Source organism: Limnohabitans sp. TS-CS-82, from assembly GCF_002943475.1.
Genome location: NZ_PTQX01000015.1, coordinates 1 through 56386, shown reverse-complemented (window position 1 = coordinate 56386; position 56386 = coordinate 1). Strand labels below are relative to the sequence as shown.

The 56386-nt window shown below is 57.3% G+C and carries 58 protein-coding genes (1 of these 58 cut by a window edge); 16 read left to right on the top strand and 42 right to left on the bottom strand.

Features of this window, described 5'->3' with window-relative positions:
* Positions 1 to 1436: the 3' portion of a cation:proton antiporter gene (locus tag C5F52_RS23570; RefSeq protein ID WP_104800805.1), read on the top strand. 325 nt of this gene lie to the left of the window's left edge; only the last 1436 of its 1761 coding nucleotides appear in the window; the start codon falls outside the window, past its left edge; it ends in the stop codon at positions 1434 to 1436.
* Between the two features lie 81 nt (positions 1437 to 1517).
* Positions 1518 to 2471, top strand: a complete 954-nt coding sequence (locus C5F52_RS23565; RefSeq protein ID WP_104800804.1) for a DMT family transporter — start codon at positions 1518 to 1520, stop codon at positions 2469 to 2471.
* Here C5F52_RS23565 and C5F52_RS23560 read toward each other — a convergent pair.
* The 10 genes from C5F52_RS23560 to C5F52_RS23515 form a co-directional block, all read right to left on the bottom strand.
* Positions 2437 to 2853: a hypothetical protein gene (locus C5F52_RS23560; protein ID WP_104800803.1), complete on the bottom strand. Its 417-nt coding sequence runs from the start codon at positions 2851 to 2853 to the stop codon at positions 2437 to 2439. The genes C5F52_RS23565 and C5F52_RS23560 overlap by 35 nt on opposite strands.
* 16 nt (positions 2854 to 2869) lie before the next feature.
* Positions 2870 to 3382 carry an EndoU domain-containing protein gene (locus C5F52_RS23555; protein ID WP_104800802.1) on the bottom strand — a complete coding sequence of 171 codons (513 nt, stop codon included), beginning with the start codon at positions 3380 to 3382 and terminating at the stop codon, positions 2870 to 2872.
* 72 nt (positions 3383 to 3454) lie between these two features.
* Positions 3455 to 5437 carry a gamma-glutamyltransferase family protein gene (locus tag C5F52_RS23550; protein ID WP_236657992.1) on the bottom strand — a complete coding sequence of 661 codons (1983 nt, stop codon included), beginning with the start codon at positions 5435 to 5437 and terminating at the stop codon, positions 3455 to 3457.
* Positions 5437 to 7059 (bottom strand): gamma-glutamyltransferase family protein, encoded by a 1623-nt coding sequence (locus tag C5F52_RS23545; RefSeq protein WP_104800801.1) that lies wholly within the window; start codon positions 7057 to 7059, stop codon positions 5437 to 5439. Before C5F52_RS23545 ends, C5F52_RS23550 begins: the two co-directional genes overlap by 1 nt.
* Entirely contained in the window at positions 7056 to 8330 is a 1275-nt protein-coding gene (locus C5F52_RS23540) for a DUF3422 family protein (RefSeq protein WP_104800889.1), read from the bottom strand. Before C5F52_RS23540 ends, C5F52_RS23545 begins: the two co-directional genes overlap by 4 nt.
* A 105-nt stretch (positions 8331 to 8435) precedes the next feature.
* Entirely contained in the window at positions 8436 to 9947 is a 1512-nt protein-coding gene (locus C5F52_RS23535) for a tripartite tricarboxylate transporter permease (protein ID WP_104800800.1), read from the bottom strand.
* A 17-nt stretch (positions 9948 to 9964) separates the two neighbouring features.
* Positions 9965 to 10450 (bottom strand): tripartite tricarboxylate transporter TctB family protein, encoded by a 486-nt coding sequence (locus C5F52_RS23530; protein ID WP_104800799.1) that lies wholly within the window; start codon positions 10448 to 10450, stop codon positions 9965 to 9967.
* A gap of 116 nt (positions 10451 to 10566) precedes the next feature.
* Entirely contained in the window at positions 10567 to 11331 is a 765-nt protein-coding gene (locus C5F52_RS23525; RefSeq protein ID WP_104800798.1) for a spermidine synthase, read from the bottom strand.
* 12 nt (positions 11332 to 11343) lie between these two features.
* On the bottom strand, positions 11344 to 13053 hold the full coding sequence (gene recJ, locus C5F52_RS23520; protein WP_104800797.1) for a single-stranded-DNA-specific exonuclease RecJ: 1710 nt from the start codon (positions 13051 to 13053) through the stop codon (positions 11344 to 11346).
* 5 nt (positions 13054 to 13058) lie between these two features.
* Positions 13059 to 14174 (bottom strand): hypothetical protein, encoded by a 1116-nt coding sequence (locus tag C5F52_RS23515; protein WP_104800796.1) that lies wholly within the window; start codon positions 14172 to 14174, stop codon positions 13059 to 13061.
* A 102-nt stretch (positions 14175 to 14276) separates the two neighbouring features.
* On the opposite strand from C5F52_RS23515, the gene C5F52_RS23510 reads away from it, so the two are divergent.
* From C5F52_RS23510 to C5F52_RS23500, 3 genes are all read left to right on the top strand, one after another.
* On the top strand, positions 14277 to 15548 hold the full coding sequence (locus tag C5F52_RS23510) for a lipoprotein-releasing ABC transporter permease subunit (RefSeq protein WP_104800887.1): 1272 nt from the start codon (positions 14277 to 14279) through the stop codon (positions 15546 to 15548).
* Positions 15541 to 16257: a lipoprotein-releasing ABC transporter ATP-binding protein LolD gene (gene lolD, locus C5F52_RS23505; protein ID WP_236657991.1), complete on the top strand. Its 717-nt coding sequence runs from the start codon at positions 15541 to 15543 to the stop codon at positions 16255 to 16257. The genes C5F52_RS23510 and lolD overlap by 8 nt, the downstream gene beginning before the upstream one ends.
* Before the next feature lie 77 nt (positions 16258 to 16334).
* Positions 16335 to 16679 (top strand): J domain-containing protein, encoded by a 345-nt coding sequence (locus tag C5F52_RS23500; RefSeq protein ID WP_104800795.1) that lies wholly within the window; start codon positions 16335 to 16337, stop codon positions 16677 to 16679.
* Positions 16680 to 16717: 38 nt separating this feature from the next.
* Here the strand turns inward: C5F52_RS23500 and nhaR are convergent, their stop codons facing one another.
* Positions 16718 to 17614 (bottom strand): transcriptional activator NhaR, encoded by an 897-nt coding sequence (nhaR, locus tag C5F52_RS23495; protein ID WP_104800794.1) that lies wholly within the window; start codon positions 17612 to 17614, stop codon positions 16718 to 16720.
* A gap of 130 nt (positions 17615 to 17744) precedes the next feature.
* On the opposite strand from nhaR, the gene C5F52_RS23490 reads away from it, so the two are divergent.
* The 8 genes from C5F52_RS23490 to C5F52_RS23455 are packed head-to-tail and all read left to right on the top strand — an operon-like array spanning position 17745 to position 24079.
* A complete protein-coding gene (locus C5F52_RS23490) occupies positions 17745 to 18275 on the top strand; it encodes an Rrf2 family transcriptional regulator (RefSeq protein WP_104800793.1) in 531 nt (176 codons plus the stop codon).
* Positions 18276 to 18330: 55 nt separating this feature from the next.
* Positions 18331 to 19164 (top strand): TatD family hydrolase, encoded by an 834-nt coding sequence (locus tag C5F52_RS23485; protein WP_104800886.1) that lies wholly within the window; start codon positions 18331 to 18333, stop codon positions 19162 to 19164.
* The gene (locus C5F52_RS23480) at positions 19161 to 20018 is read left to right on the top strand and encodes a 3',5'-nucleoside bisphosphate phosphatase (protein ID WP_315227475.1); all 858 of its coding nucleotides are present in this window, start codon (positions 19161 to 19163) and stop codon (positions 20016 to 20018) included. The genes C5F52_RS23485 and C5F52_RS23480 overlap by 4 nt, the downstream gene beginning before the upstream one ends.
* Complete coding sequence (locus C5F52_RS23475) at positions 20018 to 20905, top strand: DMT family transporter (protein WP_104800791.1); 888 nt, start codon at positions 20018 to 20020, stop codon at positions 20903 to 20905. Before C5F52_RS23480 ends, C5F52_RS23475 begins: the two co-directional genes overlap by 1 nt.
* 6 nt (positions 20906 to 20911) lie before the next feature.
* Complete coding sequence (locus C5F52_RS23470) at positions 20912 to 21547, top strand: L-threonylcarbamoyladenylate synthase (protein ID WP_104800790.1); 636 nt, start codon at positions 20912 to 20914, stop codon at positions 21545 to 21547.
* 46 nt (positions 21548 to 21593) lie between these two features.
* The gene (locus C5F52_RS23465) at positions 21594 to 22265 is read left to right on the top strand and encodes a site-2 protease family protein (protein ID WP_104800885.1); all 672 of its coding nucleotides are present in this window, start codon (positions 21594 to 21596) and stop codon (positions 22263 to 22265) included.
* 3 nt (positions 22266 to 22268) lie between these two features.
* Positions 22269 to 23465: a tryptophan--tRNA ligase gene (locus C5F52_RS23460; protein ID WP_104800789.1), complete on the top strand. Its 1197-nt coding sequence runs from the start codon at positions 22269 to 22271 to the stop codon at positions 23463 to 23465.
* Between the two features lie 23 nt (positions 23466 to 23488).
* Complete coding sequence (locus C5F52_RS23455) at positions 23489 to 24079, top strand: LuxR C-terminal-related transcriptional regulator (RefSeq protein ID WP_104800788.1); 591 nt, start codon at positions 23489 to 23491, stop codon at positions 24077 to 24079.
* Positions 24080 to 24236: 157 nt separating this feature from the next.
* Here C5F52_RS23455 and ccmI read toward each other — a convergent pair whose 3' ends face one another.
* The 10 genes from ccmI to C5F52_RS23405 are packed head-to-tail and all read right to left on the bottom strand — an operon-like array spanning position 24237 to position 32300.
* Positions 24237 to 25544, bottom strand: a complete 1308-nt coding sequence (gene ccmI / locus C5F52_RS23450; protein ID WP_161499757.1) for a c-type cytochrome biogenesis protein CcmI — start codon at positions 25542 to 25544, stop codon at positions 24237 to 24239.
* A 13-nt stretch (positions 25545 to 25557) separates the two neighbouring features.
* Entirely contained in the window at positions 25558 to 26061 is a 504-nt protein-coding gene (locus C5F52_RS23445) for a cytochrome c-type biogenesis protein (RefSeq protein ID WP_236657990.1), read from the bottom strand.
* Positions 26058 to 26636 (bottom strand): DsbE family thiol:disulfide interchange protein, encoded by a 579-nt coding sequence (locus C5F52_RS23440; RefSeq protein ID WP_104800786.1) that lies wholly within the window; start codon positions 26634 to 26636, stop codon positions 26058 to 26060. Before C5F52_RS23440 ends, C5F52_RS23445 begins: the two co-directional genes overlap by 4 nt.
* 25 nt (positions 26637 to 26661) lie before the next feature.
* Positions 26662 to 28581, bottom strand: coding sequence for a heme lyase CcmF/NrfE family subunit (locus tag C5F52_RS23435; RefSeq protein ID WP_104800785.1), 1920 nt, complete (start codon positions 28579 to 28581; stop codon positions 26662 to 26664).
* A gap of 7 nt (positions 28582 to 28588) precedes the next feature.
* Entirely contained in the window at positions 28589 to 29041 is a 453-nt protein-coding gene (gene ccmE / locus C5F52_RS23430) for a cytochrome c maturation protein CcmE (protein WP_104800784.1), read from the bottom strand.
* Positions 29041 to 29232, bottom strand: coding sequence for a heme exporter protein CcmD (ccmD, locus tag C5F52_RS23425; protein WP_104800783.1), 192 nt, complete (start codon positions 29230 to 29232; stop codon positions 29041 to 29043). Before ccmD ends, ccmE begins: the two co-directional genes overlap by 1 nt.
* On the bottom strand, positions 29229 to 30002 hold the full coding sequence (gene ccmC / locus C5F52_RS23420; RefSeq protein ID WP_104800782.1) for a heme ABC transporter permease CcmC: 774 nt from the start codon (positions 30000 to 30002) through the stop codon (positions 29229 to 29231). The genes ccmD and ccmC overlap by 4 nt, the downstream gene beginning before the upstream one ends.
* 8 nt (positions 30003 to 30010) lie before the next feature.
* Positions 30011 to 30682: a heme exporter protein CcmB gene (ccmB, locus tag C5F52_RS23415; protein WP_104800781.1), complete on the bottom strand. Its 672-nt coding sequence runs from the start codon at positions 30680 to 30682 to the stop codon at positions 30011 to 30013.
* Entirely contained in the window at positions 30679 to 31374 is a 696-nt protein-coding gene (gene ccmA / locus C5F52_RS23410; RefSeq protein WP_236657989.1) for a cytochrome c biogenesis heme-transporting ATPase CcmA, read from the bottom strand. Before ccmA ends, ccmB begins: the two co-directional genes overlap by 4 nt.
* Entirely contained in the window at positions 31374 to 32300 is a 927-nt protein-coding gene (locus C5F52_RS23405) for a GNAT family N-acetyltransferase (RefSeq protein WP_104800780.1), read from the bottom strand. The genes ccmA and C5F52_RS23405 overlap by 1 nt, the downstream gene beginning before the upstream one ends.
* A 38-nt stretch (positions 32301 to 32338) precedes the next feature.
* Here C5F52_RS23405 and C5F52_RS23400 point away from each other — a divergent pair, with 38 nt between their 5' ends.
* On the top strand, positions 32339 to 32536 hold the full coding sequence (locus tag C5F52_RS23400) for a hypothetical protein (protein WP_104800779.1): 198 nt from the start codon (positions 32339 to 32341) through the stop codon (positions 32534 to 32536).
* A gap of 34 nt (positions 32537 to 32570) precedes the next feature.
* On the opposite strand, the gene C5F52_RS23395 is transcribed toward C5F52_RS23400, so the two are convergent.
* The 14 genes from C5F52_RS23395 to C5F52_RS23330 all read right to left on the bottom strand — a co-directional run bounded on the left by C5F52_RS23395 (position 32571) and on the right by C5F52_RS23330 (position 46225).
* Complete coding sequence (locus tag C5F52_RS23395) at positions 32571 to 33026, bottom strand: hypothetical protein (RefSeq protein WP_146100150.1); 456 nt, start codon at positions 33024 to 33026, stop codon at positions 32571 to 32573.
* A gap of 108 nt (positions 33027 to 33134) precedes the next feature.
* A complete protein-coding gene (locus C5F52_RS23390) occupies positions 33135 to 33857 on the bottom strand; it encodes an ABC transporter ATP-binding protein (RefSeq protein ID WP_104800777.1) in 723 nt (240 codons plus the stop codon).
* A 20-nt stretch (positions 33858 to 33877) separates the two neighbouring features.
* Positions 33878 to 35806 (bottom strand): ATP-binding cassette domain-containing protein, encoded by a 1929-nt coding sequence (locus tag C5F52_RS23385; RefSeq protein ID WP_104800776.1) that lies wholly within the window; start codon positions 35804 to 35806, stop codon positions 33878 to 33880.
* Between the two features lie 2 nt (positions 35807 to 35808).
* The gene (locus tag C5F52_RS23380) at positions 35809 to 36687 is read right to left on the bottom strand and encodes a branched-chain amino acid ABC transporter permease (RefSeq protein WP_104800775.1); all 879 of its coding nucleotides are present in this window, start codon (positions 36685 to 36687) and stop codon (positions 35809 to 35811) included.
* 97 nt (positions 36688 to 36784) lie between these two features.
* On the bottom strand, positions 36785 to 38038 hold the full coding sequence (locus C5F52_RS23375) for an ABC transporter substrate-binding protein (RefSeq protein WP_104800774.1): 1254 nt from the start codon (positions 38036 to 38038) through the stop codon (positions 36785 to 36787).
* 135 nt (positions 38039 to 38173) lie between these two features.
* The gene (locus C5F52_RS23370; RefSeq protein ID WP_104800773.1) at positions 38174 to 39406 is read right to left on the bottom strand and encodes a voltage-gated chloride channel family protein; all 1233 of its coding nucleotides are present in this window, start codon (positions 39404 to 39406) and stop codon (positions 38174 to 38176) included.
* A 74-nt stretch (positions 39407 to 39480) separates the two neighbouring features.
* Positions 39481 to 39795: a 2Fe-2S iron-sulfur cluster binding domain-containing protein gene (locus C5F52_RS23365; protein ID WP_104800772.1), complete on the bottom strand. Its 315-nt coding sequence runs from the start codon at positions 39793 to 39795 to the stop codon at positions 39481 to 39483.
* Positions 39792 to 40832 carry an aromatic ring-hydroxylating dioxygenase subunit alpha gene (locus tag C5F52_RS23360; RefSeq protein WP_104800771.1) on the bottom strand — a complete coding sequence of 347 codons (1041 nt, stop codon included), beginning with the start codon at positions 40830 to 40832 and terminating at the stop codon, positions 39792 to 39794. The genes C5F52_RS23365 and C5F52_RS23360 overlap by 4 nt, the downstream gene beginning before the upstream one ends.
* A gap of 21 nt (positions 40833 to 40853) precedes the next feature.
* Positions 40854 to 41591: an ABC transporter ATP-binding protein gene (locus C5F52_RS23355; protein ID WP_104800770.1), complete on the bottom strand. Its 738-nt coding sequence runs from the start codon at positions 41589 to 41591 to the stop codon at positions 40854 to 40856.
* The gene (locus tag C5F52_RS23350) at positions 41584 to 42402 is read right to left on the bottom strand and encodes an ABC transporter ATP-binding protein (protein WP_236657988.1); all 819 of its coding nucleotides are present in this window, start codon (positions 42400 to 42402) and stop codon (positions 41584 to 41586) included. Before C5F52_RS23350 ends, C5F52_RS23355 begins: the two co-directional genes overlap by 8 nt.
* Positions 42399 to 43376, bottom strand: a complete 978-nt coding sequence (locus C5F52_RS23345) for a branched-chain amino acid ABC transporter permease (protein WP_104800769.1) — start codon at positions 43374 to 43376, stop codon at positions 42399 to 42401. The genes C5F52_RS23350 and C5F52_RS23345 overlap by 4 nt, the downstream gene beginning before the upstream one ends.
* Complete coding sequence (locus C5F52_RS23340) at positions 43373 to 44251, bottom strand: branched-chain amino acid ABC transporter permease (RefSeq protein ID WP_104800768.1); 879 nt, start codon at positions 44249 to 44251, stop codon at positions 43373 to 43375. The genes C5F52_RS23345 and C5F52_RS23340 overlap by 4 nt, the downstream gene beginning before the upstream one ends.
* Entirely contained in the window at positions 44251 to 45417 is a 1167-nt protein-coding gene (locus C5F52_RS23335; protein WP_104800767.1) for an ABC transporter substrate-binding protein, read from the bottom strand. Before C5F52_RS23335 ends, C5F52_RS23340 begins: the two co-directional genes overlap by 1 nt.
* Positions 45418 to 45460: 43 nt before the next feature.
* Positions 45461 to 46225 (bottom strand): GntR family transcriptional regulator, encoded by a 765-nt coding sequence (locus tag C5F52_RS23330; protein ID WP_369954079.1) that lies wholly within the window; start codon positions 46223 to 46225, stop codon positions 45461 to 45463.
* A 212-nt stretch (positions 46226 to 46437) separates the two neighbouring features.
* Between C5F52_RS23330 and C5F52_RS23325 the strand changes: the two genes are divergently transcribed.
* Positions 46438 to 47838, top strand: coding sequence for a sensor histidine kinase (locus C5F52_RS23325; RefSeq protein WP_104800766.1), 1401 nt, complete (start codon positions 46438 to 46440; stop codon positions 47836 to 47838).
* On the opposite strand, the gene C5F52_RS23320 is transcribed toward C5F52_RS23325, so the two are convergent.
* The 6 genes from C5F52_RS23320 to C5F52_RS23295 all read right to left on the bottom strand — a co-directional run bounded on the left by C5F52_RS23320 (position 47827) and on the right by C5F52_RS23295 (position 54306).
* Complete coding sequence (locus C5F52_RS23320; RefSeq protein ID WP_146100149.1) at positions 47827 to 48153, bottom strand: hypothetical protein; 327 nt, start codon at positions 48151 to 48153, stop codon at positions 47827 to 47829. The genes C5F52_RS23325 and C5F52_RS23320 overlap by 12 nt on opposite strands.
* A 250-nt stretch (positions 48154 to 48403) precedes the next feature.
* A complete protein-coding gene (locus C5F52_RS23315; protein ID WP_104800764.1) occupies positions 48404 to 49954 on the bottom strand; it encodes a hypothetical protein in 1551 nt (516 codons plus the stop codon).
* Positions 49955 to 50186: 232 nt separating this feature from the next.
* Positions 50187 to 50924: a response regulator transcription factor gene (locus tag C5F52_RS23310; protein ID WP_104800763.1), complete on the bottom strand. Its 738-nt coding sequence runs from the start codon at positions 50922 to 50924 to the stop codon at positions 50187 to 50189.
* Positions 50921 to 52855: a 7TM-DISM domain-containing protein gene (locus tag C5F52_RS23305; protein ID WP_104800762.1), complete on the bottom strand. Its 1935-nt coding sequence runs from the start codon at positions 52853 to 52855 to the stop codon at positions 50921 to 50923. The genes C5F52_RS23310 and C5F52_RS23305 overlap by 4 nt, the downstream gene beginning before the upstream one ends.
* 224 nt (positions 52856 to 53079) lie before the next feature.
* Positions 53080 to 53277: a hypothetical protein gene (locus C5F52_RS23300; protein WP_104800761.1), complete on the bottom strand. Its 198-nt coding sequence runs from the start codon at positions 53275 to 53277 to the stop codon at positions 53080 to 53082.
* Between the two features lie 54 nt (positions 53278 to 53331).
* Complete coding sequence (locus tag C5F52_RS23295; protein WP_104800760.1) at positions 53332 to 54306, bottom strand: hypothetical protein; 975 nt, start codon at positions 54304 to 54306, stop codon at positions 53332 to 53334.
* Positions 54307 to 54426: 120 nt separating this feature from the next.
* Here C5F52_RS23295 and C5F52_RS23290 point away from each other — a divergent pair, with 120 nt between their 5' ends.
* Positions 54427 to 54981: a TetR/AcrR family transcriptional regulator gene (locus C5F52_RS23290; protein ID WP_104800759.1), complete on the top strand. Its 555-nt coding sequence runs from the start codon at positions 54427 to 54429 to the stop codon at positions 54979 to 54981.
* Between the two features lie 219 nt (positions 54982 to 55200).
* Here the strand turns inward: C5F52_RS23290 and C5F52_RS23285 are convergent.
* The coding region (locus tag C5F52_RS23285) for a site-specific integrase (protein WP_104800758.1) at positions 55201 to 56386 on the bottom strand (1186 nt) is incomplete at its 5' end.

Genomic DNA, 56386 nt, shown 5'->3' with positions numbered 1-56386 from the left:
CGATCAAACAGTTTGGGCACACTTGGCAGGTGAGTTGGCAAACCGCCTTGGCCTTGGGCAGTGCCATGGCCATGTCGAGCACGGCGATTGTGGTCAAGCTCATGTCGGACCGCATCGAGCTGGAGTCGCCGCACGGCCAACGCGTGATGGGCGTGTTGCTGTTTCAAGATTTGGCCGTGGTACCGCTGCTGGTGCTGATTCCGGCCTTGGCCGACATGGCCGACAACAACCTCTGGCGCGTGCTGGGCATTGCCATGCTCAAAGCGGGCGTGTTGGTGGGCTTGCTGTTGTGGGGCGGCCAGCGCGTGATGCGCGAGTGGCTCAACTTGGTGGCAAGGCGCAAGAGCGACGAGCTGTTCATGCTCAACCTTTTGTTCATGACGCTGGGCTTGTCATGGCTGACCGAGCTGGCAGGCTTGTCGCTGGCCATGGGCGCCTTCTTGGCAGGCATGTTGATTGCCGAAACCGATTTCAAACACCAAGTGGAAGCCGACATTCGCCCCTTCCACGATGTGCTGCTGGGCCTGTTCTTCATCACCATTGGCATGAAGCTGGACTGGGAAGTGATTTACGACAGCTGGGGCTGGGTGCTGTTGCTCAGCGTGGTGCCGGTGCTGCTCAAAGCAGGTTTGGTCTTTGGGCTCGCACGTCTGCAAGGTGCCGCGGCTGGCGTGAGTTTGCGCACGGCCATTTATTTGGCACAAGCCGGTGAGTTCGGTTTTGTGCTGCTGTCGCTGGGTTCACAAAACGCGCTGATTCCTGTGTCATGGATGAGCCCCATCTTGGCCTCCATGGTGCTGTCGATGATTGCCACACCGTTTTTGGTGATGAACGCCGACCGCATCGTCAACCGCCTCATCAGCAACGACTGGTTGATGCAGTCGCTCGCGCTCACGGGCATGGCACAGCGCACGTTGAAAACAGAAAACCACGTCATCATTTGCGGCTACGGTCGCTGCGGGCACAGCTTGGCGGACTTGTTCAAATCGGAGGGCATTGCCTACGTGGCCCTCGACTCCGACCCCGACAAAGTGCAGGCGGGGCGCAGTGCGGGCAACCCCGTGGAGTTTGGCGATGCCACCCGCTTGGCCAGCCTCATGTCTGCCGGTTTGGTGCGCGCCTCGGCGGTGGTGGTGACTTACCCCGACACCCCCTCGGCCCTGAAAGTGCTCGCGTGGGCCACCGAACATGCCCCCCAAGTGCCGGTGATTGTGCGCACCCACGACGACCACGACTTAGAGCGTCTGCGTGCCGCAGGGGCCGCCGAGGTGGTGCCCGAAGTGTTGGAAGGCAGCCTGATGCTCGCCAGCCAAACCTTGGCCCACATTGGCATCCCGCTCAAACGCGTGATTCGCTTGGTGCAAGGCCAGCGTATGACGCGCTACGCCATGATGCGCGACGCCATTCCCCCCAAAGACGACACACCCGCCGCCTGAACACGAAGCGACATGCGCGCCCCGTGATGGCGTAACCCAAGCGACTGCGCCCGCACGAAGGCTGACTTAAAGTGGCCTGCAATGAAGACCTCTCTCGTGCGCCGCGTCTCGTTGGCCAAACATCGCACCCACCGAAAAGCCAAACGTCTGCCCATTGCGTGGCAAGGCATGCTGTGGATGGCCATGGGCGGCTTGATGTTCTCGCTGCTCAATACCATCGCCCGCGCCATCGCCTTGGAAATGGACGCCTTCCAAACCCAGTTTTTGCGCTACCTCTGCGGCTTGGTGGTCATGCTGCCCTTGGTCTGGCGTTCAGGCTTTGGCGCCTATTGGCCCAAAGACATCAAAGGCCAGTTCTGGCGCGGCGGCGTGCACACCGTGGGCCTGATGTTGTGGTTCATCGCACTGCCACGCATTCCGTTGGCCGACATGACGGCCATCAGCTTCACCGGCCCCATCTTCATCATGATCGGCGCGGGTTTGTTTTTGGGCGAGTCCATGCACCGCGACCGCTGGATCGCCTCGCTCATTGGCTTTGCGGGCGTGTTGGTCGTGGTGCTGCCCAAGCTCTCAGGCGGAGGCGGGTGGTTTCACTTGGTCATGCTGGCTTCAGCGCCCGTGTTTGCCGCCTCGTTCTTGATCACCAAAGCCCTGACGCGGTATGAAAACGCGGGCGTGATCGTGTTGTGGCAAGCCTTGACCGTCACGCTACTGAGCTTTCCGCTCGCCCTGACACATTGGCAAGACCCCAGCGCGTGGCAATGGGTGGGCTTTTTTGCAGCGGGCATCTTGGGCACCACCGGCCATTACTGCCTGACGCGGGCCTTTGCTTTGTCTGACATTTCAGCCACCCAGTCGCTGCGCTTTCTCGACTTGGTGTGGGCCTCTGCCATGGGCTGGCTGGTGTTTGCCGACGTGCCCAGTCAATCGACTTGGCTGGGTGCGTTGGTGATTTTGATGTCGACGGTTTGGATTGCGCGGCGCGAAGGTCGCCGCCCCGTCAAGCCTCTGAACCCAAAAACGCCTGCCACTTGAGCAACGCGTCTTTCACCACAGCCAAGCTGAAACGGCCTTCTGATTGGTCCCACCATTCGGTGTCTTCGGGGCCGACGTTGCTGGCGTTGAACTGAACCCCCTCGGGGGTCAGGTTGACGCACCACGCATCGCCATCGGCAAACCACTGCGGACAAGTGCCGGCTTCTAAGTCAGCCACCGCTTCCAAGATTTCTTGGCAACGCTCGGGGTCATCCACATCGCTGGCGAGCCAGCTGCAGACGAAGCGGTTCATCGGGTGCGCTTCATCGACGAGGGCATCGGGTGCGTCGTCAGGCGTCCATTCACAAAAGGGATAAAACACGCTGGCGGCTGAACTTCCGGGAACGGGCAATTGTTCGGCATCAAAAAAATGAAAAGGCATGGTGTGTCCTGTCGCCTCAATGGCGTTTGCTGTAAACGGGATAGGCCGTGACGCGCGGAGCCAAGTAGCCCTCCACGCGCACGCCGCTGGGGGTCAAAGCGCTCCACTTTTCCCCGCGTTTGGTTTTGGTCGGACTGTTCCAAGCCGCATCCAACTCGGTGGTGATGCGCTCGGCCGTCCAGTCTTTGGGAAACATGGTGTTGAACATGGGCTGGCCGTTGCGGTCGGTTTTGGTGATCCATTGCCCAGGCCTCTGGGGATCGGCCATTTGCACATGGGCGCGGTACACGCCGGTGGCATCAGGTGCCGACTCGCTGCCCGTCACGATGCGCACATCGCCTTTGAGCAAGCTGTGGCCGCCCGTGGGCTCGCCGGTACGACGGTTAAAGTCAGCGCCCAAGATGTGCGCCATGTCAATCGGGCTGCTTGGGCTGAATGCCCACGCGAGGTTGGCCCCGCTCACCAAACCCATGACACCCACCACGCTCCAGAGCGCCAGCGTGTGAACCCATTTCTGCAGCAATTTCATCGCTTACCTTTTTAGTCGTTCCATATGGAGGCGTGAGTTTAGGCGACGCACGAGGCAGCGGACCGTACCGCGTCACTCGCCCAAAGCCACGCCTTCACGACGCGGGTCGGCCACACTGACCCACACCGTGCGGCCATCGCGCTGTTGACGCATGACCGCATGCACGCCGCTGGTGAGGGCTTGCGTGCGCACCTCGGTGCCGCGTGCACGCAAAGCGTCTGCAGTGCTCGCGGGGAATCGCCCTTGCTCCAACACCAAAGGCCCGCCCACCGAACCGAAATGAGGGCCATCGACCGCCGCTTGCAACGACCAGCCCTGCTGCAACACGCCAAGCAAGGTTTGGGCGGTGAAGTGAATGATCATCGCGCCGCCGGGGCTGCCCACACTCATGAGCAACTGCCCCGTGGCTTTGTCAAACACCAAGGTGGGCGACATGGACGAGCGTGGTCGTTTACCGGCTTGCACGCGGTTGGCCACCACGCGGCCTTGGGCATCGCGTGGCACAAAGCTGAAGTCAGTCAACTCGTTGTTGAGCAAAAAGCCTTTCACCATCTGCCGCGCGCCAAAGGCATCTTCCAAGGTGGTGGTCATGGCCACGGCACGGCCCTGCGCGTCCACGATGCTGAGGTGAGAGGTGCCCATTTCGGGTTGCTCAGCCATGGCCGACAAGTTGTGTGCAGCGCGAGGCACGGGCTCGCCGGGGGCCACTTGCGCAGCAGCACGCGTTTGAATCAATTGGGCGCGCGACTTCAAATAATCAGGCTGCAGCAAACTCTGCCAGTTGCCACCTGGGGCGTTGACGAAATCGGGGTCCGCCACATACTGCGCGCGGTCCGCAAAGGCCAAACGTGATGCTTCGTTGTAGGTGTAAAGCCACGCGGCATCCGGCCCGCTCGCTGGCCAAGCTTGTCCAGCCACGGCGGTGTGAGGCAGCATGCCCAAGATTTGCGCCATCGCCAGCGTGCCTGAACTGGGAGGCGGCGCGCCGCAGATGCGGTACCAAGACGGAGCGCCGGGCGAACCGTTGCCGTTGCCTTGAACTAAGGCTGAAGTTTGAGTTTGACCTGCGCCACGGCCAACTTGGTTTGCGGATACATCAAAACACAAGGGCTCGCGCACTTTGGCTTGGTAGTTCGCCAAATCGCTAAGCTGCAAACGCCCAGGGTTGCTGGGGTGCTGCTGCACTTTGTGCACGATGGCCTGAGCCACCTCACCGCTGTAAAACGCGGACACCCCTTCGGTGGCGATGCGTTGCAACACATCGGCCAACTCAGGATTACGCAACACATACCCGACGGGATGAGGCGCAACGGGCGCGGGGACCGAACCTTGCGTTGAGGTTTGCATCGGCGCTTGTGCTCGGTAGAAATAAGCACGCGCCACAGGGTCCAAACGCAAATAGGCATCGGCCTTGAGTTGCGCATGCAAGCGTGGACTGATCGCAAAGCCTTCGCGCGCAAGACGAATGGCGGGCTCAAACAAACGCGACCACGGCAAAACGCCATGCTGCTGATGCGCCTGCGCCAGCATGTGCAACACGCCCGGCGTGCCCACAGCACGCCCGCCCACCACGGCCTTGTGAAAGGCCAAGGGCTGACCTGCGTCATCAAGCAAAGCTTCTTCAGTCACCGTCGATGGCGCAGTCTCTCGGCCATCAAACACTTGAACATTTGAGCCTGCCGCGTGAACCAAAAATGCGCCACCGCCCAAACCGCTGGACTGTGGCTCCACCAAACCCAACACCATTTGCACCGCCACCGCGGCATCGACGGCGGAGCCCCCGGCTTGCAGCATCTCCACACCCGCTCGGGTGGCCAAAGGGTGCGCAGCGGTCACGGCAAAACGCTGCGAGAGGACCTCAGTTTTGGGCGTGAAACCCGTGGCAATTTCAGGCTGCAGCGGCGCCGATAAAGCGTTGGACGACGCTGCATAGGAACCCGTTGATGAAGCCGGTGACACGGCATAAACAGCCGTCGACTCAATCTGCAAAGGCCAAACCTGACACCCCGCCAAAACCAGCAGCGCCCACACCGAGGCCATGCGCTGCAAGTGCATCAGAACCCTGCGACCAATCCGTCACGACGCGCGTCGCTGGCGGCCACATAGCCTTCGACCTTTGGATCGCCCGCACGCCAGATGAATTGGCCAGCGCCGAAGTCTTGGTAGCTGTCGTTGATGACGCCCACTTGGTGACCGCGTGCCTGCAAACCCGCGGCCGTCTCAGCGTTCAAGCTGGCTTCGACGTTGATCTCCATGCCCGCGTTGTAACGCCAGCGCGGCGCATCGCAAGCGGCTTGTGGGTTTTGGCCGTAATCGAGCATACGCACCAAGGTTTGCATGTGGCCTTGCGGCTGCATGTTGGCGCCCATCACACCGTAGCTCATGACGGGTTGCCCGTCTTTGGTGAGGAAGGCAGGAATGATGGTGTGGAAGGGGCGCTTGCCCGGTGCCACCACGTTGGCAGGGTTGAGCCCCTTGGCGTCCAAGCTGAAGCCGTGGCCACGGTTTTGCAAACTCACGCCGAACGTGGGCTCCACGCAACCCGAGCCAAAGCCCATGTAATTGCTTTGGATGAAGCTCACCATCATGCCGTTTTCATCAGCGGTGGTGAGGTAAATGGTGCCGCCTTTGACGGGGTTGCCCGCGCCAAAGTCTTGCGCCTTGCGCAGGTCGATCAATTGCGCACGTTGCTTGAGATATGCGGGTTCCAACATTTGCGCGGGCGTGACTTCCATGGCGCTGGGCTCGGCCACGTAACGGTACACGTCGGCAAAGGCGAGCTTCATGGCTTCGATCTGCAGATGCTGGGAGTCCACACCGTCCACCGCCAAACTGGCGAGGTCGAAGTTTTCCAAAATGCCCAGCGCGATCAGCGCCGCGATGCCTTGGCCGTTGGGTGGAATTTCGTGCAGGGTGTAGCCACGGTAGTTTTGCGCAATGGGCGTGACCCACTCAGCCTTGTAATTGGCAAAGTCACGCGCGGTGATGCTGCCGCCATGTTCGGCGGAAAACTTCTCAATCGCCTGCGCGATCTCGCCGCCGTAAAAAGCTTGCCCCTTGGTTTTGGCAATCGCACGCAAACCCCGCGCTGCGCCTGGGAACTTGAACAACTCGCCCACGGCAGGCGCACGCCCCCACGGCAAAAAGCTTTGCGCAAAACCGGGTTGGCTTTGCAGCTCAGGCGTGGCAGCTGCCCACTTTTGCTGCACCACCACGGGCAGCAAATAACCACGCTCGGCAATCTCAATCGCGGGTTGCATCAGGTCTTCAAAAGGCAACTTGCCAAAGCGCTCGCTCAAGGCCACCCAGCTGCCCACGGCGCCGGGCACGGTGACTGAGTCCATGCCGCGCTTGGGTGGCGTCTTGGCGCCTTCACCGTATTTGCGGTGAAAGTAATCGGGCGTCCACGTTTGCGGGGCTTGGCCGGAGGCATTCAGGCCATGCAGCGCTTTGCCGTCCCACAAAATGCAAAACGCGTCGGAACCCAAGCCGTTGCTCACGGGCTCGGTCAGCGTCAAGGCCGCCGCTGCGGCGATGGCCGCATCTACCGCGTTACCGCCCTGCCACAACATGCGCAAACCCGCTTGTGCCGCCAAGGGGTGCGAGGTGGAGACCACGTTGCGCGCAAACACGGGTAATCGGGTGGAGGTGTAGGGATTGGTGAAATTGAAATTCATGTTTTAAACACCTTGTTGTGCAAGCGTCTCATCGACAACCACACCAAAAGCCCCACAAAGGGCAACGCACACGCCGCCGTGATGTCCGCGGCAAAAGGCCAGCCGAACTTCTCGGCGCCTTTGGCCAAGTAGCTCACCAAGCCCGTGAAGTAATAGGTGATCGCAGCCACCGACAAACCTTCCACCGTGGATTGCAACTTCAGCTGCACGTCTTGGCGTTGGTTCATGGTGGCGAGCAATTGTTGGCTGCTGAGTTGCTGCTCAAAATCCACGCGCGTGCGCAGCAAGTTGCTCATGCGCGAGACGCGCTCAGACAGCGCGTTTTGACGCCGTGCGGCCCAGTCACAGGTACTGCGCGCTGGCGATAAACGCCGCTCCATGAACTCGCCAATGGTCTGCATACCCGGCATGCGCGACTCAGCAATATCGCGGATGCGGCGATCGACCAATTCAAAGTAAGCCCGCGTGGCCGAAAAGCGCGAATGGGTGGCGGCGTACTGTCCCTCCACCTCACCGGCCAAACGGGTCAAACGGTCCAACAGATCGGCCTCATCGGCACGCGCAGCACTGCGTATGGCCTGCGCCAAGGCGGCCAACTCACGCTCGGCATCGGCCAACGCCTGAGAGGCGTCGCGTGCCGCGGGTAAGCCCAAGGAAGCGGCCATGCGGTAGGTTTCAATTTCGAGCAACTGTTGCACCAAGCGACCTTGGCGACGTGGGGAGAGCGAACCCGTCATCAACAACACGCGCGAGTAACCGTCGGGGTGCAACTGAAAATCGGTGTACACCTCGCCATGGCCCTCGGCCACGGTAGAGGCCACCAAGGTGTCTTCATGCAAGAGTTGGGGCAGCACCGTGTGAACATCCAACGCACTCGGGGCCAGCAACCACACATGCAAGCGCGCCAAACACGCGCCCGGCAATTGCGCCAACCACGCTTGGGGGACAGCTTCAACGGCGGTCATGGGATGGGTCGGGTCAAACGCCGCATCGCTCACGGGTCGCATGAACGTCCACGACACAAACTCGGTGTGCAGCTCCCAACGCAATCGGAATGCGCCCAAGTCCACGCGGATGTGGTTGGTGTGCGCGTCGGCAGCAGAGAGGTGGTGGTCCAACAGCAGGCGCGACACATGCGCGCGACTGGCCTGCGCACTGTCGCGGTCGACCCACATCACCACATGCGAAATGGCCATGGGCGTTTGCATGGGTTCGGGCGGTCGCGCATGCACCTCGTTGTGCAGCGCCTGTCTCTGAGGGTGCTCGATCATCAACAGCCTTTCTGTGTGCTCAGATTGTGGCGCATCCAAAAGGGGGCAACATGCAAAACGGCACCCGAAGGTGCCGTCTTTAAAGTCAAAACTGAATGAACAGAATTAGTCTTCCACGAAGGCCTCTTCGCGTTTGGACTTGATGGACGGCAACAGCACGATCACCAAGAGTAAGGCCGCAGCCGCCAGCAAACCAGCTGACAGGGGACGGGTACCAAACACGGTCCAGTCACCACGCGACAGCAACAAGGCGCGACGCAGGTTCTCTTCCATCATCGGGCCCAGAATGAAGCCGAGCAACAAAGGCGCAGGTTCCACACCCAACTTGACGAACAGGTAGCCCACGAAGCCAAAGGCCGCGACCATCCAGATGTCAAACGTGTTGTTGTTGGTCGAGTACACACCGATCGCGCAGAACAGCACGATGGCGGGGAACAAGAAGCGGTAAGGCACAGACAACAACTTGATCCACATGCCAATCAATGGCAAGTTCAAGATCACGAGCATCAAGTTACCAATCCACATCGAGGCGATCAGACCCCAGAACAACTCAGGGTTGCTGGTCATCACCTGTGGGCCGGGCTGGATGTTGTGAATGGTCATCGCACCCACCATCAAAGCCATCACGGCGTTGGGTGGAATACCCAAGGTGAGCAAGGGAATGAAGGAGGTTTGTGCACCGGCGTTGTTGGCCGATTCAGGCGCAGCCACACCACGGATGTTGCCTTGACCGAATGGCACTTCGCCTGGACGCAGCTTGGTTTTCTTCTCGATGGTGTAAGCCGCAAACGCAGCCAACAACGCACCGCCACCTGGCAACACGCCAAGCAAGGAGCCCAAAGCGGTACCGCGAATGACCGCAGGCAACATGTTCTTGAAGTCTTCCTTGGTGGGAAACAAGCCTTCTACCTTGGCGGTGAACACTTCACGATCTTCTTCAGGTCGCGACAAGTTCGAAATGATCTCGCCGTAACCGAAGACACCCATCGCCACCACCACAAAACCAAGACCGTCTGTCAGTTCAGGAATGTCAAAGCTGAAACGTGCGACACCCGAGTTGACGTCGGTACCGATCAAGCCCATCAAGAGGCCCAACACGATCATGGCAATCGCCTTGAGCAAAGAGCCCGAAGCCAACACCACCGCGCCGACCAAGCCCAAAATCATGAGCGAGAAGTATTCGGCCGGACCGAACTTGAACGCGAGTTCGGTCAAAGGAGGCGCGAAGGCCGCCAAGATCAAAGTACCCACAGAACCGGCGAAGAACGAGCCCAAGCCAGCGGCCGCCAAAGCGGGGCCTGCACGGCCTTTGCGGGCCATTTGGTAACCGTCAATGGTGGTCACCACCGACGACGATTCACCGGGTAAGTTCACCAAAATCGCGGTGGTGGAACCACCGTACTGGGCGCCGTAGTAAATACCGGCCAACATGATCAGCGCCGACACAGGGGGCAGCGCGTACGTAGCGGGCAGCAACATGGCGATGGTGGCCACAGGGCCAATGCCTGGCAACACGCCAATCAGCGTACCCAAGATACAACCGACCAAGGCGTACATGAGGTTGATGGGCGTGAACGCCACACCAAAACCCAATGAGAGGTTTGCAATCAAATCCATTTTTTATTTCTCCCGGCTCAACCAGTGATAAAGGTGGGCCACACGGGCATCTGCAATTTCAGCAGCATGATGAAAGCCAAGTAGCTGCCCACCGACAAAATAGTGGCCAAAATCAGCGCTTCTTTCAGCGAAAAGGTCTCACCAGCTTTGCTGGCAATGACGACCAAGGCATAAATTGCCAAGATCAGACCCATTGCTGGCAAGCCAATGCTTGGCAAGCCGCCTAACAAGATGCCAAAAGCCACGTTCGCACCCAGCACATAGCAAATGGGTTTCCACGCGAATTTGCCTACTTTATCGCCATCTTCTGTGTGCTCGACCAGCGAGTAAAACATGATGAAACCACCCAAAATCGCTAAGAAAATACCCAGCAGCAATGGAAAGTAGCCCGGGCCCATGCGAGCGCCGGTGCCGACGGTGTAATTGGTGGCGCCCCAAGCAAAGGCACCGCCGACCAATGCGAACATCAGGCCAGAGAAAAAGTCTTTTTGACTTTTGATCATTTCGTCTCCTCAAACAAAACTGCGAAAGTGCGTAAATTGTGAAGGGCTAAACCTCGGTGAATGATGTGGGTTACACCTACTTTAGAAACCTGAGCGACAAGGGGTAAACCCTATATTTATGCGGGTTTCAAGGGTTTGAAGACCCGCAACCACTTGGTCGCAGGCAAGGAGGGCCAACGGGCCTGAATCGCCTCCGCACGGGCCATCAATTCGGCGCGCTTGACCGACGTGGGCGTGCGTTGGGCCAACACAATGGTGTTGCCCTCACGCGTGGGCTTGAACGCCCACAGCGCGTCAGCACCAAATGCCGCGGCCATCTTGTCGACGCTTTGGGCAAAACTGGAACTGCGGCCAAACAAGTTGACGGTCATGCAGCCGTCGTCGGTCAAAAGTTGGCGGCAATCCGCGTAAAACTCGGCACTGTCGAGCACGGGGGACGCAGCTTCGTGGTCGTACAAATCGACTTGCAGCGCATCAATTTGGCCACGCCAATGGTCGTGCTTAGCCACCTCGGCGGCATCGCCCAACACCACTTGCAGCTTGGCGCTGTCGGCGGGCAGTTTGAACCACAGGCGGCACGCTGCCACGACTTGTGGGTTGATCTCAATCGCCGTGGTTTTCATGCGCAGGTGCTTGAATGCGAACTTGGTCAGCGCCGCCGACCCCAAGCCCAGCTGCATGGCGTGGCGCTTGCCCACTTTGTCGATGTCCACAAACAGCAGCCACGCCATCATGCGTTGCACGTACTCTAGGTCGATGTCAAAAGGTTTCTCGATGTTCATCGAGCCTTGCACCCACGGGGTGCCCAAATGCAGGTAGCGGGTGTCGCCGTAATCAGAGAAATTGACTTCGGGAAGTTGGAGTTTTTTCTTAGTCGCCATGCTGTGCTTTCTTTACTCGGCCATGCCTTCAATCACAAAGCGCACGCGCTTGTTGCCTTGCCATTCATCGGCTTCGAGACGGAAGGCCAAATGCGCCACGGTAGGCAGCGGGTCGACACGACCAAACCAAATGCCATCCACAGGCTGACCTTGGTGGCGCAGTTTCAACGCCAAATGTTTCTCGCCCACCAAGCGTTGCCCCAACACCTCGATGTTTTCGCTGAACGTGGGTGGTGCAAAGCCTTGGCCCCACACCTCGCGGGCCAGCGTGTCGGCCAACTCGGGGCGGCGGTACTCGGCCAGCAAGGGGCCATCGGTTTCTAAGCGGCGTTGCAAGGTGGCGGCGTCCAGCCACTCGGCGGCGACTTGTTGCAGGGCCTCTTCAAAGGTGGCGAGGTTGTCCTCTTCCAAGGTGCAACCTGCCGCCATGGCGTGACCGCCAAAGCGCAGCAAAACGCCGGGGTGACGCTTGGCCACAAGGTCTAACGCATCGCGCAAATGAAAGCCCGGAATCGAGCGGCCCGAGCCTTTGAGCTCATGCCCCTTACCCGCCGCTTGGCTGGGTGCGAATACGAACGTGGGGCGGTGGTGCAAATCTTTGAGCTTGGAGGCGACGATACCCACCACGCCTTCGTGAAAGTCGGGGTCGAACACGCACAAGGCGGAAGGCGGTTCTTCCTCGGGATCGAACATTTCTTGCGCCAGCTCCAACGCTTGCTCGCGCATGTCGCCTTCAATTTCGCGGCGCTCGCGGTTGATGCGGTCGAGCTGGGTGGCCAGCTCGGTGGCGCGGCCCACGTCGTCGGTCACGAGGCACTCAATGCCCAGCGTCATGTCAGACAAGCGGCCTGCCGCATTGATGCGCGGGCCCAAAGCAAAGCCAAAGTCTTGCGAGGTGCAGGTGGCGCTTTGACGGCCTGAAGCGACAAACAAGGCGCTCATGCCCGCAGGCATTTGCCCCTTGCGCACACGCGCCAAACCTTGCGCCACCAAACGGCGGTTGTTGGCATCGAGCTTGACCACATCGGCCACCGTCCCCAAGGCCACCAAGGGCAGCAAGGTGTCGAGCTTGGGCTGCTGTTCGGCGGTGAACACACCGCGCTTGCGCAGTTCCGCACGCAGCACCAACAGCACATAAAACATCACGCCCACGCCGGCGAGCGACTTGCTCTCGAACGTGCAACCGGGCTGGTTGGGGTTGACGATGGCGTCAGCCTCGGGCAGCACGGCGGCAGGCAAATGGTGGTCGGTGACCAACACTTGCAAGCCCAAGGCACGCGCCGTGGCCACGCCGTCCACGCTGGCAATGCCGTTGTCCACCGTGATCAACACGTCGGCACCGCTGGCTTTGACGCGCTCGGCAATTGGGGGCGTGAGGCCATAACCATCCACCACGCGGTCGGGCACGATGTAGCTGACCTGACGCGCGCCCAGCAAGCGCAGGCCACGCACGGCGACGGCGCAGGCGGTGGCGCCATCGCAGTCGTAATCGGCCACGATGCAGAGCTTCTTGTTGGCGGCCATCGCATCAGCCAGCAACACGGCGGCGGCTTCGATGCCCTTTAAATTGGTAGGGGGCAGCAAATGCGCCAGCGACACATCGAGGGTGGCGGGCTGGCTGATGCCGCGCGCCGCATACAAACGCGCCAGCAAGGGGTGCACACCCGCTTGCTCAAGGGCCCAAATGCTGCGTGGCGGCAGATCGCGGGGAATGAATTGCATGAGGCTCAGTCTTTCAAGGGCGCAACGGCCAACACAGTGTCTAAAGAAATGGGGGCAAAGCGCTGACGCACGCGCTGCCAAAGGCTGGGCGCGGCGCTGTCGAGCACCTGAAATTCATGCTCGCCGCACAAGACCAAACGCTGGGGTTCACCAGCGGCCACACGCGCCAGCAAGGGGGCGATGACCTCGGCATCGACGGATTGCCACGCCTCCAGCCAGCCGATGAAGTCTTGCTGCAAGGCGCTGCTGCGCAGGGTCTGCAACACGGTGGGTGCGGGTTGCGCAAGGGGCTTTGCCACCGCCGTTGCAGGACGGCTGGCATGGTCTGGCAAAGCGCCCGTACCGTGCACCCAAAATGAGTTGATGGTCAAACGGCGGAGGTCGTTGACGGGGTGGGTGTAGAGCAACATTTGCATTTCGTTTTGCAAACGGCGCAGCAGTTGTGCGGCGGGGCTCAAGCGTTCGGCACCCGTTTCGCAGCCCACCAGCCACGGATCGATGTTGCGGCCAATCACGCGGTCCAAAGCTGCTGTGCGCAGATTGGCGAACAAGGGCGAGCGCGCCAGCCATTGGCCCGGTTTGTAGGGAAACAAGTCGATGCCGTCTTCGGCAAAAAAAGGCTGCATCGCGCTGAACAGAACGGCATCGGTGTCGGCGTCCAGCGCCAAATGCGCGGGGTCACCCAAGGTCACTTGGCCGTTGCTGACGTGCCAATTGCACAGGCTGATGAAGGCCCAGCCCGATGGCGAGACTGGGGGCGAAACTGGGAGCGCCCCATGGGTGTGGTTGTCTGGGGTTTGATGTGCAGCGCCTGCATGGGCGTGGGTTACCGCCAAACCCTGCTCGGCCGCCGCACGCGCCGCCCAAGGCAAACCGCCGTCCACCATCGGCCAACCCAAAAGCCGCCCCCAAGCCCGCTCGTGCGGGGGCGTCAAGGTGGCGAGCAGCGGTTCAGCCGGCGCATCAGCCACCACCGCCACGCGTTGGGACTGCATCAGCCATTGCCGCAGATTGGGCAAGGCTTGCTGGGCCAAGACGCCCGCTTCGGGGCCTTGGGCAGACCAAAGCGAAAACGGCAGCAGCGTGGTGGGGCGCGGGGAATCAAAAATCTCAAGAGGCATGGCCCTGATTGTCCGTGATGGACAGCGCAGCGAGGTTTGTCACCACGCGCGCATTCGGTGCGGCGTGGGGGTAGCCCACCCAATGACACAATGCTGCTCGTCATGAACAGCACTTCCTCCAAACTTCCCTACGAACTTCTCATTGGCTGGCGCTACACGCGCGCGGGCCGGGTGGCTGGGCGCAACGGCTTTATTTCCTTCATCTCCGGCGTGTCCATGCTGGGCATCGCGCTGGGCGTGGCGGCACTCATCATCGTGTTGAGCGTGATGAACGGCTTTCAAAAAGAAGTGCGCGACCGCATGTTGGCCGTGGTGGCCCACATTGAATTGCTCAGCACCGGCGGCGAAGGCTTTGCCGATGTGAACGCGCTCATGGCGCAAGCCAAGCGCAACGCCTCCGTCGTGGCTGCCGCGCCGTTTGTGGCGCAGCAAGCCCTGATGGCACGCGGCGACGACATGCGCGGCGCCTTGGTGCGTGGCATCGAGCCCGAGCTCGAAACCCAAGTGACCGACTTCACCCTGCAACTCCCCCCCGACGTGCGCGGCGCTTTGACAGCGGGCAGCTTCAACGTGGTGCTAGGCGGTGAATTGGCCCACGCCTTGGGCGTGCGCGTGGGCGACCGCGTGACGCTGGTGGCTCCCAGCGGCCAAGTCACCCCCGCGGGCGTGATGCCCCGCTTGAAACAATTGAATGTCGCCGGTCTGTTTGACTCTGGCCACTACGAATACGACGCCACCTTGGTGCTGATGCACATCGAAGACGCGCAGCGCATCTTTCGCCTCGAATCTCCCAGCGGTGTGCGCTTGAAACTGAAAGACGGCCAACAAGCGCGCAGCGTGGCCAGTGAATTGGCGGCCACACTGGGCCCTGAGGTGATCGTGCGCGACTGGACCCGCCAAAACCGCACTTGGTTCGCGGCCGTGCAGGTGGAAAAACGCATGATGTTCATCATCCTCACCCTCATCGTGGCGGTGGCGGCCTTCAACCTCGTCACCACGCTGGTGATGACGGTGACCGACAAACGCGCCGACATCGCCATCTTGCGCACCTTGGGCGCCAGCCCGCGCAGCATCATGGGCATTTTTGTGGTGCAAGGCGCCACCGTGGGCGTGCTGGGCACCTTGGGCGGATTGCTGATGGGGCTGGGCGTGGCCTGCAACATCGACGTCATCGTGCCTGCCATTGAAAACGCGCTGGGTGCGAGCTTTTTGCCACGCGACATTTACCTCATCAGCCGCATGCCCAGCGACCCGCAAGCTGCCGACATTTGGCCCATCACCCTGATCTCGCTGGCGATGGCCTTTGTGGCCACGATTTACCCGAGCTGGCGCGCCAGCCGCATCAACCCCGCACAGGCGCTGCGCTATGAATAACGAGTTACGCGCCATGAACCCCACCTCACCCGTCACCCCCGTCGTGTTGACCGCACGCAACCTGAGCCGCCGTTTCACGGAAGGCCCCTTGGATGTGACGGTGTTGCAAAACATTCACCTCGACATTCACGCAGGCGAAACCGTGGCCATCGTCGGCACTTCGGGCTCGGGCAAAAGCACGCTGCTGCATGTGTTGGGTGGTTTGGACACGCCCAGCACGGGGCGCGTGTCGCTCATGGGCCGCGATTTGCAAGGCCTCAACGCGACCGAACTGGGCGATTTGCGCAACCAACATTTGGGCTTTGTCTACCAGTTTCACCACCTGTTGCCCGAGTTCACCGCGCTCGACAACGTGGCCATGCCGCTGTGGATCCGTCGCATGGACCGCACGGCCGCCAGCGCCCAAGCGCAAGCCATGTTGGAAGCGGTCGGTTTGGGCGCACGCTTGCACCACCGCCCGTCCGAGTTGTCGGGCGGCGAACGTCAGCGCGTGGCCATTGCCCGCGCCTTGGTCGCCCGCCCAGCCTGCGTGTTGGCCGACGAGCCCACGGGCAACCTCGACCGTCACACCGCCGATCAAGTGTTCGCCTTGATGCTGCAATTGGCCCGCGACCAAGGCACAGCCTTTGTGCTGGTCACCCACGACGCCAGTTTGGCCGCACGCTGCGATCGACAGTTGCAACTCAGCCTCGGTCAACTGTCGCAATGAAACAACAAAGTTAACAATTTCAAATAAATTTAACACTTAGTATTACTTTGTAACGTTTTTAGTGTCTAATTCGTTACATGGACGGATTCAAAGACTTTTACGCAGTGCTGGGCGTGGCCCCCGCGGCAGCCCCCGAGGTGATTCGGGCGGCCTACCGTGCGTTGGCATTGCGCCACCACCCCGATCGCCACGCGCACTGCGCGATGGACGGTTCGGTGATGGCGGGTCTGAACAAAGCCTACGAAATCTTGTCGTGTCCCGAACGCCGCCGCGCTTACGACCAATGGCGTCACAGCGTGCACATTCAGTTCGCGGCTGAACGCATCAACGCCTACCAAAGCCAAATCGTGACCGCACGGCGCACCAGCCCCGTGGTGTTGACCACCTACGACCGACGCGGTCGTTTGCACGCTTACGCGTAAGCACTTGGCAGCACGTTTACCCACACCCCTGCTCGCTGTTAACCGTTGAACAAACGCCCACGCGCGTTGTGCGTGATGGCCGCCACACACGGGTGGCTGATGCGCCGCTCCACCGACACCGCAAAAAACTCTTCCACCAGCTCGTCGCTGCGCCCCAACACCTCCACGCCGTAATGCGCCACCGTCTCGTCTTCCAGCACGCTGGGCGACATGAACACGCCACGCCCCTCGCGCCCAAACGCGGTCATCAAGGCGCCGTCGTCAAACTCGCCCACCACCCGCGGTTGCAAGTGGTGCTTGGCCAGCCAACCCTCTAACTGCTGGCGCACAGACGAGGCGGCCCCCTGAATCAACATGGGGGCGCTGTGCAAACACTGTGGAAACTCCCCTTGCAGCGTGGCTTTGAGGGCTGGCGTGCAAAAAAAGCTCATGGGCGTGGTGCCCAAAGCGTGGTTGAACGCTTTGACGCTGATGCGGCGTGACAGCGGCTCGTCGGCAATCACCAAATCAAGACGGTGCAGGGCCAGTTGCGCCAACAAATCGGGAAACTTGCCTTCGCTGCCAATCAAGCGCACAGGTTGCGAAATCGACATAGCAGGCTCCAACAGGCGGTAGGCCACGGACTTGGCCACCGAATCGGCCACGCCGACCCGAAAGTCTAAGGTGTGTGTCTCGCTGCCGGCTTGGCGCATGGCGTTTTGAAGCTCGGCACCGAGGTTAAAAATGCCATCGGCGTAGCCCAAGGCGGTACGACCGTCTTCGGTCAACACCAACTGACGACCGCTTTTACGAAACAGCTGACGCCCCAAGCTGTCTTCGAGCAACTTGATTTGGCCTGACAAGGTTTGCGGCGTGGTGTGCAGCTGCTCGCCTGCACGCATCACGCCACCGGCACGCGCGGTGACCCAAAAATAGTAAAGATGTTTGAAATTCATATCGAATGCTTTGATTGCTCGTATTTATCGAAGTGATTAAACCAAAAATACGAATTTACACGAAGTGTTTTCATGTCTAAAGTTCAGACATCGGGCCTTGTTTGCCTGTGATCGAACAAAGGAGTTTGAGATGCGTTTAAGTACCAAAAGCAGATTTGCCGTCACCGCCATGATTGATGTGGCTTTGCGCGAAGCCCAAGGCCCTGTGGCCTTGGCCGCCATCAGCGCACGCCAACACATCTCGCTGTCCTACTTGGAACAGCTGTTCAGCAAATTGCGCAAAGAGGCCCTCGTTGAAAGCACGCGCGGCCCGGGCGGCGGCTACACCTTGGCGCGTGCGGCCCAAGCCATCAGCGTGGCAGACATCATCAGCGCGGTCGATGCCAACGGCGCCAGCACCCCAGAGAGCGAAGACGCGGTGGATGGCAGCAGCTTGCTCACCCACGACCTGTGGAACAACCTGAACCAAAAAATGGTGGATCACCTGTCGTCCATTTCGCTGCGCCAATTGATGGATGAGTCACGCGCCAAGGGGGCACATATCGACGTGCGCCCTGCCTCGAAACGCGGCATCTTTGCGCAACGCGACACCAAGCCGTTCAAAGTGAACGCCCCCAACTCGGTGTTCGCTTTGGGCGCAGCACTGGCCACGTCACGCTGAGACAGCGTTTCAGCGCATGTCGGCCCGTATCAGCGCGTTTGGTACGCTGTGCCACATGCCCTCTTGGATCGACACGCACTGCCACCTCGACGCCGCCGAATTTGATGCCGACCGCAGCGCGGTGCGCCAACGTGCGCGCGCCGCTGGGGTCGCGCATTGCGTGATTCCGGCCGTTGAGGCGGCCAACTTTGATGCCGTGCGCCACTTGGCACACGCCCAAGGCGACAGCTACGCCTTGGGTATTCACCCGCTGTACACCCCGCACGCCACGCCAGAACACTTGGCCCAACTAGACGCCGCCCTGCACGCCCACCGCGACGACCCGCAGCTGGTGGCCGTCGGCGAAATTGGTTTGGATGGGTTTGTGCCCAGCCTCAACACCCCAGAAGCCTTGGCGCAGCAACGGTGGTTTTACACAGCGCAACTTGAACTCGCCCAACGCCATCAACTCCCCGTGATCTTGCATGTGCGCCGCTCGGCAGATGGGCTGCTGCAAGGCTTGCGCAAAACGCGGGTCATCGGCGGCATTGCCCACGCCTTCAACGGCAGCTTGCAGCAAGCCCAGACCTTCATCGCCTTGGGTTTCAAGTTGGGCTTTGGCGGCGCCTTGACCTACGAGCGGGCCTTGCAACTGCGCCGCCTGGCCACGCAACTGCCGCTGTCCGCGCTGGTACTCGAAACCGACGCCCCCGACATTCCCCCGCATTGGCTCTACGCCACCGCCGAGCAACGCGCAGCAGGTGCCGCGCAAGGGCGTAACGCGCCTGCCGAATTGCCACGCATCGCCCAAGTTTTGGCGGATTTACGCGGCATGTCGTTGAGCGAATTGGCCGCTGTCACCACCGCGAATGCATGCACCGCCTTGCCGCGCCTACAATTGAAAACGTGAGTACTTCTATCTTGAACGCCGATCTGCACTGTCACTCTGTGATGTCCGACGGCACCCTGACCCCCGAGCAACTTGCCGCACGCGCCAAGGCCAACGGCGTCGAGTTGTGGTCCTTGACCGACCATGACGAAATCAGCGGCCAAGCCCGCGCGATCGCGGCGGCTCAAGCGCAAGGCATGAAGTACCTCACCGGCACCGAAATTTCGGTCACCTTTGCCAACAAAACCGTGCACATCGTGGGTTTGGGCTTTGACCACACCAACACGGCCTTGATCGACGGTTTGCACAAAACACGCGGTGGCCGCAGCGAACGCGCCCAAGAAATGGCCGAAGGCTTGGCCAAAGTCGGTATTCACGGTGCCTTTGAGGGCTCGCTCAAATTTGTGGGTAACCCTGAGCTGATTTCGCGCACCCACTTTGCGCGCTTCTTGGTCGAAAGCGGCGCCTGCCAAGACACCCACGAGGTGTTTCGCAATTACCTGACCGAAGGCAAACCAGGCTTTGTGCCGCACCGCTGGGCGACGCTCAAAAACGCGGTGCAATGGATCACCGAGGCCCAAGGAATCGCAGTGATCGCCCACCCTGGCCGCTATGACTTCACGGCCAACGAGGAGTACGCCTTGTTCACCGAGTTCAAAACACACGGCGGCCAAGGGGTCGAGGTGGTGACAGGCAGTCACACCGTGCCCGAATACGTGGAATACGCAGACATGGCGCGCGAGTTCAACCTCTTCGCCTCACGCGGCAGCGATTTCCACAGTCCGGATGAGAGCCGCATCGACTTGGGCACCTTGCCTTGGTTGCCCGGCCAACTCACCCCCGTCTGGGACGCGCTCGCGCACCGAATCCAGTGATGAAACGCCCTGCACACGGCGCCTTCGCGGGCATGACTTACGCCGTGATCGCCATGGCGTGTTTCGCGGTGCTGGACACCACCAACAAATTTTTGATCGCCAGCGTGCCCTTGCTGATGGTGCTGTGGTTTCGCTACACCTTCCAAGCCGTGGCCACCACCGCCGTGATGTGGCCACGTCGGGGCATGGGCATGTTTCAAACCGGCAGTTTCAAATTGCAAATGCTGCGGGGGTTGTTGCTGCTGATTTGCAGCGTGCTGGGCTTTGCCAGTTTGCAACGCATGCCCGTGGCCGAATTCAGCGCGATTGCCATGCTGACGCCGCTCGCTGTTACGTTTTTGGCGCGTTTTGTGATGAAAGAACACGTCTCACGCTTGCGCTGGCTGTTTGTGATGGGCGGCTTGGGCGGCGCGTTGTTGATCGTGCGCCCCGGCGGCAGCATGGACACCAGCGCCGCTTGGTTACCGCTCACCATGGTGGTGGCCTACGCCAGCTTTCAAACGCTCACCAGCCACATGGCCAAGACCGAAAGCCCCGTCACCATGCACATCTACACCGGCTGGGTGGGCTTCGCCATTGCGTCGGTGTTGGTCTTGAGCGCTTGGACCACCGACCTCACCCACACCCAATGGCTGCTGATGTGCCTGATTGGCTTTGCGGGCACCTTGGGGCATTACCTGCTGATCATTGCCTTCTCTAAAGCCCCCGCCGCCAGCGTGACGCCGTTTTTGTACAGCAGCATTGGCTTTGCCACTTTGGGCGGCTGGTTGGTGTTTGCCTACGTCCCCGACCGCATTGCCGTGCTGGGCATGCTGCTGATTGCCTTGTGCGGCTTGGGCGCAGGCTGGCTCAGCAACCGCGAGCACCAAAACGCGCACCGGATGTGAGTTGACATGGCACAGTTCCTTCAAGTTCACCCCGACAACCCGCAACCCCGCTTGCTCAAACAAGCCGTGGCGCTGCTAGAACGCGGCGGCGTGCTGGCCGTGCCCACCGACTCCAGTTATGCCTTGGTGTGCCACTTGGACGACAAAGCAGCCGTCGAGCACATGCGCCGCATTCGCCAAGTCGATGACAAACATCACCTCACCTTGATGTGCCGCGATTTGTCTGAACTGGCCAACTACGCCAAGGTCGACAACCGGCAATACCGGCTGCTCAAAGCCGCCACGCCGGGTGCCTACACCTTCATTTTGGAAGCAACCAAAGAAGTGCCCCGTCGCGTCAGCCACCCGCAGCGCAAAACCATCGGCCTGCGCGTGCCATTGAACCGAACCTTGCTCGATTTGCTGGAACTGCATGGCGCGCCCTTGCTGGCCACCACCTTGATTCCCCCGGGCGAAACCGACCCGATGAACGACGCCTCAGAGATTCGCGACCGCTTTGAGCACGATCTGGCCGCCGTCATTGATGCGGGCGCCTGTGCCCTAGAGCCCACCACCGTGGTCGACTTAACGACCATGGACGGCGGCGGCGACCCCGAGGTGATTCGCCAAGGCCGCGGCGCTTTAGACGTTTTAGGCCTCTGAGACCGCATAAACAGGGACTTTGGTCTTTCAATGCGACAATTGTTTTGTGAATTTCCCTGACCTCATTCAAACCATTTTGATTTATGCCTTGCCCGTGGTGTTTGCCATCACGTTGCATGAGGCAGCGCATGGTTACGTCGCGCACCGCTTGGGTGACAACACGGCGTGGATGATGGGTCGCGTCACCCTCAACCCCTTTCCGCACATCGACCCCATGGGCACGTTGGTGATGCCTGTGATTTTGTTTTTAGCCACCGGCGGCCACTTTTTGTTTGGCTACGCCCGCCCTGTGCCCGTGCGCTTTGGCAACTTGAACCACCCCAAACGGGACATGATTTGGGTCGCCTTGGCCGGCCCCGTCTCCAACTTGGTCCAAGCGCTGCTGTGGGGCGTCGTGCTTTATGCCTTGGCTGGTGCGGGTGTGCAAGAGCGCTTCTTTTTAGAAGTGGCCAAAGCGGGCATCAAAGTCAACGCCGTCATGTTTGCTTTCAACCTGTTTCCCTTGCCCCCGCTGGACGGTGGGCGCATTTTGGTTGGGTTGCTGCCTTGGAAACAAGCCGTCTGGCTGTCCAAAGTGGAGCCTTGGGGCTTTTACATCGTCATGGCCTTGGTGGTGATGGGCTTCATCAACACCTTTTGGATGGCGCCTTTGATGACGCTGACCTTTGAACTCTTGAGCCTGTTGCTCAGTCCACTCGAATTTTTACTGAAGTCCTGATACATGAAAGAACGCGTTCTCTCCGGCATGCGCCCCACCGGCGCCTTGCACTTGGGCCATTACCACGGCGCTTTGAAAAACTGGGTGCGCCTGCAGTCCGAGATGGATTGCTTCTATTTCGTGGCCGATTGGCACGCCCTCACCACGCATTACGAAAGCCGCGAGGTGATCGAAAAGAACGTGTACGAAATGGTCATCGACTGGTTGGCCGTTGGCTTGGACCCCAACCAATGCACCATCTTTTTGCAAAGCCGCCTGCCTGAACACGCCGAGTTGTTCACCCTTTTGGCCATGGGCACACCGCTCGGTTGGTTAGAACGCGTGCCCACGTACAAAGACCAGCAAGAAAAACTCAAAGACAAAGACTTGGCCACCTACGGCTTCTTGGGCTACCCCCTGCTGCAAGCCGCCGACATCCTGATGTACAAAGCCAAATACGTGCCTGTAGGTGAAGACCAATCGAGCCACGTCGAGCTGACCCGCGAAGCCGCACGTCGTTTCAACCACCTCTATGGCCGCGAAACCAATGCCGAAGCCAAGGTACAGACCAGCTTGGCCAAACTGCCCAAAGACAGCGTCAAACGCTTCGAAAAAGCACGCAAAACCTACCAAGAAACAGGCGATGCCAAAGCTGCTGAAGGTGCTTTGGGCTATTTGGCCTCTGCCCCAGAACTCGACAGCCAAGACCGCGAGCGCTTGGAAGGCTATTTCAAAGGCACCGGCAAAGTCATCTTGCCCGAACCCCAAGCCTTGTTGACCGAAGCCAGCAAGTTGCCTGGCTTAGACGGCGCCAAAATGAGCAAGAGTTACAACAACTCGATTGCCATTCGCGAAGACCGTGCCACGCTGGAACACAAAGTCAAGCGCATGCCCACCGATCCCGCTCGCGTCAAACGCACAGACGTGGGCAACCCAGACAAATGCCCTGTGTGGCAATTCCACATCGTTTATTCAGATGAAAACCAGCGCCAGTGGGTGACTCAGGGCTGCAAAACCGCAGGCATTGGTTGCTTAGAATGTAAGCAACCCATCATTGATGCCATCCTGCGCGAGCAGCAGCCCATGTTGGAGCGTGCTGAGCCGTTTATCGCGAACCCTAAAATCGTCCGTGATATCGTTGATGCAGGTACAGAAAAAGCTCGCATCACCGCGCGCGAAACCATGCGCGATGTCCGTGACGCCATGGGGCTAAACTACTAAGATATTTGTTGGAGTAATAAAAAATGAGTTTGTACATCATCGACGACCATCCTTTGGTTCGCCAAGCGATCGCCATGCTGCTGCGTCGCATGCGCCCCGCCTCCAAGGTCATTGAATTAGAGAAGTTCAGCGAACTGCAAGCTGCCATCATCAAAAACGGCGAGCCCGAGTTGTTTGTGCTCGATTTGTTGTTGCCTGGTGTCAAAGGCACGAGCGCTGTGCGCGAAGTCAAAACCATGTACGGCGATGTGCCATTGGTGGTGATTTCCTCCATGCCCGCAGGCGAAGCCGAAGAAACCTGTATCGAAGCCGGTGCCGATTTGTACCTCGAAAAATCGACGCCTGCCTCCGAGATTTCATCTGCCATCCAAGGTTTGTTTGCAGCCGAAGGCGGCGACGAAGAAACGGTGGTGGTCGGTGAGACCAAGTTGTCCAAGCGCCAAAAGCAACTCATCGTCATGCTTGACCGTGGCTTGAGCAACCGCGACATTGCCGCCGAACTCGAAATCAGCGAGCACACCGTCAAAGTTCACCTGTGGCGCCTGTTCCGTCGTTTGGACGTGAAGAGCCGCACCCAAACCCTGCACTTTGCGCGTCAACACGGCCTGCTGTAATCAGCGCCTGTTAGGGCACTGGGGTGGATTCACCTCAGGTCAAAAAAATCCCCGCTGCGGCTCTGGCCTAGCGGGGATTTTTTATGGGCAGCGCAATCAATGCCTAGGGCAAAGGTTGGGTGCTGATAAGACCCACGCCGCATCGCGGCGTGTGCCATCAAGGTTGTACGTCTTTGGCGATCAAACTCAGGTTGCGACTGCCCAGCTTGACGGAGCTCACACTGCCCATCACATCGCCGGGCTGAGGCATGGCTTGGCCGCTCTTGGAGACCCGAACGCGTACCGTCACCTCGCTCATGCTGGAGAGCTTGGCGCTGGGGTTCATGGCCGTGCTGTCGTCCAACACAAAATCAAACGGCAAGGCGGCCACCGTGGTGCGCACAATCGCCACGGGCATGCGCGAGCCGCTGACGGCGGTGGCATACACAAACACCGTGTCTTGCGGCCCCACTTTGCCCACCCACTCAGGGGCCAAACTAACGCGGCCGCGAATTTGGGCGTCGGGCGAAAGCGCAGCCTTCACCCCAGCATGGGATGCAGGAGGCGCGGCGGGTGCGAGACCCAATTTGTCACGCGCCTCGGAGATGGCACGGTCGAGCTCGGGCGCATCGGGCGAGTCGGCAGCCACCACCTCACGGGCGCGCTCCCAAAAGCGCAAGGCGGCGCTGTAGTTCGACTCGGTGTACGAGGCACTACCCGCCAAAAACAAGCCGTTGAGGTGGCGCGGATCGGCCTTCAGCACGCGTTGGATGATGGCCCAAGGCTCACCCGCAAAATTACCGGCGTTTTGCTGCGCCAGCACTTCGGCCAAATCAATGGCCAAGTTGTCGTCTTGGCTCAACGCCAGCGCTTTGCGCAAGGATTGACCCGAAGGCTCGAACTGTCCCAACGCACGCTGTACGCGCGCCAGCATGACCCAACCTTCCACATTGTTGGGCTCGTCTTCCAAGCGACGCGTCAAAGCAGCGGCCATGGTGGCGAGTTTTTCTGGCGTGACCTCGGCTTCGTTGCTCACACCTTGCTTCAACGCCAAGGGATCGAGCGCCTCAGGCTGGCCCAATAAGCCATACATCACCAAGGACAGCACCGGCACCAACACAATCAGCGCGGTTAACCCAGCCCAAGGCTGACGCGGAGCAGCCACAGCGGTTGTGTGACCTGACGTGCCAGAACCTGATGCATCAACTTCAGGCCCAGCAGGCCCCACATCGTCAAGCAAACGCTGGCTCAACTCATCGCGGGCAACTTGCAACTCTTGGTCATTCAAATTGCCCAAGGCATGCTCACGCTCCAGATCGAGCAATTGGTCGCGGTACACGGCCGCATTGGCCAGCGCTGGGTTGTGACGGGCGACATCTTGCGCCTGTAAGGCCAACGCACCCGCTTGCGCGCCACGCCACAGCGCCACGCACAGCACCACCAACACAACGGCGATCAGGCCGACGGCCAGGACGATAAAGGTCAAAGCAGGGTTCACATCAAGCCTTCAAAATTTTCTGCGCGCGGGCGCGGTCTGCATCGCTCAAAGGCGCAGGCTGCACCTGCTGGCGACGCTGGCGCAAGTAAATGCCCATCAACACAGCAGCCACCAACAGCAGCAAAAAGGGGCCAAACCACAGCACCCAAGTCAGGGGCTTGACTTCGGGGCGGTACAGCACAAAGTCACCGTAGCGGGCCACCAAAAAGTCTTTCACCTCTTGGTCGGTTTTGCCTTGGCGGATCAAGTCACGCACTTCGCGGCGTAAATCGTCGGCCAACTCGGCGTGCGACGACGCCAACGATTCGTTTTGACACACCAAGCAGCGCAACTCTTGCGAAATGTCGACCAAACGGGCTTCTAACTTGGGGTCGTCCGCCAAAGGCGCGGCTTCGCGCACGGGCGCTGGCACTTGAGGCGAAACCGCCTGCGCCGAGGTCGTGATCGCACACATCGCAACGGCCGCCGAAACCAGCCAAAGCTTCAAAGAAAAAACGTAGGTCATGATTTGTTCAGCGCCTCAATCAGGGGCAAGATTTTGTCGGCCAACAACTGGGGCGTGACCACGCCCACACGCTTGTAGCGAATCACGCCCTGCTTGTCGATGATGTACGTCTCAGGCACGCCGTAAACGCCGTAGTTGATGCCCACGCGTCCGTCCAAATCCATCACCGAGGTGACGTAGGGGTTGCCGTGGCGCTTGAGCCACACCACGCTGCGCTCACGCGCGACTTGCAGCTTCATATCGTCCGACGCTTTGGCGGCGGCATCTTGCGGTTGAATTTCTTTGTAGCTCAAGCCCACGATGGGTACATTGTTTTTCTTGGCAAAGGCGACCAACACCGGATGCTCTTCGCGACACGCCACACACCAAGTGGCCCACACGTTGAACATCCACACCTGCCCCAGCATGTCTTTGGGCGAAAACTTGGCGTCCCCCGCCAGCGTGGGCAAGCTGAATTCAGGTGCAGGTTTGTCGACCAAGGGCGACGGAATTTCGCGGGGGTCCAGCTTCAAGCCCACGGCCAAAAACACCACCAAGCCGAAGAACAAAACCAAAGGAATGAGAAATTTTTTCATAGCAATCCGACGTGACCTCTGCGGCTTATTTGCGGTAACGACGGTCCACCGCCGCCAACACGCCGCCCAACACCATCAGCAACACCCCCGCCCAGAGCCAAGGCACAAAGGGCTTGAAGTACACGCGCACGCTCCACTCGGTGCGCGTGTCGTTCAAAGGCTCACCCAAGGACACATACAGATCGCGCATAAAGCCCGAATCAATGGCGGCCTCGGTCATCGGCATGGCTGACGAAAAGTAGCGGCGTTTTTCAGGCTGCAACACTTCCAGCAACTGGCCATCGCGCAGCACTTCCACATCGGCGCGAGTGGCTTTGTAGTTGGGGCCCATCACCTCGTCGAGCGACTTCAAGCGGAAGGTGTACGGCGCGATGGTGACCACATCGTTCACATGCATGCGCACATCGCGCTCGACCTCGTAAGACTTCACGCCCGTCACGCCCACCACCAACACGGCCATACCAAAGTGCGCGATCTGCTGCCCCCAGAAGGATGCGCCAATGCGGCCAGGCTTGCGCACGCGCACCCACACTTGCTGCAAGGTACCCAAGGCCACCCAAGCACCAAGGAACAGGCCCAAGGCAGAGCCCCAAGTCCAAGCGCCCCAAACAAACGGCAAACCAATACCCAGCAGCAGGGCGCCCAAGGCAGTCCAACGCAAGGTGTAGGCAATCTCGCGCACGTTGGCATCGCGCCAACGCGCCACCGAGCCGGGGATGATCAAAAAGATGGCGGGCACCAACAGCGGCGCAAACACCGCGTTGAAATACGGCGGGCCCACCGACAACTTGCCCAAGTTCAAAGCATCAATGATGAGTGGGTAAATCGTGCCCAGCAACACGGCTGCAGTCGCGACCACCATCAACACGCTGTTGGCCAACAAAAACGACTCCCGCGACACCAACTCCAAGCGGCCACCCAAAGTGACGCGCGGTGCGCGCCACGCAAAGAGGGTGAGCGACGCGCCCACAACCACCGCCAAAAACAGCAACACAAACACACCGCGCTTGGGGTCGGTGGCAAAGGCGTGCACCGACGTCAACACACCTGAGCGAACCAAGAACGTGCCCAGCAAGGACAGCGAAAACGCGGCAATCGCCAACAACACCGTCCAAGCCTTGAAGCTGCCGCGTTTCTCCGTCGCCATCAGCGAGTGAATCAAGGCCGTGGCCACCAGCCAAGGCATGAGCGAGGCGTTTTCAACGGGGTCCCAAAACCACCAGCCGCCCCAGCCCAACTCGTAATACGCCCACCACGAGCCCAAGCCAATGCCAAAGGTCAAGAAAGCCCAAGCGATCACGGTCCAAGGGCGCGACCAGCGGGCCCACGCCGCATCCAAACGACAGCTCAACAAAGCCGCCACCGCAAAAGCAAACGCCACCGACATGCCCACGTAGCCCATGTAGAGCATGGGCGGGTGGATCACCAAACCGGGGTCTTGCAACAAGGGGTTCAAGTCACGACCGTCCATCGCCGCGGGCAACAAACGCTCAAAGGGGTTGGACGTGGTCAAGATGAACAACAAAAACCCGACCGAAATCAAGCCCAGCACGCCCAACACGCGGGCCACCATGTCCAGCGGCAAGCTGCGCGAAAACAGGGCCACCGCCACCGACCACAGCGTGAGCATCAACACCCACAACAGCAACGAGCCTTCATGGCCACCCCACACCGCCGCAAACTGGTAAGGCTTGGGCAACAACGAGTTGGAATGCTGCGAGACGTAAAGCACCGAAAAATCGTTACTCAAAAACGACGTGGCCAATGCACCGAATGCAAAGGCAACCAAGGCAAATTGCAGGGCTGCCGCAGGACGCGCCAACGATTGCAAACTGATTTGGGTTTGTGGATTGGCGACCAAGGTGCCGGCGAGGGGCAGCACACCCTGCACCAAGGCCACCACCGTGGCCAACATCAATGCGAAATTACCTAGCTCTGGAATCATGAAGGGCTCACGGGTTGGTTTTGACCGACTGAGCGGCTTTGGCTGCGGCCGCTTGGTCAAGCGCATGCTTGGCCTCGGGGGGCATGTAGTTTTCATCGTGCTTGGCCAACACTTCGCTGGCCACAAACACGCCGTCATCGCCCAATTTTCCTTGCGACACCACGCCGCGGCCTTCTTTGAACAAGTCGGGCAACAGGCCCACGAACGTGACCGACATTTCTTTTTCGGTGTCGGTGATGACAAAACGCACCGTGTTGCCGTCACGCACCAAGCTGCCCTCCTTCACCATGCCGCCCGCGCGGAAGGTCCGGCCCTTCGGCGCCTCACCGTTGCTGACTTGCGTGGGGGTGAAGAAAAACACCAAATTGCTCTGGAACGCATTCAGCACAAAAGCAGCCGCAGCGCACAGCACAACGATGCCGCCCACGATCAACGCCAAGCGTTTGGTTCTAGGTTTCATCACATCAATTCCTCAACAGGCAACTTGGCCACGGCTTGCTCGGCACGCAATTGCGCCAGCACCGCACGACGCGCCGCACCGGCTTGCCAAACTTCAAAAGCCATCAGCATGGCGGTCACGCCCACGCTACCCCACACATACACGGCATAGCCGCCCATGGCCCAAAACTGCGACCAACTGTCCCACCTCATGCTGCGGCTCCGGTTGGGTGCGTCACTTCAGGTAAGGCCTGTACCCAGGCCGTGTGGCTCTCGCGCTGCAAGATCAAGGTGCGCACGCGGTACAGCACCAAAGCCACGGTGTAGGCCCAAAAAGCCAACGCCATCAACAACATGCTCCACAACATGATTTGAGCCATGCTGGGTGCTTGCGTGACCGACACCGACGCACCTTGGTGCAAGGTGTTCCACCACTTCACCGAAAAGTAAATGATGGGCACATTGATGGCGCCCACGATGGCAATCAACGCACCCGCACGGTCGCTGCGACGGGTGTCGTCGATGGCCGAGGTCAAGGCGATGTAGCCCAAGTACAAAAAGAAAAGAATCAGCTCCGAGGTGAGACGTGCATCCCACACCCACCAAGCGCCCCACATGGGTTTGCCCCACAGCGCCCCCGTCCACAGCGACAAGAAGGCAAACAAAGCACCCGTGGGCGCCAAAGCGCGGGTCATCATGCCGGCCAAACGGGTGTTGAAGGTCAGGCCCAACACGCTCCAAAACGCCATCGCCAAGTAAATGACCATCGACATCCAAGACGCAGGCACATGCACAAAGATGATGCGATACCCCTCGCCCTGCTGAAAATCGGCAGGCGCCACGGCAAAGCCCAACCACAAGCCGGCCAGACCGAGCAAGGTGCCCAAGGCGGCGCACCACGGCCAAAGCTTCGCCGCCAACCCATAAAAGGTTTGCGGTGCAGCGTAATAAAACCAGTTGATGCTGGTGCGAGAGGTCGTCATGTCAAAAATTATTCCAGCGCAATGCGCAAAGCAGCCGAGCACGCCCAAGGGCTAAAGAACACGGCAGGCAACAACATGGCCATCAAAATCGAAAAATGCGCTTGCGAACCCAAGCCACTGGCTTGCGCCTCCACCGCGCCAGCACCAAACACCAGCACCGGCACAAACAAAGGCAGCACCAACAGCGACAGCAACACGCCGCCACCGCGCACACCCAAGGTCAAAGCAGCACCAATGCCGCCTACCAAAGACAAAATGGGAGTGCCGATCAACAAGGCCAAGGTCAAGGTGAGCAAGGCATCGGCCGAGAGGTCAAACTGCAAGCCCAAAACAGGGGCCAATAATACCAACGGCACCCCGGCCACCAGCCAGTGGGCCAGCATTTTGGCCCCAACCAGTAAGGGCATTGAAGCAGGCGACAAGGCCATTTGCTCCAAAGTGCCATCGCGGTAATCGGCCTCAAACAAACGCTGAAGCGCCAACATGCTCGACAGCAAGGCACCGACCCACAACACGCCGGGTGCGACGAGACGCAAGGTGTTCAATTCCGGGCCAATACCCAGCGGGAACAAAGCGGCCACCACCACAAAGAAAAACACCGCCGTCAGCACCTCGCTCTTGCGGCGTAAGGCCAACAACAAATCGCGGCGCAACACGGCTAAAAAAGCTTGGCGGTTCATGTCTGCACTTTCTGAGGTGCGCGTTGAGGCGTTTGTGGCTGCACCGACTGCAAGCGGTAGCTCTGCACGTCCAAAGCTGAACCATCGGCGCGCTGCAAGGTGATGGGTTGGTGACTGGTGAACAGCACCATGCCGCCCTGCGCCACATGGCTGGCCAACACCATGCGCAAGCCATCCACCGCTTTGGCGTCGAGGGCCACAAAAGGCTCGTCCAACACCCACAACGGGGCTTGGCTGGCCAGCAAACGGGCCAAGGCGGTGCGGCGTTTTTGACCTTGCGACATCACGCGCAACGGCAGGTGCTCGCGCCCCCGCAAACCCATGCGAGCCAAAGCCACCAAGGCTTGTTCTGGCGTCAAGGTACGCCCAGCCACGGCAGCATCGGCTTGCAGGTTTTCAAGGGCGCTGAGCTCTTCTTTGAGAGACAGGTTGTGGCCTAAATAAAACAAGGCCGAGCGAAACGCGCTCGGGTCGGCCTGCACTGCCTGGCCTTGCCAACGCACTTCACCCGCATCGGCTGGCGACAAGCCGCAAAGAATACGCAACAAACTGGTTTTACCCACACCGTTGTCGCCTTCTAAATGCAAGGCTTGGCCGGCGTTCAAAGAAAAGCTGACGCCCTCAAACAAAGGTTTGTTGCCACGGCTGCACGCCAAATTCTTCACGTCAAACATGGTGTCGCACGCGTCCATCAAATGAAGGTGCCAGCACAGGTCAGCACTTGCCCGCCTGTGCTCATTTTGAAGCGTGCAATGCCCGCGCTGCGCGTGGTGTTGACGCCACCCAAATCGAGACGGCGCACACCGCGCTCGCGCAGCGCTTCGATGCCGCGCCACAAAATCAGGTTGTGGGCATGCAAATCGCGCCCCACATCACTGGTCCAGCCCACTTGGTAAGTAGCGGCTTCGCCGTGAATCAAAAACATCATGCCCGCCACACGATCGCGTCCCACGTCAGCGCGCATCGTCAAAATGGTTTGCGATGGCTGCTTGCGGGAGGGCACATATAAATCAAAAAACTGCACAGGCAAACCGTGCAAACCGCGTTGCTCACGCTGTTGCATCTCGGCCTCCAGCAACCAACGGTACTGGCCTGCGTTGGTGCCCACGCGGTGGGTGGTCAAAGCAGATGCCTCGGCACCGCCCAAACGGTGGCGCCAACGCTTGTCGAGCTGGGCTCGCAAATCAGCCATGGAAAGGGTGATGTCAAGCACGACAGTGCTGTGCCCCGTCATGACGCGGCGCAGGCGCGACAAGCCCAGCTCAGGCCCTTGCGGCTCGTCGGGCGTGATGGCAACCAACCGCAGATTTTTGAGGGGAATGCTGCGCTTCAGCGCTTTATAGACCGCCGCTTTGTCGGCCCCCGACAAAGCTTGCAGCCACACGGGACCCACTGAACACAAAGCCACACAAGCCAACTCGCCTAAAAAACGTCGAATGATGAATTGAGCCAAGGCCACCGGCGCGCCGTCCTGTGTCACATAGGCACGCAGCACGCCCACACCCAACGCTTTCATGCAAGCGCCATAGGCCCAGTCCTGCTGCAAAGCCGCAGCGGCGTGGGCATGGTGTGCGTCCCACGACGCAGCGTCTAGCGTGTCCCAACTGACCTTCATCATGCCCCTAAAATCCTTTGACCCTTGTGAACCACACACCCATGTTGAACAAACTCCGACTGCGCCGAAAAACCGAAACCGTGATGGGCCACCGTTTGGAAGAACCGCGCCTGACCCTCATGGTGGTCGTGTGGGTGCTGGTCTATGTGGTTCTGCCTTTGCTGGTCATCGGAGGTTTGCTGGACCTGCTGGTGCAGCAAGTGACCGGTCAATGCACGGGATTTTGGTGCTGGTTCTAAGTTAAAAAGACACCAATGATCGCACACCACCCTGTCAGGGCGTGTATGTGCAAACCCCGTCCACATGCACACGCGTGATCTTGCCGTGATAACTCACGTCATGGAAAGCGTGCAAAACGATGGGCTCACGCTCCAAACGAATTTCTGCCTCCAAACCTGTCGTACGGTGCTTTTTATAAGCGCCCATTTCTTTAGCCGTGGTGAGGTTTTTGCCATCGAACTCTTCGGTGGCCAGACTGGTGACCTGCACTTGGTACAGCTTAGGCCCGTTGATTTTCAGAAACACGTTTTTCCCCAAGGACTGAATTTCCACCACCACCTTGGCGGCGTCTAACTTGCGGTCGTTCAGGGAGGGAATGGTGCCTTCCACGTCGCAAGGCATTTTGAACGTTTGCGCCCACGCCGAACCGCACAGCCCTGCCCCTAGACAAACGCCTACCAACGCGGACACCTTAGTCCACCGACGGATCACAGCAACAACTGGGTTCATACACACCTCAACAACAGATCACCCATTCTATAAACGCCAACGCCCGCCGCTTTGGCAAGCGACGGGCGTTGTGATGGGAACGAAAGTCAGGGCTTGCCGAGCGCGTGCTCAGTGGCCACCGCCCAAATAGGCTGCTTTCACGGCTGGGTCGTTCTTCAAGCTGCTGGCTTCACCGTGCACAGAAATACGACCGTTTTCCATCACATAGCCGTAGTCGGCCACGTTCAGGGCTGCGGCGGCAAACTGCTCCACCAGCAACATGGTGACGCCTTGGCTCTTGAGGTTTTCGATGATTTTGAAAACTTCTTCCACAAGAATAGGCGCCAAGCCCATCGACGGTTCGTCCAGCAACACCACTTCGGGGTTGAGCATCACGGCGCGGGCCATGGCCAACATTTGCTGTTCACCGCCCGACAAAGTACCGGCCAATTGGTTGCGGCGCTCTTTGAGGCGGGGGAACAAGTCCATCGCACGGTCCAAGTCGGCGGGCACATCGCCTTTGGGGCGGCTGCCTGTCAGACGGGGAAACGCACCCAAGATCAAGTTGTCGGTCACCGTCATGGTGGCAAACACACGGCGACCTTCGGGCGAGTGGGCCAGACCGCGCTTGGCGATCGTGAACGACTCCATGCCGTCAATGCGCTCGCCGTTCAAGGTGATCTCGCCCGCTGTCGGGGAAATCATGCCGCTGATGGCGCGCATGGTGGTGGTTTTACCCGCACCGTTGGAGCCAATCAAGGTGACCACTTTGCCTTTGGGCACGTCGATCGAAATGCCATGCAGCACATGGACTTTGCCGTAACCGGCTTCCAGATTTTTAATCTTCAACATCTCTAATTCTCCGTGTGCGCTTAAGTCGCCGTGCCGCCGAGGTAGGCCTCGATGACCTTCTCGTTGGCTTGCACGTCAGCAGGCTGACCTTCCGCAATCTTTTGACCGAAGTCGAGCACTGAGACGGTGTCGCAAATGCTCATCACCATGTCCATGTGATGCTCGATCAAGATGACGGTGATGCCGTGGTCACGAATCTTGCGAATGATCAGCACCAACTCTTTGATGTCAGGTGCGGTCAAGCCTGCAGCGGGCTCGTCCAACAACAACAGCTGCGGGTCCAGCGCCAAAGCACGGGCAATTTCAAGCAAACGCTGTTTGCCATAAGGCAAGTTACGCGCTTGTTCTTCCGCCAAATCGGCCAAGCCCACGAAGGCCAACAAGCCTTCGGCACGCGCGGTGGCGGACTTGTCTTCTTGGGCGTAACGCGAGGTGTTCAACGCCACGTCCACAAAGTTGCTGTGGAAGGTGTGGTGCAAACCGACCTGCACGTTTTGCAAGGCCGTCATTTCACCAAACAGCTGCACGTTTTGGAACGTACGCGCGATGCCCGACAACGCGATGTCAGACGAGGTACGTCCCACCACCGAGCGGCCTTCGAACTCAATGCTGCCGGCAGTAGGCACGTAAATGCCCGTCAACACGTTCATCATCGTGCTCTTGCCCGAACCGTTGGGGCCGATCAGACCGTGGATGGTGCCGCGCTTGATGCGCAGATCCACTTGGTTGATCGCTTTCAAGCCGCCAAATTGCATCAGCACCTCTTTGGCCACCAACACATCGTCACCCCCGTTTTTCGCAGCGCGAATGATGGGGTCGACGTGGCTGTCAACAGCATGCGCGACGTGTGCAGTCTTTGCACCGCGAGAACGGTGAGACAACAAGCTGCGCACAAAGCCCACGATACCGTCTTGGAGGTAATACACCACGAACAAAATCATCAAACCGAAGATGGACAAACGCCAATCGGTGATGCTGTCCAACCAGAAGGCAAATACAGCCAAAGCCGCCGTACCCACCACTGGCACAGCCATGGTTTGCGCAGTGGTCATTTTGCGCGCCACACCGATGATGGCGCCGATCAACATCAACACAGCCAACACGCTGGCGACCATGCGGAACATTTCTAAATCGTCCAGCAACTTAGGCAGCAACACAATGATGGTGGCACCCAGCATCGAGCCGATGCGTGATTTGCGACCACCCATGATGACGGCCAACAAGAACATCACGGTCAGTTCGTTGTTGTAGGTATTAGGCGAAATGTATTGCTCAGAGTAGGCATACAAACAACCCGCCAAGCCAGCAAAGCCAGCGCTGATCACAAAGGCATACACCTTGTATTTGTAAACCGACACGCCCATGCAGTCAGACGCCACAGGGCTGCCGCGCAAGGCTTCAAACGCACGGCCCAACTGCGAGCGCAACACGCGGTGCACGACCAACAGCGACAAAGCCAACAGGGCGGTGACCACCCAGTAAAACGATTGCTCGTCAAACTTGTAGCCTGCCACGGCGGGCTTAGGGATTTTCAAGCCCATGGGGCCTTCGGTGAGGAAGGTCATTTCGTTGATCAAGATTTGAATGATGGTGCCAAACGCCATGGTCACCATCGCCAAATACGGGCCCGACACGCGCAAGGCGGGCAATGCCAGCAGCGCGCCAAACACCGCCGTCACGGCAATGCTGGCAGGCACGATCACCCAAAACGGCGCGCCGACTTTGAGGAACAAAACACCGGCGGTATACGCGCCAATGCCAAACAAACCAGCGTGGCCCAAAGACACTTGGCCGGTGTAGCCCACCACGATGTCCAAGCCGAACAACAAGATCGCGTAGATCATGATGGTCTCGACCAAGTGGATGTAGTAAGGGTTGTGCGTGAACACAGGCACCAGCGCCAGCAGCGCGAAGCCAATCACAGAAGCGAAAACGTAGTTGCGATTCATGGTCAAACTTTCTTGATCGCAGATTTACCAAACAGTCCGGCAGGCTTGACCGCCAAGACCAAGAGCAACAAGACCAAGCCGGGCACGTCTTTGTAGCCCGTGGAAATGTAGAAACCTGTGGTGGTTTCGGCCACACCCAAAATGATGCCGCCCACGATGATGCCCATGCCGCTGGTCAAACCACCAATGATGGCCACCGCAAACGCTTTCAAGCCGAGCACCGCGCCCATGGTGGCGCCGGTTAAGGTCAAAGGTGCGATCAACACACCCGCAAACGAGGCGGTGAGCGAAGACAAGGCATAAGAGAACGTGATGACCAAACCGGTGTTGATACCCATCAACTTCGCCGCATCGCGGTCGTTGAAAGTGGCGACCACGGCTTTGCCGTAAATGGTCTTGCGGTTGAAAAACTCAACCGCCAACATCATCACCAAGGCGCCAGCGATGACCAACAGTTCCATCGGCAGCACGTTGGCGCCAAAGACTTTCATGGGCGCTTCAGGCAATGGCGAGGGAAAACGCAAATCGTCACGCCCCCAAATGTTTTCAGCTACGTTCTTGAAAATGATGCCCAGCGCGATGGTGGACATGATCCAACCAAACTCGCTTTTAATTTTGATGGCGGGACGAACGCCAATGCGCTCGACCAAGGCACCTTGCACGAGGCCAAACAAGCCCACAACAGGCAATGCCAACCAGTAATTAACGCCAAGGGTGTCGACCAAGGTCAGCCCCACCAAGGCGCCCAACATCAGGGCCTCACCTTGACCGAAGTTCAGGGTGTCGGAGGTGGCAAAGGTCAACTGGTAGCCAAACGCGATGACCGCGTAAATCATGCCCAGCGCTATGCCACTGTAGATAAGTTGCAGCAGAATTTCCATAAGTGCGCTCTGGTTTAAAAAATTTATGAAGATAAAAAAAGCACCGTATCAGCCAAACATGAATCAGCAGATACGGCGCTCGCGAAGAGCCTAAAAATTACTTCTTGGCAGGTTCTTGCTTCGCAGCTTGCTTAGCGGGTTGTTTGGCCGCTTTTTGACGGATGTCAGAGCCTCTCTTGGCATCTTCTTCGTAGGCGTACACCACTTTGCTGCCCTTGACTTCACCGAACACGGGAATGTTGGCGGTGATGGCTTCGTGGTCGTCGTGTGTGAATGGCTTGTCGTAAGTTGTCACAACGCCTTCCACTTTGGCTTGCAAGTTTTCCAAGGCTTCGCGAACCTTAGGACCTTCGGTGGTGCCAGCTTGCTTGATCGCAGCAGTCAACAAATACACCGAGTCGTAACCTTGTGCAGCAGACACGGGTGAGTCGATGCGGTTGTTCTTCGGCTTGAAGGTCTTCAAGTAGCTATCGATGAAAGCCTTGCGCTTCATGGTGTTGGGCTCTTGAATGAAGGTTTGTGGCATGCGCGCACCTTCACCGCCAGGGCCTGCGTTGTCGATGAAGTTGGCCATGGACAAAGTCCAGCTGCCGATCATCGGGACTTTCCAGCCCAGCTTGGTCATGCCGTTGGCGATTTGAGCTAACTCAGGGCCAATCGCGTAAGTCAGGATAGCTTCAGCGCCGGCTTCTTTGGCCTTGAGCAACTGCGCGGTCATGTCCACGTCCTTCACGTTGAACTTCTCAACGGCCACAGCCTTCACGCCTTTGGCGGTCAATGCTTTCTCCAAATCGTCACGACCCAATTGACCGTAGTTGGTAGAGTCAGCCAAGATGGCCACTTTCTTGAAACCGCGACGACCGATGGCTTCTTCCACGATCATGGGCGCTTGAATGCTGTCGTGTGCCGCGTTGCGGAAAATGTAGTTGTCAGGGAACTCAGGCGCCTTGAATTGCTGCGTCACGATAGAGCCAGTGGCCACGTTGTTGAACACCGGAATCTTGGCTTCTTGGTAGAAGCGCTGCGACGCCAAAGCCACACCCGTGTTGATGAAGCCCATGGTCGCCACGACTTGCTCTTTGTTGATCAGCTCTTGGGCAATCTGCACGCCACGCTCGTTTTTGGCTTCGTCGTCACGCTCGATGAGTTGGAGCTGCTTGCCCAACACGCCACCGGCTTTGTTGATTTCGGCTGTGGCCAAACGCACGCCATCGCGCATGCTCACGCCCATGGACGATGAGCCACCGGTGTAGGGGCCGGTCACGCCAATTTTGATGGTGTCAGCAGCAGTGGCCAAGCCAGCAGCAAACATCAACGATGCCAAGGCTGTCAATTTAAGGGTACGAATCATGGTGTCTCCTCAGACGAAATATGGAATGGATTCGGGAAAAAATACAGGCGCTATTTTGAGCGTCTAAGACAATTGAACCCAGCCACACCACTACGTAGAAATACGCGATCGTCACCTCAGGGACTGGTGTAAACCCTAGTTTTCAAACGGTTTCGCATGACCTTGGTGCTGCGCCCGATAAATACCCGCGTGCCCTGAGCACCAGTAACTCGTTGTGCAAGCAAGTGCCGCAAAAACACCCACCTCGACGCCGAACAACTCCATCGCCATGAGCGTCGATGCCAGCGGCGTGTTGGCAGCACCGGCAAACACGGCCACAAACCCCACCGCGGCCAACAAAGCAAACGGCAGATGCAACACAGGCGCCAGCGCATTGCCCAAGGTGGCCCCGATGTAAAACAAGGGCGTCACCTCACCCCCTTTGAATCCCGTGCCCAAAGACGCGATGGTGAACGCCATCTTGCCCACGAAGTCTGTCGCGGGCAGCGGCTGCGTGAACGCCTCCAGCATCACCGGAATGCCCAAGCCAATGTAACGGTCTGCGCCAAAGAGCAGCACTGCACTCGCCACCACCACGCCGCCCAGCATCGGGCGCAAGGGGGCGTAGGCCACACGCTGCTTCATCCAGCCACTGAGGGCATGCGTCGCGACGGCAAAGGTACGTCCAGCCAAGCCAAACGCCACACCCGCGAGCACCATCGCCAGCAACACCCACGGCGTGATCTGGGACACCTGGCCCACAACGTAAGCCGTGTGTTGCACGCCCCACCACAAGCCCACTTGATCGGCCACCACGGCTGCGATGACGCACGACAGCAAAGCTTCGTAGCGCATGCGTCCCGTTGCCAAGACTTCTAAGGCAAACACAGCCCCAGCCAACGGCGTGCCAAACACCGAGGCAAAGCCCGCGCTGATGCCAGCCATCAACACCAGGCGACGGTCTTCGTGTTTGAGTTTGAACAGGTGTGTGAGCTGGTCCGCCAAGGCGCCGCCCATTTGCACGGCCGTGCCTTCGCGCCCCACCGAGGCGCCGAACAGATGCGAGATCACCGTAGCGGCCAATACCAAGGGGGCCATGCACAGGGGCACCACTTTTTTCGGGTCGTGAATTTCGTCGATCAACAGGTTGTTGCCCGCCTCCACCTGCCGACCGATCTTGAGGTAGACCCAGCCCACCGCAAAACCAGCGAACGGCAAGCCCCACAGCAACCAACGGTTGGCCTCGCGTGTGCGGGTTGCCCAGTCGAGGGCGAACAAGAAAAAGGCAGACGCTGAGCCTGCCAACACCGCCACCCCCATTGCCAAGACCGTCCACTTGCACAAGTGGGACAGCAAGGCCGCATTGACGAAACGTGAGCGTGGGTTCATTCAGTTATTTTTACCGAAGAACCTAAAGGACCGCCTGCTCCCCCAAAGACACAGGCACAGACACACGCGTGCGCTCAGAGGTCGATCCTAAGAACGGCCGTTTTGCTGCGCGAGCAACAGGGCGTGAACTGGTCGTTCGCGTCTTGCTCTTCGCCGCTCAAATACATGTCGCGGTGATCCGGCACACCGCCCACCACGCGCGTCAAGCACGTACCGCAAATACCTTGACCGCACGACATGGGCACATCCAGCCCTGCGTCTTCCAGCACTTGCAGAGCTGTTTGATCGGCGCCTACTTCCAAGCGTTGACCTGACTTCACCAGTTCGAGGGTGAACACGCCGTCGCTGCCCACGGGCGTATCGATGCCCCCATTCAAGTTGTCGCTCATGCTGCGGCTCCCGTGTTTTCTTTGGCTAACAGACGCTCAATCACGCGGCGCGATTGCACACCGCCTGCGTCGATGTTGAGCATCAACAAATTGCGCTCTGGGTACTTGCTCAAGTTGCGTTGCTGCGACTCCAGCATCTCTAAATCTTCAGAAAAAATCTTGCCTTGGCCTTCACGAATCTTGGCGGTCAGCTCAGCGTTTTCAGGCTGGAACTGGCGAGCCATACCCCAAAAATAAAGAATCGAGGTTTCGGTTTCTGGCGTGATGAAGTCCACCACCACGCTCGACGCTTTGTGTTCTTGTGGCGCGTTGTAGCCGCCTTTGCCTGCATGGGCCACGCCTACTTCGATCATGACGTGACTCGGTGGCGTGAAGTGGCAAATCTGCCAGCGGTCCACCGGCACGTCATCGGCCAAGTTGTTGCTGCGCAGCGCCATCTGCCAAAACGGTGGGGCTGAGATGTTTTCCATGAATCGGCTGGTGATGACGTGGTCGCCCTCGACCTTGGTGGTGCAAGGCACTTCGTCAATTTCTTTTTGGCCGATGCTGGTCGAGTGCACATAGGTTTCGTGCGTCAGGTCCATCAGGTTGTCGATCATGAGTTGGTAATTGCACTGGATGTGATACAGCCCACCGCCATACGCCCATGCGGGGTTGTCGAAGAACTCAAACACGGGCATCAAAGCTTCGTCGGCCACAGCCGCATCGCCCGGCCACACCCAAATGAAACCGTAACGCTCCACCACCGCAAAGCTGCGAATGGCCGGAAAGCCGCGCACACGTTGCCCGGGCATGGCCACGGTCTTGCCGTCACAGCCCATTTCTAAGCCGTGGTAGCCGCACACCAGCTTGCCGTTGCACACCTTGCCCAAGGACAGAGGCGCGCCTCGGTGCGGACAAAAATCTTCCAGTGCCGACAACTTGCCGCCATCGCCACGGTAGAACACCATGGACTCGCCGCAGATGGTGCGGCCCAAGGGTTTGACTTGCACATCCGCCGAAGTAGCGGCTACATACCAAGTGTTTTTCAAAAACATACGTTGCTTCTTTCTCGATGTTCAGTCGACACGGGCCACGCCCAAGAGTCGGTCCAGCAGTTCGGGTTGATCCAACAGTGCTTGCGCGCTGCCGCTGTGCACCACCGTGCCATGGTCAAGCACCACGGCTTGATGGCTGATTTTCAAAATGGCTTGCGGATGTTGCTCGACGATGATGGCGCTTAAGCCCTCTTCGCGGGTGATGCGGGCGATGGCACGCAACAGCTCTTCCACGATGATGGGCGCCAAACCTTCCAATGGCTCGTCGAGCAACAGCAAGCGGGGGTTGAGCACCAAGGCACGCCCTACGGCCAACATTTGTTGCTCACCGCCTGAGAGTTGGGTGCCCAAGTTGTCTTGACGCTCGGCCAAACGGGGGAACAGCTCATACACACGCTCGGGCGTCCAAGCGCGGTGCTGGGTACCGCGCGCACCACGGGCCACCGCCGTGAGGTTTTCATGCACGGTGAGCGACTTGAAAATATTGCGCTCTTGCGGCACCCAACCAATACCCGCTGCAGCACGGTCGTGCGGCGCCATGCGGTGCAATGGCGCGCCCCCTAACTGGATGGTGCCGCCGTGCTGCGTGGTCACGCCGACCAAGGTGTCCATCAAGGTGGTTTTGCCTGTGCCGTTACGACCGAGCAAGGCCAAGGTTTCGCCCTCGTTCAAACGCAGCGCAATGTCGTGCAACACCACGGCTTCGCCATAGCCTGCACGCAAGCCGTCGATGCGCAAAAGTTCGGTGGCTTTAGTCATGGCTGGTCCCCAAATACACGGCTTTGACTTGCGGGTCATGCGCAATCTCTTGCGGCGTGCCCTCGGTCAGCACCGCGCCGTTGACCAACACCGTGATGCGGTCGGCAAAGTTAAACACCAAGTCCATGTCGTGCTCAATCAGCACAATGGACACATCGCTGGGCAAGGCCGCCACGGTTTGCAGCAACTCATCGCGCTCACCCGCAGGCACGCCCGCCACGGGTTCGTCGAGCAACAACACGCGAGGCTCGCAGGCCAAGGCAATCGCCATTTCCAGCAAGCGGCGTTTGCCGTAAGCCAAATGCTCGGTGCGTTGCTGCATCACATCGGTGAGGTGAAACTGCTCTAACAATGCTTCAGCTCGCTCAGTGATGGCCACGTTGTGGCCCAACGGTTGCCACCAACGTGCGCCCTCGCCGCGGTGCTGCGTGACCACCATAGCCAAAGTTTCCAAGGGCGTGAGTGAGTTGAAGAGTTGGTTGATTTGGAACGTGCGCACCATGCCGCGTGCCACACGCTGGTGCGGAGCCAAACGCGAAATGTCTTCGCCTTGCAACACGATGCGGCCTTCGGTCGCGGGCAGCACGCCCGTCATCAAGTTGATGAGCGTGGTTTTGCCTGCGCCGTTCGGCCCAATCAGTGCGTGACGGGCGCCGTGTGCGATGTTGAGGTTGACGTGGTCGGTGGCGGTGATGCCGCCGAAACGTTTGACCAGCGCTTGCGTTTGCAAGGCATACCCGCTGGGGTTGGCGTTGGCGTTGGCGGTGTTGTTGCCGCTGCCGTTGTGTTTCATCGATGGCATCGCGCTCATGACTGCCCCTCTTTGCGGGACGCCGCAGAAAACCAAGTCCAAGGACGAATCAAGCGTTCACGGCCAACCAAGACCAGCACCACCAAAAACAAGCCCATCCAAAACGTCCAGTACTGCGGGGTGATGTTGGCAATCACGTCGTACATCAGCTTGAACGCCACAGCACCCGCGATGCCGCCATACAACCAACCCACGCCGCCGATGGCCAGCATCAACATCACATCGGCCGAGCGGTCCACCGAAAACACATCGAGCGATGCAAAGCCTGTGGTCTGCGCCATCAAAGCGCCAGCCGCACCCGCAATGCCAGCGGCCACGGTGTAGACCACCGCCAAACGCGCGGTGACCGGAATGCCAATGGCCATGGCACGCAAACGGTTGTCACGCACAGCTTTCAAAGTAGCGCCCAAGGGCGCATGCACCAAGCGACGTGCCAGCACAAACAACACCAGTAACACGGCTAAGGAGTACCAAGCCGAGGTTTGGCCCATCAGGTCAAACTCAAACTGGCCCAGCAACGGCCCCATGATGACGCCTTGCAAACCATCGGCGCCGCCCGTCAAGTCGCTGAACTTGTTGGCCAGCTCCAGCAAGATGAGCGCGGTGCCCAAGGTGACCATCAAACGCGTCAAATCGCTGCCACGCATGATGGACAACGAACACACGGCGCCCAGCAAGGTGGCCGCCGCCATGCCCACCAGCAACCCCAGCAACGGATCGGGATGGATGTGCTTGGCAAACAAAGCTGCCGAGTACGCACCAAAACCTAAAAACGCCGCATGCCCCAACGACACAATGCCGGTGTAGCCCAACACCAAGTCCAGCGACACGGCAAACAAGGCCACGATGGCAATCTCGTTGATGATGAGTGCATGTTGCGCCAGCACCCAAGGCGAAGCAAACGCGAACGCCCAAAACACCAACTCCAAAGGCTGCCAACGCGCCGCACGCAACAAAGAAGTGTGTGCGTTCATGACTTGCCTCCTTGGCGCACGAAGAGGCCTTGCGGTCGCCAAATCAAAATCGCAATCATCAGCGCGTACACAATGAACGCGCCCAATTTAGGGATGTAGTACTTGCCCGCCACATCGGCAATGCCCAACAGCAAGGCTGCCAGCAAAGGTCCGGTGATGGAGGTGGTGCCGCCCACGGCCACCACGATCAAAAAGTACACCATGAATTTCAAAGGAAAGGTCGGGTCCAAGCCCAGCACCTCAGCGCCCAAAGCGCCGCCCAAACCGGCCAAGCCAGAGCCCACGGCAAAGGTGGCGGCAAACACCACGTTCACATTGATGCCCAAGCCGGATGCAGCACGCGGGTCGTCCACACTGGCGCGCAAGCGGCTGCCAAAGCGCGTGGCCGACAACACATATTGCAGCGCCACCGTCAAGGCCGCGCACACCGCAATGATGAACAAGCGGTAGTGGCCCATACCCAACACAAAGGGCGTGTCAGCCAACAACTCGGTGCGGCCACGCAGCCAATCGGGCAGCTGCATGATTTGCTGTTGCGAGCCCATCAGGTAGTCCGCCGAGGCCACGGCCATGAAGGCCAAGCCAATTGAAAACAGCACTTGGTCCAAGTGCGGTTTCTTGTACATGGGCCGATACAGCGTGCGCTCCAGCACCACGCCCACCGCCGCCGAAGCCAAAAAGGCCAACGGCAAACACACCAAAAACGGCACACCATGACGTTGCATCAGCGCCACGGTGACGTAACCGCCCAGCATGGCAAACGCGCCATGCGCGAGGTTGATGAAGTTCATCAACCCCATGGTCACGCACAAGCCTACTGCCAGAATAAATAGCAGCATGCCGTACGCAACCCCGTCAAACAACAGTGTGAGCATTACTTGGTCTTGCCTGGGTCTTTGACGTCTTTGAGCGTGTCGAACTCTTGGTTAAAGAGTTGACCACCCACCTTCTCCACCTTGCGGATGTAGATGTTGTGCACCACGTCGCGGGTTTGCGCGTCGATGAACATAGGGCCGCGTGGGCTCTCGAACAACTGGCCTTTCATGGCGTTGAGCAAAGCCTCGCCACTGCCACCCTTGGTGGTCTTGGCCGCTTCGTAAATCACGCGCATGCCGTCGTAGCCGCCGACGGCCATGAAGTTAGGACGCAAACCAGCGTTGGCTTTTTCAAACGCGGCCACGAATTTTTTGTTCAAGGGCGAGTTGTGCGACGCCGAGTAGTGGTGCGAGGTGACCACACCGTTGGCCACATCGCCCATGCTGTTCAAGATGTCGTCATCGGTGATGTCGCCCGTGCCGATCAGCTTGATGCCGGCTTTGTCCATGCCGCGCTCGGCGAACTGCTTCATCAACGCTGCGCCTGCGCCCGAGGGCACGAAGACGAACAACGCGTCGGGCTTCAGGTCACGCACTTTTTGCAAGAATGGCGCGAAGTCAGGGTTGCGCATGGGCACGCGCAGGGTGTCCAACACTTGGCCACCGTTAAACAGCATGCGGTCTTTGAAAAACTTTTCAGCATCAATGCCTGGGCCGTAGTCGGACACCAAGGTCACCACTTTTTTGATGCCGTTGTTAGGCGCCCAATCGGCCATGGCCACCGCGGCTTGCGGCAACGTGAAGCTGGTGCGCACCACATAAGGCGAGGCTTGTGTGATGCTGGAAGTCGCAGCCGCCATCACGACCATCGGGGTTTTAGATTGCGTGGCGAGCGGGGCGGTGGCCAAGGCCAAAGGCGTCAGGCCAAAACCAGCCAACACGTTGACCTTGTCGTTCACCACCAGTTCTTGGGCAATGCGCTTGGTCACATCGGGCGCGCTGGTGTCGTCTTTGACGATCAGCTCCACTTTTTTGCCGCCCACGGTGTCGCCGTTTTGCGCCATGTAGAGGCGGGCAGCCGCTTCAATTTGTTTGCCGGTCGAGGCAAACGGGCCGGTCATGGGCAAGATCAAACCGATCTTGAATTTCTCTTGGGCCAAAGCTGTTCCGGCATGCGCCGCCAACAGGCCAAGCGCCACAGCGCTGAGGAAAAAACGTTTTTGCATCAGGGTCTCCTTTGAATGAATTGGGAATAGAAAAATTTGAAACTCAGTTGGGGCGAATCAAACGCATGCCCACAACGGGGTTGTCTTGCAAATCAGGGCGACGCACCGCATCGCGTAAATTGCGCTGCGCCAAACGCGAGTGCTCGCGCATGATGGCTTCGGCACGTGCGCCTTCGCGTCGCGCCACGGCATCGAGCACTTGGCGGTGCTGGTCTTGGGCTACGACCAACATATCGCGCGCTTGGGGCGTGTTGGCCTGCACCACCACAAAGCCCGAAGGCGACGCGAAAGGCAAGCTACCCACGCGCGCCAATTCACGCTGCAACACCGACGAGCCCGAGAGCTGGCCCAACAGGCCATGAAATTGCGCATTCAAATGCACGTAGCTTGAGAAAGCGTCGTCATCCAGAGTGAGCGCCTGCAACAGCACATCAATGGCATCCAAACATTGGGCCGCTTGCGCTTGCAAGGACTCAGAGACACCCCGCTCTGCCGCCAAGCGCACGGCCAAGCCTTCAACCGTGCCACGCAGCTCAATGGCATCGGCGACATCGTTCTCCGAAAAAGTGCGCACCGCAAAACCACCGCTGGACAACTGCTGCAACAAGCCTTCTTGCTCCAAGCGAATCAAGGCCGCACGGATCGGCGTGCGCGACACACCCAGCCGCTCCACCACGGCCAATTCGGTGATGCGCGCGCCTGCTTGCAACTCACCTGCGAAAATCATTTCTCGCAATTTAAGTTGAACTTTGACAGTTTGCGAACCACCCTCTTCTTGGCCTTCGGGCAAAGCGGCAGTGGCAGAGATGGCGGTGTTCATGATGAAAATTGTATACATCAAGCACCGATTTACGCTTGTAAATTGCCATTTATAGGGTTTTCACTAGATTTTTGTATCCAATGACATCCTGATCGACGCGGCAGGCCATCGCCCATTTGACGGGGTGAAGGTCAAAACCTGACCCATCAAATCTGCTAAATTGATAGTTTGAATATCGCCCTTAAACACAGCAAAGCTGCATGACTTTTTACGACATACAAACCATCTACTTGGTGGTCAGCTTTCTCTATGTTTTGCTTCCCGCCACGGCATGGATGGTGCTGTCCAGCCAACGCTCGACGGCAGCGGCTTTGTGGTGTAGCGGTGGCTTGGTCTTCAGTGTGTCGTGCTTCTTTTTCGCCATACGGGAAAGCGGCCCCGATTGGCTGACCTACTCCGCGGCCAATTACTTGTTGTGGATTGCCAATATCTTGCCGATCATGGCGTTGCGCCATCAACTGCAACGTCCCCGGCGTGTCGGTGTGGTGATGACGGGGCTTCTGATCGCGGTCTTGGGTTTTGAATATTTCCACCTCGTGGCAAAAAATCCAACGCTCAGATTTTTATGGTCTACGGTGATCTTGGCTGGGTTGTTCACTTACATCCATCGGCTTGCGCTGGAGATGGCGAGGACACAAGGCATACGCAGCGCCACGTGGCTGTCTGCCGTGTATTTCATTGCGGCGTGCATCATCACGCTGCGTTGCTTGCGGGTCGCCTTTGGCTTTGCACCTGCCGGCGCCACGATTTCGGGCTTTGACAGCATGTTGACCGTTTTGATGGGGCTGCTGACCTCTGTGTGGGGGAACTTCGCCTTTGTTGGTACGTTTTTGGAACGCGCATCACAGCAAAGCGCGCAAGCGGCCGCGCTGCGCGCCAAACAAGAAGAAGCGCAACGCTTGGGCGCACAAATTGCGCACCTTGACCGACAGCGCGCACTGGGCGCCATGTCAGCCTCCTTTGCACATGAACTCAGCCAACCTTTGACAGCGATTTTGATGGACGCCCAAAACGCGCAAATGGCGTTGCGCACCGAACAAGTCAACGCCGCCGAATTGACACAAACGTTGGAAGAGATTCAAAACAGTTCGCACCGCGCTGTTGCGTTGATCGAACGCATACGCAACTTCATCAAGCCCACCCGAACGCACCATCAGTGGGTGGATATGCAAAGCCTCGTACGCGACGTGACTGATCTGATGCGTGTTCGCGCCAAAGCTAGCGATGTGCAGCTTAATTTGGACTTGTGCACCACACCCGCCTTGGTCTGGGGAGACCGCATTGAGCTGTCGCAAATTCTGGTGAACGTGCTGCGTAACGCCATTGAAGCCATGCAAAACAGCATCACACGCGTGGTCACCCTGCAACTGAGCACTACCGAAGATGGTTGTGTTTTGCAATTTAACGACACCGGCCCCGGCATCACCAAGGCCTTGCCGGATCCTGTGGGAACGCCGTTTGTCACGTCCAAGCCCGATGGCCTCGGCGTTGGATTCTCTATCTCGCGCACCATTGCTGAAAAGCATGGCGGCACACTCACCATCGCGAACACCCCCAACGGTGGGGCGTGCGTGAGGTTGGCGCTGCCACTAGGAAGCTGACGCAGCCATGGGCGTCAACCACATGTGGTCAAACGCGAGGGTGACCATTTCTTTTCGACGGCGCAACAACCGCTTGGTATCTATCGTTTTGAAATGCTGCACCATGTCGCGCTTGAAGGCCTCTGGCCCAACCATGTGCAGTTGATAGTCACCGTTATAAGCATCGTTTTCTTGTTCAAACTCTAAAGTCAGCAAGTTTTTTTGCGACAAGGCTGCCAAACCTTTCAACCACTCAAAAGTCGCCTGTGGCATGCCAGAGCCCGTCGCCACAGCCACGATGACGCCATCACCGAGCCACGTCAAATGGTCAAACATCACAATAGCACCACAGATGTCGGGACGCATCGACTCCGGCAACGGGGTATTTTGCTGACGCCAAGCGCAACCGAAGTCGCGGCATGGATGGGTGGGTCTCGACGCGTAAATACTGCAACCTGCTGTCGAGCAATTTTGACAAGGTGTACCTAAACGCGCGTTGGCCACAGGGCCTTGGACATCCAGCCAGCCTTCACAGCAAGCGGTACAAGGCAAACACGATCGTGTGTTGAGTGAGGTGGTCATCGCATTACCCCAACACGATCCGCACGGACATCACGCCAGTGAAGCAAACGATGGCGACGATTGAACTGATCCAAATCACCGTCCAGTCACGCGCCTCGTTGTGCAAATCCAAGATTCGCTCCGCAGCCTTTTCAACTTGAAGGTGGGACGTGGCCACGGCCCTGGGATGATGGGGCGTGCTGATCTGGGTCAAATCGTCGGAAACGTCGGGTGGATGGGCTATTTTGGCTTGCGTGGCTTCTCGTAACACCGTTTTGTTTTTCCGCTCGAATTGGTCAATCTTGCGCTGCAAGTTGTCAATGATGACGTCCAAGTCTTTGAGGCGTTCTTCTTCGGGAATGAGCGCCCGCTGGTCATCGAAACGATCAACCCCCACAGATTGACGATTGACAACCAAGCCTTGGCTGTCTAGCGTTTGACGATTCAATGCGGCCTGCGCTTGACCCACGTTTTGAATATTCGCACCTTGGCTAGCGTTTGGGTTGATGAAGGCCACGTTAGCGTCAGCACCCGAGCCGTTGCCAATCTCTTGAACGTTGTCCTTCATGGCTCGGTGAAACACGGCGCCTGTGTCACGCGCGGTCAAAGTGTCCAGCAAAGCGCTTGGATTAGCAGCCTGCGAACTGGCTCCAACCAGCGACTTGGTTTTGTCGCCCACATGAACGATGCGGGTCTCAAAGGTCTTGTGTTTTTGAGTGCCTTTGGCGCTCGTAGCGCTTGCGTCAGGAAGATCAACGACAGGTTTGGCGTGCTTGATTTCCATCGTGTGGAAATATGGGCGGAATGATCGTTCGTTGTAGCCAAATGCTGTCAGCATGGCTTGAAATATCTGTCGTTCAAGGTCCTCAATGTGGTCGACCAACAGCAACGAGTCGCACGCATGAACCAAGATGTATAACTTTTGCGGCCCCGTCAATCGTGCGCTGGCTTGAGGCAGAAATTGGTTAAATTTGACGCGGCGTATGTAAGCCAAAGCGATGCCTTGCAGGCCATCAAACTCACCAATCAGTGTTTGAAGCTGCGCCATATTCTCATCAGCGATCGCGCCACTGGCTGCCACCGTGTACAACATCGACGTCGCCAAGGCCACATGGGCTGTGAGTTGCTCAGAGGTCGCAGCCTGGCTGTCATAAGCACCCAAGATGGCGTTGTCATTTTTCAAAACAATTGTTTTGTAATAAGGGGCGAATGCATCCGTGCTCAAACCAAACGCCGTCAACATGCGGTCAAACAACGCCAACTTTGCCGCTACAGATGGGCTGTAGGTCATCAGCACTTCACATGCGTTCACCAAAATGCATAATTTTTCTTGCGTGCTCAAGAGGTGTGAGGCAGCTTGTAAAAATTGATCAAAGGGAATGCTTTGAACATATTTAGCGGCAACACGGAGTGCAGCATCGTCACCTCCCAGCGCAGCGAGAAGTTGACGCTTTGGTGCGTCACGCAGCTCGCCGTCAGACACCGCCACATATTGCAGTGCGACGGCCAGTGTCAAGTGGGGCGTCAGTTCAACAGTGGCACTGACCGCCGAGGCTAACTGTGCACCGGTCGGCATCACAAGTGCGCCCCAATTAAACGGGCAAGGAAGTTAGATCTAGAGAATTCGTGTTTCATGGTCGGCGGATGTATTTGCCGATGAAGGTTACGAATTACCGCCCTTGATTCACGCTTGATAACCTGTGAATGCTCTCAATGACTCTCGAAATTAAAGGTTTTTATGAAAATATTTATGAGAAATTAAAAGTTAATATAGTCAAATATACAAAAGAAAATCAATATAAATTAATTTAAAAGACGAATTTAATTTGAATGCATAATTGGTAACCGACGCTCCACACCGATTTAACGGCGGCTTCGGCATCTTCTGGCTGTACAGATTTAAGCTTTTTACGCAACCGCGCGACCAACTCTTCCAAGGCGTGCTTGCTCATACCCGCGGCCTCGTCGTCGTCGTCGCCAAATAAGTCACACAGGGCAGTGGACTCCAAGGTGTTCTCTTTCGCTTGCGCCAACGCCACCAGCAATGTTTTTTCTCGGCTGGTGAGTCGTAACTTTTGATCCAAATAGGGGCTGATGAGCGTCCTGTCACGCAAACTCAAAGACCACTCCTCGCCCGTTTTGACTTGCTTCAAACGCCTGCCCAAACTCAACAAAACCATCACCAACTCATCGGGGGCCACAGGTTTGACGAGGTAAATATCTGCGCCCCCTTGCTTGTAACCGGCAATACGATCGATCAACGCCACGCGTGCCGTCATGATGACAATGCCTGCGCTTGGTAGTGAGCGCCGCAACCTGCGGCATAAGCTCAGCCCATCTTCACCGGGTAAATTCAAATCGATGATGAAAAGATCAAAGGCCACGCGTGCAATCAGATCATCCAAAGCCGTCGCACTGTTGACGGCATGCACCTCAAAGTCATGCGCTTTCAAATGAACTTCAATTTCATTGCGCAGCAATGGATCATCTTCTACGAGCGCAACGACCAGCGGCGAATTAGATTCATAGGTCGATAAATTCATCATGCACTTTCATTGGAAATATGAACTTCAAAAATCACACAACCATGCGCATGCCTGTAGCTGACGAGCGCACCAATCTTTTCAGCGGCTGAATGGACCAAGCTGAGTCCAATACCCATACCTGCATGATTTTGGAAATTGGGATGCCTGTAATACCGCTCGAACAACCGCGCTTCATCAGGCTCGCTGTCTGCCGCCACGCGATTGCTGATGGTGAAACGGGTCATATTTGGCATTGAGCGCCCATGCGATGCCGGATCTTCGACCGTCGACTTAGCTTGAGTTTGATGGTCAATCGATATAGATATTTTTTGATCAGCCGTGTATTTATAGGCATTACTTAAAAGATTCTCTAATATAAGCGTCAACATCTGGCGATCAGCTTGGAAGTATGTATTTTCTTCCACATTCATATCAAAGCGTTCCGGATGAGAGAACTCATTGATCAACTCTTCCATCAATTCTGCCGCTGGGATTTTTGCCGTCGATGCCTCAAGCACCGTACGATCGATTTTGTTGGACCTCGCCACATGCTCAATCATCGTATTCATACGTATCACGCTGCTGTCAATGCGTTGCACGCGGCCCATCGATTCGTCATCTGCATTGAATTTGCTTTTTAAGGTCGCCAACGCAAACCGGATCGTGCTCAACGGGGTCTTCAGTTCATGGGTCAGCATATCAATCAGGGCATTGCGCTCATTCACCAGGTTTTGATTGGCATGGGCTTGCGCGGCATTTAATTCGAGTGCTTGTATTTCTTGCATTTTTTCTAGCTTCTGCTGGGACTGCTCCGTGATGACAGCCCAAAAAGTTAAAGCAGCAATCAGCAGTCCATTGAGACGCACATCCGAAACATGCTGAACCAAGTCTGCCGTGGCTAACTGCGAGAAAAACCCAAGCGCGACCAACGATATACAGTAACCCGACACCACATAAACACCATACGTTGCGTACAAAACAATACGCATTTTTTGCGGCATCTTTTTAATTTCATAAATGCCTAATACTTGCACGATCGGATTAATGACAAAAACAGCCAACGCAATTTCCAAGCCCAACTGCACGTGCCCAAGCAGTATCAAACATAAACTGAGCAAACAAATGAGGGCAAATATAATCATGCAATCTTTATAATTTCTGCTCATCTCATAGTTGTATAAGAACCCCCATCCTAAAAGGCCCATCGCACAGACTCTGAATACAAACAGTACGTGCAGCAATAGGTTCAACGTTTCTGGCGCCCACGTACTCGATGGCTCGGACTGTCCACCCGTGCTGAAAAAGATATGCAGCGCAATAACCGCCTGACACCACAAGTAGGTGTACGTCAGCATGGTGCGGGCAAAAAAAACAAAGACGAGAGCAAAGATGCACAAGAGCGTCGCAATGGTCGATCCTGTGGTAATACTTTTGATCCGAGAAAGGACGATGTCCATCAACTCATCGGTCAACTTAACTTCTGTTTGTATTTGCGTCAAACCCTCCGTCTGAACTCTCAAATAAATGGCGTCATCGGGATGTTCTGACGGCCGCAAAGTAAAGCAATGTGTATCGTCTGCACACAGTTGGGTTGTTTTCTTGTGCAGATCACCTGCCGTTTCCTTCGACCAAACACCGCCGTGTAATTGGTACACCTCAATGTGGTCTAAATAATGCGGCCCCACCCTCAAAATCAAAGGATTGGTGATGCTTACCGTTTTAGTTGGCGCTTGAGAAGGGTATATTTCTAACCGTATCCAAGTCGGACTGGATTGAAAGCCCAATCGCAAAGTCCCCACATAGGGCTTAAATTGAACTTTTTCTACATGATCAATTGTTAAATTATTTTCAATATCTTGATAAAAATAACTATTAATTTTGTAATCTGAAGCTGCGGCTTGCGTCGCCAGCTGGAAACTTAAAAAAAATAAAAAACAAATGATACGCAGCATAGATAGCTGCAGATCATAGAAGCATTAAACAGCAGCCATTTAATCTTCAAATAATTTAGCTATTTTTAAATAGATATAGAGAGTTTGTGTGAGCTATTGAGAGCAATCTGGCTTGATTTACACCCAGCCTAAATTTCCATAACAGCAGAAAATCTTATGCAGCTCATGACTAATTGAATTTGCTCACATAACTGCGCAGTCACATCACAAAGAAATTTTAATTATTATTTATTCACATAGAAATTTTTAAGCATTAATTCAGCATAGCGTATGGCCTCTGCCTCGCTTAGAAATTCTGTCAATTCTTCACCCATAATTTCAACCGTGTACGTAGCTGATTTCACGCTGACTAGCGCCAACACAAGATCGTTATCCAAGTTCGACACATACTGTTTGATGATGTACGCATTTTGAGCATTCATAGACGTTGTCCAACAAGTGGCAAGCCTGACGGGTTCCCAAGGGCAGCGCGGCCGTTATCGCTCGACAGGCGATTCGACCAAAAGCACATCGGTGACGTCTGGGCTAGGAACGGTGACACGGTGTCCTTGAAAGAAGATCTTCAAATCGGCCAGACGTTCACTGTAAATTCTGAAGGGCGCTTGGCCATTCACGGTTTGACTTTCCCCAGCCTTGAGCGTGTGTGTGGTCGTTTGCTTGTTTTGCCCCACCACACAAGCAGAGATGTCATTGATCGCCATCAAATACACATACTCAGCAGGTTTTGAGGGGGACGGTGATCTCAATGTCACAGGCGTTTGGGTCCAAGGGCAATCCTTGGTGGCAGTTGGCGAAAATAAGTCCTGTGTAGAGGACATGGTCAGAGGAGCAGACGCTGCTTGCATCGCGACATCACTGACCAAGCTGCTGGCGGAGGGCTGGGCAGAGGCCAGAGGCTGTTTGTCCGCATTGTTTGAAATGTCTTCAACAATCACAGCGACATCGTCCACAACGTATTTGTCCTTCAGCGCAATTAATGGGTCTTTTAAAAGACGTGTCCCCATCAAGATCACAAAAATAAGAAGACACACACGGGAAAAAACAATATGTTCTCTCCAGCAAATTCGAATCGATTGGATAAAGGTTTTGTAAATCGGCGGGTTGTAATCGCGGTTTGAAATTTCGGCAATTTTGTCAAGCATGGCGAGCGCTTGGTCATTCTTATTGAGGTTGACGATGCCTGATGGGTGGGGATACGTGATGGGCTCATTCAATGGCGCTGAGCCACTTTCTGCGGCTGTTTTTTGATCCAACGCGTTCAGCAACCTTTTGCCCAGTTGATATTTGATCAATGGACTGTAAAAAGCGCTATCGCCCTCTTTTTCCAGCTGATCGAGTTGAGCCTGTGAGATTGCGTTAGCTTTCGCGAACTCGGTCGCACTAATATTGGCCAGTTCTCGGAGACATTTCAAGCGCGTAGCGTCACTGGGTTGCCACAAAGTGGAAGTCATTGCTAAAAGTCAGTCAAAAAGTTCTTCGAAATTGACAGAATTGTAAACGCGTTAACAATTGGCATGTGATAATGTTTATATTGTTAATTTCTTCAAATTTATAATTAATTTTCGGCGTAGATGGATAGACAAAGCCAGTTCGTTAGTTCTGCAAGGCAACTCTTTGAGGAAAAGGGTTACGCCGAGGTGGGAATGCGGGAGATCGCTGCCCATGCAGGCTTCAGCCCCGTACAAGCCTATCGAATTGGGCTTACAAAAATTGATTTACTGGCAGAAATCAGCATTGCGCTGAGTCATGAACAAATCGACAACATTACAAACAAATTTCAAAGAACACCCGATGAAAATGTCAGCGATTTCATTCACCGCTATTTGGTGACGCTTTACGCTTCTGACATCAAACACATCAAAATACGCCGTGAAAGTGCGGCATACGGCTGGATGTGGTCTGCCACCTACGAAGAACGCATCCGCGATCAAGTGATGGCATTGCTCAGCCCCATCATTTCTGCGTTGACAGCCGAAGCGCATGCGGACGTGCCCGCTTGCTGCATTGCGATTTGGTCGCTTTATTACGTGGGTTACCGCAATGCCGTTGTCAGCGGGGCAAGCGCAAAAGAATGCCTTGATTTCATCAGCCCCAGCTTGAAATTGTTACTGCCAAGCAAAGCGTAAAAATGAAAAAACCCTAAGCGAAAAAATCACTTAGGGTTTTATTTTGGCGGAGAGGGAGAACAAGACGAGTGTCTAAGTAGTACCCCATTGAGGGTGACCTTAGACCCGATGCACAGTGCCAAAGCCTTTCAACCGCCCCTTGACGTTAGAGGGGCTGGCTTACTGTGGGGAGCAATGTTCTTTACCGTGCTGACATGGTTCGTACTGTTGGCTTCAGTCTCACTGTCTTTGTTCATCTTTCTGCGAGGCAATGCCGAGACAGAAATCCTGCCAATCTTCTAACAGTGCGCGTCGTCGATCCATAAGATTTCCACGACGATAAGCCGCTTCAACACGATTTGCGATTGTGTGGGCTAACGTCATTTCTGCGACTTCTGGACTGTGTGTTGTTTCTTCTGCAATGAAGTCACGCATGCTCGAGCGAAACCCATGAACTGTCATACCTGATCGATATCCACGCAGCAGCATCAACATGGCCATAGAAGAAAGGCATTCTTTGTTGTTCGAAAAAATGAACTCGCTTTCTGGTTCCATCGCTGCTGCTTTTTTGATCAACTCCAGCGAGCGTGAGCACAAGGGGACTTGGTGAGGTCGACGACTTTTCATTCGCTCTGCTGGAATCGACCAAACATCATTGGAAATTTCTGTTCGTTTTGCATAAATCGCCTCTCCCGTTCGGACGGCATTCAAAATGGTGAACTGCAGTGCAAGTGACGACATACATTCGTTGAGTGCAAGCTCTTTCATCAATGCAGGTAAGTCCGCGTAGGGCAGGGCGGGGTGATGTCGTTGTGACTTCCGGATATTGGGCAGGAGATGTTCCAAGTGCCCAGCCCACAATGCTGGATTCGCCTTTGTTCGATGTCCTGATGTGATGCTTGCTGACAGTATCTTTGAGATGCGTCCTCTCACACGCGATGCAGTTTCATGTTTTGACGACCAAATGGGTGAAAGTATTTGAATGATGTGATTTGTTGTCACATCTTCCATGGACATTGAGCCGATGACTGGAAAGGCGTATGTCGTCATAGTGTTTATCCATTGGGACGCGTGTTTGGGATTAGTCCACTGCGGGGAGAACGTCTTGATGTAATCGAGTGCGTATTTTTTGAAGGTCACTTTGGGGGCTGAATTCAAGGCTGACTGTTGTGTCAGTTTTTTCTTGACTTCAATAGGGTTGGTTCCATTCAGCACCATGCCTTTCATCTTGAGTGCTTTAGTTCTTGCCTCAACGAGAGTGACTGCAGGGAATGAGCCGAGGCTTGCGTCTTTGCGGACGCCATTGAATGTGAATCGAAAAATCCAGAACTTAAGCAAGTCGGGTCTAACCCACAGATGAAGTCCACGGGTGTCGCTGATTGAGTAGCGTTGAGGTTTGTTGAGTGCTTTGAGTGTGCGAATGTCG

Bases quoted from the DNA above. Each gene is read 5' to 3' on its own strand.
- C5F52_RS23310 (WP_104800763.1), bottom strand. From the start codon at position 50,924: ATGATGAATTTATCGACCTATGAATCTAATTCGCCGCTGGTCGTTGCG.
- C5F52_RS23325 (WP_104800766.1), top strand. From the start codon at position 46,438: ATGACTTTTTACGACATACAAACCATCTACTTGGTGGTCAGCTTTCTC.
- C5F52_RS23455 (WP_104800788.1), top strand. From the start codon at position 23,489: ATGAGTTTGTACATCATCGACGACCATCCTTTGGTTCGCCAAGCGATC.
- C5F52_RS23565 (WP_104800804.1), top strand. From the start codon at position 1,518: ATGAAGACCTCTCTCGTGCGCCGCGTCTCGTTGGCCAAACATCGCACC.
- C5F52_RS23295 (WP_104800760.1), bottom strand. From the start codon at position 54,306: ATGACTTCCACTTTGTGGCAACCCAGTGACGCTACGCGCTTGAAATGT.
- C5F52_RS23335 (WP_104800767.1), bottom strand. From the start codon at position 45,417: ATGCAAAAACGTTTTTTCCTCAGCGCTGTGGCGCTTGGCCTGTTGGCG.
- C5F52_RS23375 (WP_104800774.1), bottom strand. From the start codon at position 38,038: ATGATTCGTACCCTTAAATTGACAGCCTTGGCATCGTTGATGTTTGCT.
- C5F52_RS23490 (WP_104800793.1), top strand. From the start codon at position 17,745: ATGCGTTTAAGTACCAAAAGCAGATTTGCCGTCACCGCCATGATTGAT.
- C5F52_RS23350 (WP_236657988.1), bottom strand. From the start codon at position 42,402: ATGAGCGCGATGCCATCGATGAAACACAACGGCAGCGGCAACAACACC.
- ccmE (WP_104800784.1), bottom strand. From the start codon at position 29,041: ATGAAACCTAGAACCAAACGCTTGGCGTTGATCGTGGGCGGCATCGTT.
- C5F52_RS23360 (WP_104800771.1), bottom strand. From the start codon at position 40,832: ATGTTTTTGAAAAACACTTGGTATGTAGCCGCTACTTCGGCGGATGTG.
- C5F52_RS23340 (WP_104800768.1), bottom strand. From the start codon at position 44,251: ATGCTCACACTGTTGTTTGACGGGGTTGCGTACGGCATGCTGCTATTT.
- C5F52_RS23550 (WP_236657992.1), bottom strand. From the start codon at position 5,437: ATGCACTTGCAGCGCATGGCCTCGGTGTGGGCGCTGCTGGTTTTGGCG.
- C5F52_RS23385 (WP_104800776.1), bottom strand. From the start codon at position 35,806: ATGAATCGCAACTACGTTTTCGCTTCTGTGATTGGCTTCGCGCTGCTG.
- C5F52_RS23500 (WP_104800795.1), top strand. From the start codon at position 16,335: ATGGACGGATTCAAAGACTTTTACGCAGTGCTGGGCGTGGCCCCCGCG.
- C5F52_RS23405 (WP_104800780.1), bottom strand. From the start codon at position 32,300: ATGATGAAGGTCAGTTGGGACACGCTAGACGCTGCGTCGTGGGACGCA.
- C5F52_RS23435 (WP_104800785.1), bottom strand. From the start codon at position 28,581: ATGATTCCAGAGCTAGGTAATTTCGCATTGATGTTGGCCACGGTGGTG.
- recJ (WP_104800797.1), bottom strand. From the start codon at position 13,053: ATGCAATTCATTCCCCGCGATCTGCCGCCACGCAGCATTTGGGCCCTT.
- C5F52_RS23540 (WP_104800889.1), bottom strand. From the start codon at position 8,330: ATGATCGAGCACCCTCAGAGACAGGCGCTGCACAACGAGGTGCATGCG.
- C5F52_RS23440 (WP_104800786.1), bottom strand. From the start codon at position 26,636: ATGAAAAAATTTCTCATTCCTTTGGTTTTGTTCTTCGGCTTGGTGGTG.
- C5F52_RS23380 (WP_104800775.1), bottom strand. From the start codon at position 36,687: ATGGAAATTCTGCTGCAACTTATCTACAGTGGCATAGCGCTGGGCATG.
- lolD (WP_236657991.1), top strand. From the start codon at position 15,541: ATGAATAACGAGTTACGCGCCATGAACCCCACCTCACCCGTCACCCCC.
- C5F52_RS23370 (WP_104800773.1), bottom strand. From the start codon at position 39,406: ATGAACCCACGCTCACGTTTCGTCAATGCGGCCTTGCTGTCCCACTTG.
- C5F52_RS23290 (WP_104800759.1), top strand. From the start codon at position 54,427: ATGGATAGACAAAGCCAGTTCGTTAGTTCTGCAAGGCAACTCTTTGAG.
- ccmB (WP_104800781.1), bottom strand. From the start codon at position 30,682: ATGAACCGCCAAGCTTTTTTAGCCGTGTTGCGCCGCGATTTGTTGTTG.
- C5F52_RS23485 (WP_104800886.1), top strand. From the start codon at position 18,331: ATGCCCTCTTGGATCGACACGCACTGCCACCTCGACGCCGCCGAATTT.
- C5F52_RS23525 (WP_104800798.1), bottom strand. From the start codon at position 11,331: ATGGCGACTAAGAAAAAACTCCAACTTCCCGAAGTCAATTTCTCTGAT.
- C5F52_RS23545 (WP_104800801.1), bottom strand. From the start codon at position 7,059: ATGAATTTCAATTTCACCAATCCCTACACCTCCACCCGATTACCCGTG.
- C5F52_RS23315 (WP_104800764.1), bottom strand. From the start codon at position 49,954: ATGCCGACCGGTGCACAGTTAGCCTCGGCGGTCAGTGCCACTGTTGAA.
- C5F52_RS23515 (WP_104800796.1), bottom strand. From the start codon at position 14,174: ATGCCTCTTGAGATTTTTGATTCCCCGCGCCCCACCACGCTGCTGCCG.
- C5F52_RS23320 (WP_146100149.1), bottom strand. From the start codon at position 48,153: ATGTTTGACCATTTGACGTGGCTCGGTGATGGCGTCATCGTGGCTGTG.
- ccmA (WP_236657989.1), bottom strand. From the start codon at position 31,374: ATGGACGCGTGCGACACCATGTTTGACGTGAAGAATTTGGCGTGCAGC.
- C5F52_RS23345 (WP_104800769.1), bottom strand. From the start codon at position 43,376: ATGAACGCACACACTTCTTTGTTGCGTGCGGCGCGTTGGCAGCCTTTG.
- C5F52_RS23470 (WP_104800790.1), top strand. From the start codon at position 20,912: ATGGCACAGTTCCTTCAAGTTCACCCCGACAACCCGCAACCCCGCTTG.
- C5F52_RS23560 (WP_104800803.1), bottom strand. From the start codon at position 2,853: ATGCCTTTTCATTTTTTTGATGCCGAACAATTGCCCGTTCCCGGAAGT.
- C5F52_RS23300 (WP_104800761.1), bottom strand. From the start codon at position 53,277: ATGAATGCTCAAAATGCGTACATCATCAAACAGTATGTGTCGAACTTG.
- C5F52_RS23555 (WP_104800802.1), bottom strand. From the start codon at position 3,382: ATGAAATTGCTGCAGAAATGGGTTCACACGCTGGCGCTCTGGAGCGTG.
- C5F52_RS23400 (WP_104800779.1), top strand. From the start codon at position 32,339: ATGTTGAACAAACTCCGACTGCGCCGAAAAACCGAAACCGTGATGGGC.
- ccmD (WP_104800783.1), bottom strand. From the start codon at position 29,232: ATGAGGTGGGACAGTTGGTCGCAGTTTTGGGCCATGGGCGGCTATGCC.
- C5F52_RS23510 (WP_104800887.1), top strand. From the start codon at position 14,277: ATGAACAGCACTTCCTCCAAACTTCCCTACGAACTTCTCATTGGCTGG.
- C5F52_RS23460 (WP_104800789.1), top strand. From the start codon at position 22,269: ATGAAAGAACGCGTTCTCTCCGGCATGCGCCCCACCGGCGCCTTGCAC.
- C5F52_RS23390 (WP_104800777.1), bottom strand. From the start codon at position 33,857: ATGTTGAAGATTAAAAATCTGGAAGCCGGTTACGGCAAAGTCCATGTG.
- C5F52_RS23355 (WP_104800770.1), bottom strand. From the start codon at position 41,591: ATGACTAAAGCCACCGAACTTTTGCGCATCGACGGCTTGCGTGCAGGC.
- C5F52_RS23475 (WP_104800791.1), top strand. From the start codon at position 20,018: ATGAAACGCCCTGCACACGGCGCCTTCGCGGGCATGACTTACGCCGTG.
- C5F52_RS23305 (WP_104800762.1), bottom strand. From the start codon at position 52,855: ATGCTGCGTATCATTTGTTTTTTATTTTTTTTAAGTTTCCAGCTGGCG.
- C5F52_RS23530 (WP_104800799.1), bottom strand. From the start codon at position 10,450: ATGATCAAAAGTCAAAAAGACTTTTTCTCTGGCCTGATGTTCGCATTG.
- nhaR (WP_104800794.1), bottom strand. From the start codon at position 17,614: ATGAATTTCAAACATCTTTACTATTTTTGGGTCACCGCGCGTGCCGGT.
- C5F52_RS23395 (WP_146100150.1), bottom strand. From the start codon at position 33,026: ATGAACCCAGTTGTTGCTGTGATCCGTCGGTGGACTAAGGTGTCCGCG.
- C5F52_RS23445 (WP_236657990.1), bottom strand. From the start codon at position 26,061: ATGACCTACGTTTTTTCTTTGAAGCTTTGGCTGGTTTCGGCGGCCGTT.
- C5F52_RS23535 (WP_104800800.1), bottom strand. From the start codon at position 9,947: ATGGATTTGATTGCAAACCTCTCATTGGGTTTTGGTGTGGCGTTCACG.
- C5F52_RS23365 (WP_104800772.1), bottom strand. From the start codon at position 39,795: ATGAGCGACAACTTGAATGGGGGCATCGATACGCCCGTGGGCAGCGAC.
- ccmC (WP_104800782.1), bottom strand. From the start codon at position 30,002: ATGACGACCTCTCGCACCAGCATCAACTGGTTTTATTACGCTGCACCG.